Here is a 49885-nt window from a genome sequence, read left to right as displayed (position 1 = left end):
ATGCCACGGCTCCCCCAAACCGTACACATCGCGTCGCTCGATCACGGCCATGTCGGCCCCCTCCCTGCCGTCCCACGTCCTGGCCCCCACCATACGAGCAGCGGGGTGCGAGGCGCCAGAGCCCTTATTGCCCAGAACCGCGGAATTACGGGGATTCTCGAGCTTTCCTGAACTGTCTCGAACTGTCCGGATCGGTGTTGATTTTCCTCGGTGCTCCGACAGCCGGCCGAGTCAGTGGTCGGGGTCGGCGTAGTGCCCAGAGCGCGCGGTTGGTAAGCGGAGCGCGGAGCGCGGAGTCTGCAACGAGCGAGCGGCGGGAAATGGAGCCGGGCCCGACCACTAACCTCTCGCCGTCGGAGCGCTCATCGAGGTGTCCTCTGATCGCGTCGCTAGAGTTCAATCGGTCCTGGCGAGCGTACCTCGTCCGGCAGCCCGCCCTCGAGGATGGCGACGACCATCTTCACGGCGCGGTCCGAGAGCGCATCCCCCGGATAGAAGTCTTCGTAGAGCTCCTCGGCGTCATCGAGTGTCGTGACGTCGCACAGTCGCAGGAGCTGCCGGATATCGTTGGTATCGCGGCCGGGCCGGTTGGCGCGCAGCTTCATCGCCAGCATCGCGTCCTTCGCGGCGACCTGGATCACGATGCCGTCGTGGGCGTAGCTGGTCTCCCACTGGACCGGCCTGCGGCCGAACGTGGGAAGCGCATCAGCCTTTTCGACGTCGAAGTTCAGCCAGCCTGGATCCCACCCGCGGGACTGCGCCACCTTCGCCGCGGCCGCTCCGACTTCGGCGTCGCTTCCCGGCTCGATGTGGAGCGAATCGAGATCCTGCGTCGTGCCGCGGTCGAAATAGCGGAGCGCCAGAGCAGCTCCACCGACGATCCGGATACCTGCGACCTGGTGAGAGGCGCGCAGCTCCGTGATGAGCGCCCTCAGCCCACCGAGGATGTCCTCTCTGCCGAGCGTCGTCGCCATGCTCACACGCTCGCGAAGGTGTCACGCCAGACGAGCACGCCGCGCTCAGCGAACTCGTCGGGCACTTCCGACGCGGGCGGAGACGGGTCGGCCGGATCAACCTCGAGCGTCGCGGGCGCGCGGAGATACCGGCTCGGATCGGATACCCACTCAGGTGCGGGGAGCCCTCCCTCTCGCAGCCGCCAGGAGACGAGCCCGGCGAGCGCGGCATCCCACGCTCGATGCTGCGTTGACGCCGGCTCTGCCAGGCCGAGAACCCCTCGCACCAACCCGCGCTCAGCGAGGAGGTTGTCGTTGAGTTGCAGTAGCGCGCGAAGAGCGCCCTCCTTATCGCCCGCTGCCAACCGACGCCGGATCTCTTCAGCCGCAGTCGCCGCGTCGTCGCGCTGGGTCGGTGCGGAGTACAGCCGATGCCCCGCGCCCGCGAGCAATCGCTCTACGGTGCCGAACTCCGTATCTCGCCCGCCCTCCGACCGGGAGACACGACTCTGATCGATGCGGGTGCGCTCTGCGAGTTGCTTTTGGGTGAGTCGCCGGCTCTTGCGCGCGGCGCGGATGAGCGTTGAAGCAGCCATCACGCCCTCCGATCAATATTATGACTTTGAAGACATATTCTACCTGAATCCGCTCTGCCGTCTGCAAGCTGTCGTGCCAGGACGACGGACTAACACGCGCGCGGTGCCCGGTATCTGCCCGCGGAGCGCTCCGAGAAGTCGCGGCGCAACTGGTGACGCACGGCGAGGTGATCCAGCTTGCCGAGGCGACTCGCACGTCGACATACCGCACGTTCATCCTCGTGCTGTCGTACTGCGGACTCCGCTGGAGCGAGGCGATCGGCATGCACCTCCGCGACATCAACTTCGAGCGCCAACGTATCCCGGTCAACCGAGCCTCCGTCGAGGTCGAAGGACGCATCGTCATCGGCGCACCGAAGAACTGGGAGCGGCGGATCGTCCTCTTCCCGAGTTCATCGAAGAGCCGCTGAAGGAGATGTGCCGCGGCAAGAGTCCGGACGGCCTCGCGTTCACCGACGCCGACGGCAACCACCTGGGGCGGGCGAAAACGAGTGTCGGCACGACCTCCTCGTATGCCGCAGAGCTCGAGCGGTCCGGCGTCGAGCGACTCACACCGCACGACCTCCGACACACGGCGGCGAGCCTCTCGATCTCGTCGGGCGCGGACGTCAAGGCGGTGCAGCGGATGCTCGGCCACAAGTCCGCAGCCATGACGCTCGACACGTACGCCGACCTCTTCGAGGACGACCTCTCCGATGTCGCCGCGCGTCTCGATCAGGGTGCGCTCGCGGCTGATGTCAGCCGGATCATTCAGGTATGAGTTGTGTGGGCAAATCCGTGGTCGAGCCCCGAAACTGTGGGCAAATTGTGGGCAGATCGCGAAACCGCGTCGAGCGAGAGCAAACGAAAAGGGCCAGGAATCCGCGCACTTCCGCGGGTTTCTGACCCTTTTCCGTGACAACGGCTCGTGGAGATGGGGGGAATCGAACCCCCGTCCATCGCTGGGATACTGCGTCTTCTCCGGGCGCAGTCTGTGAGAGCGTTCTGCTCGGCTCCGACCTTTGTCACAGACACCTAGGTCGACGAGCCCAGTCTGGGAGAAGTCCCGCGCGACGTCCAGACGCCGTCGCGCAGCGAGATCCCTAGATGACGCCAGGATCCGTAGCGGGATCGCCTACGGTCTGACGGAGTTCAGGCTCGCTTAGGCAGCGAGGGCGAACTCAGTGCGCTTAGGTTCGGCACTTATTGGTTCGCAGAGATCGTTAACGAGATAACCCTGCATCCTCGGCCCGCTTCCCGCAGCTTCGCAGGCGATGTCGAAACCGATCATCCCCGTGGAGCCTTCCGGCAGGGCCGCTGTCACGCTGTGGAGTTGTCAGATCCGGATGCCGTGGCATCCGAGCCTCCCAGCATACAACCGTCGCCCTCCTCGCACCATTCCCGGCGGCGTAGAGTCTGGGCATGAACGAAGTCACCATCACGGTCCGCGGTTCGCACGAGACGCGCATCGCGCCGGAGCGCGCGATCGCGCACGTCACCGCCCGCGTCGACGGTCCCGCCCGCGGCGGCGTCGTCGAACGGATCGCCGCTCTCGCCGCGCCCGTGCGCGCGGACCTCACCGAACGCAAGACGGCCGGCGCCGTCGCCGAGTGGTCGAGCCAGCGCGTGTCGGTCTGGTCGGAGCGGCCGTGGAACGCCGAGGGCCGCCAGCTCGACCTCGTCCACCACGCGTCGGTGGAGTTCACCGCGACGTTCACCGACTTCATGCTGCTCTCGGACTGGCTCAACGGCGTCGCCGAGAACGACGGCCTGCAGGTCGGCTCGGTCGAGTGGGAGCTCTCCCCCGAGACCCGCGCCCGCGTCGAGCGCGAGGTCGCGGCCGCGGCGGTCACGGTCGCGGTCGAGCGCGCGACCGCCTACGCGAGCGCGATCGGCCGGGGCACGGTGACGCCGCTCGAGATCGCCGACCCGGGCCTGCTCACCGGTCACGGCGACCCCGGCGCCGGCCCGCAGCCGCTGCGCATGGCGCGGTCGGCCATGGCGATGGATGCCGGTGGCTCACCCGCGGTCGACTTCCAGCCCGACGACCTCGTGGTCTCGGCGTCGGTCGAGGCGCGCTTCACGGCCCGCTGACCCTCTTCCCTTTCTGATATATCAGTGCCATACTAGAGAGCGGAGATCGTCGACCGCAGTATCAGGGGGCACCGTGCAACGACTGGCACACCGGCTGGAACGCCTGGGCACCGAGACCGCGTTCCGGGTCGCGCAGGCCGCGGCCGCGTGGAGCGCGAAGGGCAACCGCGTGTACCCCTTCCATCTCGGCGACATCAACATCCCGACCGCGCCCCACATCGTCGAGGCGATGAACGCCGCGATCGCCGACGGTCGCACCGGCTACTGCCCGGGTCCCGGCATCCCGCTGCTGCGCGAGGCGCTCGCCGACGACCTCGGCTCGCGCCGGGGCATCGACCTCTCCCCCGACAACGTGGTCGTGATGACCGGCGGCAAGCCGGTGATCGGCAAGTTCCTCCAGGCGGTCATGGATCCCGGTCAGGAGGTCCTGTACCCGAACCCGGGCTACCCGATCTACGAGTCGCAGATCGACTATCTGGGCGGGCGGGCGGTTCCGTACCGCTACCTGCCGACCGACGACGGCTTCGCGATCGACCTCGACCAGGTGCGCGCGTCGATCACGCCGAACACCGTCGCGATCGTCTACAACGACCTGCAGAACCCCATCTCGGCCGAGTCCACCGCCGCCGAGCGCGAGGCGATCGCGCAGCTCGCCATCGAGCACGACCTGTGGGTGCTCTCCGACGAGGCCTACTTCGAGGCCCGCTACGAGGGCGTCTCGCAGTCGATCGCATCGCTCCCCGGCATGGCCGCGCGCACCGTCATCCTCTACACGTTCAGCAAGAAGTTCGCGATGACCGGATCCCGCCTGGGGTGCGCCGTCGCCCCGGTCGAGCTCGCCCACGCCTTCGGCACGCTGAACACCAACGACGAGTCGTGCACCACCCACTACGTGCAGTGGGCGGGCGTCGAGGCGCTGCGGGGCACGCAGGAGCCGGTGCGGCAGATGCTCGACGTGCTGCGCGAGCGACGAGACGCCGCGTGCGACGCGGTGAACGCCATCCCCGGGATGCACGTCGCGGTGCCGCACTCGACGTTCTACCTGTTCCCCGACGTCACCGACACGATGGCGCGCATGGGCCTCACCGACGTTGCCGAGTTCGCCACCGCCGCCCTGCAGCACACCGGCGTGTCGTTCTGCACCCGTGAGCACTTCGGACGGCGCCAGCCCGGCGAGGAGCGCCAGTACATCCGCCTCGCCTACTCCGGCATCGACCTCCCCGACATCACCGAGGGGCTCGGCCGCCTGCGCGAGTGGATCGAGGCGGCATGAGCCGGATCCTCGTCACCGGCCGGATCCCGGATGCCGCCGTCGAGCGGCTCCGCGCCGAGCACGACGTCGATGCCTGGACCGGCGCCGAGTCCATCGGCCGCGACCAGCTGCTCCGCCGCGCGGCCGGGTCCGACGCCGTCGTGAGCCTGCTCACCGACCGCATCGACCGCGAGCTGCTGGATGCCGCCGGCCCCCGGCTGAAGGTCGTCGCGAACGTCGCCGTCGGGTACGACAACATCGACGTCGCGGCGTGCTCCGAACGCGGCGTCGTCGCCACGAACACGCCGGGCGTGCTCACCGAGGCCACCGCCGACATCGCGTTCGCCCTGATCCTGATGGCGACGAGGCGGCTCGGCGAGGGCGAGCGGCTCATCCGCTCGGGCGACGCCTGGAAGTGGGGGATGTCGTTCCTCCTCGGCACCGGCCTGCAGGGCAAGACGCTCGGCGTCGTCGGCATGGGCGGCATCGGGCGGGCCACCGCGCGCCGCGCGCGAGCATTCGGGATGGACGTCGTCTACCAGTCGCGCAGCGCCGTCGACCCCGGCGTCGCGGCCGAGCTCGACGCCCGCCGCGTCGAGCTCGACGAGCTCCTCGAGATCGCGGACGTCGTCTCGCTGCACTGCCCCTACAGCCCGGCCACCCACCACCTGATCGGCGCTCGGCAGCTCGCCGCGATGAAGCCGTCGGCCGTGCTCGTCAACACCGCGCGCGGACCGATCGTGGACGAGGACGCCCTCGCGACGGCGCTCGACGAGAGGGTCATCGCGAGCGCCGGCCTGGACGTCTACGAGCACGAGCCGCGCGTGCACCCCGCTCTGCTGCGGCTCCAGAACGTCGTGCTGCTGCCGCACCTGGGCTCGGCGACGGTCGAGACGCGCACCGCGATGGCGACGCTCGCCGCCGACAACGTGCTCGCCGTCCTCCGGGGTGACCAGCCGCCCACGCCGATCACGCGCTGACGCCGATCACGCAGCGGCGTCAGATCACCGCGCGCACCGCGTGCTCGAACCCGTCGACGTGCTCGCGGGCGATGCGCTCGGCATCGTCCGCCCGACCGTCGAGGACCGCCTCGAGGAGCGCGACGTGCTCGCCGACATGGTCCTCGACGTGCGGCATCCGGCCGATCACGAGGCACCAGATGCGCGTCGCGAGGTTGTCGTAGGTGATGAGGACGTTCTGGAGGTGCGCGTTGCCGGATGCCGCGTAGATCGCCCGGTGCACGTCGAGGTCGTGCCGCATGAGCTCTCGCGTGTGCGTGTGGCCGAGGTCGGCGGCGCGCAGCGCCTCGAGGAGCTCGGCGAGCCGCGCCTGCTGCTCGGGGGTGGCGAAGCGGGCCGCGCGGGCGGCGGCCAGGGGCTCGAGCCGCGCGCGGATCTCCGAGATCTCGACCAGATCGGTGATGTCCACCGTCGAGGCGAAGGTGCCGCGGCGCGCATAGACCGAGACCAGGTGCTCGGACTCCAGTCGCTTGATCGCCTCGCGCACCGGCGTGCGGCCGATGCCGAGCTCCTTGCCGATGAGGTCGTCGTTGATCGGCGTGCCCGGCGGGATGTCGAGGACGATGAGGCGATCGCGCAGCACGTCCGTCGCATAGTCCGCGAGCGAGCGCCCGTCCAGTTCTTCCAGGGTCGGCACATCCGTAGTCTATGGGCTGCGCGCACGCGGGCCCGGTGAGCCCGGCCGGCGCCTCCGCTCCCTGCGGGGTCCGGCGCCGGCCGGAGGACCTCAGCGCGCGTGGTTGTGCATCACGTGCTTGGTGCGCGAGTAGTCGTCGATCGAGTACGCGGAGAGGTCGCGCCCGTAGCCGGAAGACTTGAACCCGCCCCAGGGCATCTCGCTCGCGAGCACCAGGTGCGCGTTCACCCATACGGTGCCGGCGTCGATCTTCGACGGGAGGTCGATCGCGCGCCGGGCGTTCTCGGTGTACACCGAGGCCGAGAGGCCGTACGGACCGGCGTTCGCGCGCCGGATGGCCTCGTCCTCGGTCTCGAACGTCTCGACCGTGATGACCGGTCCGAAGATCTCCTCGGTCGCGCACTCGGCGCCCTCCGGGACGTCGACGAGCACGGTCGGCGCGATGAAGAAGCCCGCCCCCTCCAGCGGTCCTCCGCCGACGCTGGCCCGGATGCCCTGCTCCGCCGCCCGTGCGAGGTGGCCCTGGACGCGCTCGTAGTGCTCGCGGGAGATCATCGGCCCGATCTCGACCTCGTCGCCGGCGGCGGGCTCGCCGACCACGAAGCTCGCGACCTCGCGCGTGAGGTGGTCGACGAACTCCTCGGCGACCGAGGCCTCGACGAGCACGCGGCAGGCGGCGCCGCACTCCTGACCCGCGTTCCAGAACCCCGCGAACCGCAGCGACGACGCCGCCGCGGGCAGGTCGGCGTCGGCGAACACGAGCACGGGCGCCTTGCCGCCGAGCTCCAGGTGCACGCGCTTGAGCGTGTCGGAGGCGGCCTTCGCGACGTACTTGCCGCTGTTCACCGAGCCGGTGAGCGCGATCATGGCGATGTCGGGATGCTCGGCGAGACGCGCCCCGACCGTGCTCCCCTTGCCGGTGACGACGTTCAGCACCCCGGCGGGCAGGATGTCGGCGGTCAGCTCGGCGAGCTTGAGGGTCGACAGCGGGGTCGACTCGGCGGGCTTGAGCACGAGCGTGTTGCCCGCGGCCAGGATCGGCGCGATCTTCCAGACGCCCATGAGCAGCGGATAGTTCCACGGCGTGACGGCGCCGACCACGCCCAGCGGCTCCCGCACGATCACCGACAGGTGGTCGGCGGCGTAGCCGCCGGCCGCGATCGAGGTGCCGGCGCGGGCGGCGCCGGCCGTGAAGCGGATGCAGTCGATCGTCTGGCCCACGTCGTCGCGCGAGACCTCGAGCGGCTTCCCGGTGTTCGCCGACTCGACGCGCGCGAGCAGGTCGGCGTTCTCCTCGAGCCGGTTCGCGACGGCGTTGAGCACGTCGGCCCGCTGCCGGGGCGTGCGACCGGCCCACGCCGGCAGAGCGGCCTGCGCGGCCACGACGGCGTCGTCGACCTCGTCGGCGGTGCCGAGCGGTGTGCGCGCGAGCACCTGCTCGGTGGCCGGGTCCACGATGTCGGAGAACGTGCCGGACGCCCCCTCGCGGAAGGCGCCGTCGACGAAGTGCGCGCCGAGCGGGAGGTCGCCCTCGTTCAGCAGGGCGGCACCGGAGCCGCGCAGGACGGAGGTGGTGGTGGTCTCGCTCATCAGGTTCTCCAGTGGTCGTCGTGTTCGGGATGGGAGCTCAGGCGCGGAAGGCGCTCGCGAGGCCGGCGATGCGTGACGCGGTCTCGTCGTCCAGCGGCAGGAAGGGCTCGCGGGGCCCGCCGATGGGGAAGCCGGCGGCCTCGAGGGCGACCTTCACCGCGACGATGAAGTTCGTCGACAGTGTGGCGTCGAGGAGCGGGTACACCGCGGCCCAGGCCGAGCGCGCGGCATCCAGATCCCCCGCCCGCACCGCGTCGTACACGGCGACCAGCTGCGCGGGCACGATGTTGGCGGTCCCGGCCATGATCCCGGCGGAGCCCGACACGAGCGAGCACAGCGCCAGGCTGTCCCAGCCGACGAAGGTGCCGACGAGGTCGGAGTAGTGGTGGATCAGCTGCGCCGACTCGGCCATGTCGGCGGTCGTGTTCTTGATGTAGCGGATGTTGTCGACCTCGCGGGCGAGGCCGGCGACGACGTCGGGGGTGATGTCGACACCGGTCACCGACGGGATGTTGTAGAGCATCACAGGCAGGCCGGTCGAGCCCGCGACCCGCTTGAGGTAGTGGGTCGTCTCGGCCAACGAGAGGGTCTCGTAGTACGGCGCGACCGGCATCACGACGCTCGCCCCGGCGGCCTCGGCGTGCCTGGTCAGCGCGATGGCCTCGGCCGTGCTCGCCGAGCCCGTCTGGGCGACGACCGGAACGCGTCCGGCGGTCTGATCGATGACGGTCTCGACGACGAGCCGCCGCTCGTCGGAGCTCAGCGCGGTGAACTCGCCGGTCGAGCCGCAGGCGACGACGCCGTGCACGCCGCCGTCGATCGTCCGGTCGACGAGCTGCCGCAGGCGCGACTCGTCGAGGGCGCCGTCGGCGGTGAACGGGGTGGCGAGGGCGACGAGCACCCCGCGGAGGGAATCGGTCATGGACGGTGCCTTTCGGTGAGGTCAGGAGGCGAGGGAATCGGGAGACCGGCGATCCGACGGATGCCGCTGCGTCAGCCTGGCAGGCCGTGGCACGCGGCGTTGGCGGTCGGTGGCGAGGAGGCTCGCGGCCTCCTGCGCCGCGGAGAACCCGGTCGTGATCGCGGTCTCGGTGTAGAGGGTGCCCAGGTAGTCGCCGGCGAGGAACACCCGGCTGCCGCCGCGCAGCAGGGTCGGCTGCAGCTTCGCCCGGCCGGGGAAGCTGTACGGCGAGCCGTCCTCCCAGCGCGATGCGTGCGCCTCGACCACGCTGCCCGCGAAGCCCGCGCCGAGCACGCGCTCGAGGTCTGCGAGGTGGGTCTCGACGATCTCGTCGTCGCTCTTCTCGAGCAGCGCGCGGCCGAGGCTGCCGGGCGAGAACGTCATGATGCTGCCGCCGGGCTGGCGATCGCGCTCGGTGCTGCGCACGATGCTGGCCTGGTTCAGCGCGATCGCGAACGAGCGCTTGGGGGTCGCGATCGCGTACAGGTCGTCCCAGTCGCGGGGCCCGGTCTCGTCGGTGAGGAACGCCGCGCTCACGTGCGGGCCGTAGACGACCTTGCCGAGGGCCTCGCGCACGTCGACGGGCAGGTCGACCGCGACCCGATGCGCGACCGTCGCCGGGGTGGCGAGCACGACCGTGCGCGCCTCGACCTCTCGCTCCTCGCCGTCCTGCCGGTACCGCACGACCACCGAGTCCTTGCGGTGCGCGATCTCCTGCACGGCGGCGCCGAGCCGCACGCGGTCGCCGAGCGCGACCGCGATCGACTCGGTGAGCGTCGACGGGCCGCCGACGATGCCGCGGTTCAGTCCCTCGCCGAATCCCAGCACGAGGCTGAAGTAGCCGATGCCGGCACCGGCGGCGAGCGTGTCGGGGTCGCCCGCCGAGCGGATCACGGTCACCTTGAACAGCTCCGCGGCATCCTCGGGCAGGTCGCCGGTGAACTCGTGGAAGGTGCGCTCGTTCTCGAAGTCGTAGATGCGCTGCTGGCGCTGCGCGCCCGACTCGCCGGGGCGCTGGCGCACCACGGCGAGGTAGCGGGCCACCGCGGCGGCGAGCTTCACGCCACCGGTCAGCACGGCCGCCCGCGCGGCGAGCGGCATCGGGATGAGGAACGGGTAGGAGGCGACGCGGCCGTTGCGCAGCAGTCTGCCGTTCATCGACAGCGCCTTCAACGAGCCGGGCACCGCCACGGCGGTGACACCCACCTCGTTCAGCAGCTCGTCGGTCGACGAGCCGGGCCCCGCGATGACGTGGCCGCCCCAGTTCAGCCAGTACCGGCCGCGCCGCTCGGAGCGGATCCGCCCACCGACGCGATGATCGGACTCGAGCAGCTCGATGTCCCAGTGGCGCAGTCGCCAGGCCGCCGACAGCCCGGCGAGCCCTCCTCCGACGATGACTGCATCTTTCATTGCTGTGAGCGTGCCCTTCTTCTGCGATGCCGGTCGCATCGACCGGGAGGTCCACCGTTGCGCGGCCCGGGAGCCGCGCAACGGTGGACGGAGTCAGTGCGAGTAGCCCTGCGCGGTCTCGGCGAGGCTCTTGCCCTTGGTCTCCGGTGCGAGCCATTGGGACAGCCCGGCGCCGACGAAGGCGATGCCCGCGGCGATGATCATCGAGGTGCCGGCCCCCAGGTTCTCCATCGACCACGGGAGTGCGAACGTGCCCAGCGCCGCACCGATCCGGCTGACGGCGGCGGCGAAGCCCATGCCGATGCCGCGCACCTCGCTCGGGTAGAGCTCGGAGGGGTAGATCTGCGTGAGGGTGTTGTATCCGCCGTTGAAGAAGGCGAACGCGAAGAACAGCGTCGCGATGACGACGACCGGGGCATCCGTCCACACGCCGATGACCAGCAGCATGACCGCGCACAGCCACTGCGTGGGCACGGTGAGGATGCGGCGGCCCAGCTTGTCGATGAGCAGCACGGTGATGATGACGCCCGCGGCCGCGAGGGCCGAGATGCCGATGCCGCCGGAGTGGATGCCGTACGGGGCGAGCACCTGGTCGGCGAACGTGGCGATCGCGAAGAAGGGCGTGACGGCGCAGAACCAGAAGCCCGCGGTGAACAGCGTCACGCGCCAGTACTGCGACGAGAACAGGGTGGCGAACGACGCCGGGGCGTGCTTCTTCGCGTCGACGCGGGCCTGCTCGAGCTGGATGACGCGGAGGTCGATCTCCTGGGTGATGCTCTCGTGCAGCTCGGCGGACTGGATGTAGCGCCGTGCGATGGCGAGCGCCTCGTCGCGCCGTCCCTTGCCGATGAGCCAGCTCGGCGACTCGGGCAGGCCGAGCCGCGCGACGAAGATGACGACGGCCAGCAGCGTGCTGGAGCCGATGACGACGCGCCACGGCAGCCCGGCGTTGTTCATGACCGTGCCGGCGATGAACGCGAACATGAACCCGATGTACCACGCCGACACCGTCGCGCCGAGCAGCCGGCCGCGGATCTTCGGCGGCGAGAACTCCGAGAGCAGCGGCCAGCCGATGGCGTACTCGCCGCCGATCGCCACGCCCATGAGGAACCGGATGATGAACAGCTGCAGAGCCGCGGCCACTCCCTCGCCCGCGACGAAGAACTGCGCCGCCGACGCGATGACGAACAGCGCCATGTCGATGAGGAACATCGGCTTGCGTCCGAACTTGTCGGTCGCCCAGCCCATCAGGGGCGAGCCGACGAAGATGCCGAACAGGGGGCCCGCGGCGATCAGGCCGATCCAGATGACATCGATGCTGAGCTCGCTCTCGATGTTGCCGAAGACCGGGCCGAGGATGCCCAGGATGTACCCGTCGAGGAACATCCCGCCGATCAGGACGGCGATGAGGCGGATCATGAACCTGCGTTTGAACTGCGGCGACGTCACCTGGCTCTTGGTGGCTGGACTACTCACGGTTAGTCTCCTGACTGGATCTGAGCGACTACCGTAGTCGCCGACTGATATGTCAGAGGGTAGGGATGCCTGCCGACACTGGTCAACGGTCCGAAAAGGACTGTCCGCAACCTGAGTCGCTGAGTCAGCCCATCGCTACGATGAGCGTGTGACCGATGCCGACGAGCTCACCAGGGCGGTGCTGACCGCCCCGCTGTGGCTGCTGCCCCGGCGCTGTTCGAGCCGGGGCATCGCGAAGGCGATCGGCACGAGCCAGTCGCGCGTGTCGCGCCTGTGGCGCACCTACCCCGCGCCGTCGGCGGCCTCCGCCGCGCTGGCCGACCTCGTCGCCCGCCGACCGCTGACGATCGCGGGCGTCGCCGTGACGAGCGCCGGGTCGCACGTGCTGCTCGAGCCCGTCGAGCGCACGCCCGCCCGCGCCTACGCGCCGGTCGGCGCCCGCACTCAGGTGCGCTTGCGCGCCCTGCTCGCCGCCGAGGTCCTGCGCACCGGCCTCACCGTCTCCGCCGCGCCGGCGACGGCCGCGCGGGCGCGCGGGCGGGTCGCCGCCTTCTGGACCCGAGCCGAGCAGGCGGTCGGCAGGGGCACCGCGGTGATCCTGACCACCGGCACGGTGCCGGCCGGCCGCATCCCGCCCGATCACGTCCTCCGCTGCGCCGGACCGCGCGAATGGTACGGCCTGCTGCAGCCGTTGAGCGGCCTCGCCGAGCTGCTCGTCGACGAGCCGCTCGCCGAGATCGACCAGCGGCTCCGCCGCTGGTACCCGCACCCGGGCGCTCCGTTCGTCTGGCTCGGCGCATCCGCCGTCTCGCCGCCGACTCTTCGGACCGGCCCCATGCCGGTCGCCCGCACCGGCGTCGCCCCGGTGGCACGCACCGGGCCCCACGCGATCGAGGCGGACCTGCTGCGCGAGATCCGGTCGGGTGTGCGCGACGGCGCGTTCGAGATCGGCGACGACATCTCGGTGCGGGTGCTCGCCGATCGGCTCGGCATCGGACGCGCGCGAGCCCAGCAGGCCATCCAGTCGCTCGCCGAGGAGGGGCTCGTGACCGTCGCCGCGGGCAGGGGCATCGCCGTGCGCCTCCCCTCGATCTCCGACGTGCTGGAGATGTACGCGGCCCGTCGTGCCCTGGGCTCGATCGCCGTGCGCGCCGCCAGCCGCCGCCGGGATCTCGACGCGGCCGAGCTGGAGGCGCTCGTCGACGGCCTGGCCCGCAGCATCGAGGGCGGCGACAAGGTCGCCATGCAGCGGTTCGACAGCGAGTTCCAGATCGCGCTCGCCCACGCGTCCGGGCTGTCCCGCATCCCCTCGATGCTCGACTCGTTCACCCAGCAGCTCGTCATGTTCATCGACCTCATGGGTGTGCACTACGACTATCCGGCCGACCGCATGGTCGCGCAGGACGCCGCCCTCCTCGCGGGCGTGCGCGCGCACGACCAGGATGCCGCCGTGCGCGCCTGGCAGGACAAGATGGACGCCGGCGCGACCTACATGCTCGGCCAGGTGCGTCTGCTGCAGTCGTCGCCGCGCGACGCGTGACGGTCAGCGCAGCACGACGGTCCGGTTGCCGTTGAGGATGACCCGTCCCTCGCAGTGCCAGCGCACGGCGTCGGTGAGCGCCTTGCACTCGGCATCCCGTCCCACGGCGGCGAGGTCCTCCGGCGAGTGGGTGTGATCGGCCTCGATGACCTGCTGCGCGATGATGGGTCCCTCGTCGAGCTCCGCGTTCACGTAGTGCGCGGTGGCGCCCACCGTCTTGACCCCGCGCTCCCACGCCTGGTGGTAGGGGCGCGCCCCCTTGAAGGACGGCAGGAACGAGTGATGGATGTTGATGACCCGACCGGTCATGCGCGTCGCCAGCGCGTCGCTGAGCACCTGCATGTAGCGGGCGAGGACGACGAGCTCGGCCGCGTACGCGTCGACGTGCGCGAGCAGCTCGGCCTCGGCGGCCGGCTTGGTGTCGGGGGTCACCGGGATGCAGTGGTACGGGATGCCGTGCCACTCCACGAGCCCGCGGTGGTCCTCGTGGTTGGACACCACGGCGACGATCTCGATCGGCAGCTCGCCGATGCGCGCACGGAAGAGCAGGTCGTTCAGGCAGTGTCCGAAGCGCGAGACCATGATGAGCACGCGTGTGCGCTGCCATGCCGGCCGCACCCGCCAGGTCATGCCGAACCGCTCCGCCACGGGGGCGAAGCCGTCGGCCAGATCGCTCGCGTCGACGGTCGTGGGCGTCTCGAACTGCACGCGCATGTAGAAGTGCCCGCCGCGCCGATCGCCGAACTGCACGATGTCGAGGATGTCGAAGTCCCGCTCGGCGAGGAAGCCCGACACCGCGGAGACGATCCCCGGGCGCTCTTCGCAGTCGAGCGTCAGCACGTGCTCGCGGGCCGACGCGGTCATCGAGGCCTCGGAGCGGCGAACTCCGCCATCGCGTCGACGAGCCATCGGCCCAGGTAGTCGGCGAACGAGGCGCGCGGCAGGACGTCGTACGCATCGGCGCCGACCCTGTGCACGACGACCGGCACCGGCCCGAGCCGCGTGACGAACGCCGCACCGGTGGCGAAGACGCGCGGGTGGAGGTCGAGCGGGCAGCCCTTCTCGAGCACGTCGCGGGCGGCGCGGCCCTCGAGCCGGAAGGTGGTGCGATTGGCCGACAGGTCGACGGCGGCGCCGGGCGCGTCGTCGAGCGCCTCCGCCAGCAGCGCCGTGAGCTCGTCCGGCGCGGTGCCCGGCGCGTCCCCGTCGGCGACGACGAGGAACTCGTCGGGCGCGAGCCAGAGCACCGAGATCCCGCGTGCGGCATCCGATGCGCTCACCGTGCCGACGCGGCGCGGGAGCAGGAGCCCGAGGGCCGACTCGACGCGGGCGGCGGCGTCGGCGCCGGGCAGCACGCGCAGCCCGACCATGGTGCGGAACGGGATCTCGCGCAGCGCGACGTCCGCCGACGACGCCGCCGCGAACGAGTCGGCGAGGTGGGCGGCCGGACTGCGTCGCAGCCCGGCGGTGTCGCGGATCCGGAGCGGGGACTGCGATTCAGCCATCGCGACGCTTCCCTTCGGGGTCGTAGAGGACGGTCTCGCCGACGACGACCGGGACGAGCCGATCGCCGACGGGGGCGACGAGCGTCTGCCCGATGCGGTTGCGGCCGTCCTCGATGAGGGCGAGGGCGAAGGTCCGGCCGAGCGCCGCCGAACGGTAGCTCGACGTGACGTGCCCGAGCATCGGCACGGGCCCGGCGGTCGGGTCGACCGGGATGCCGGACTCGACGAGCTGGGTGCCCTCCGGCAGATGGAAGCCGGTGTCGACCGGCAGCACCGAGACGAGGTGCTTGCGGTCCGTGCGCGCGGTGTCGGCCCGGGAGTAGGACCGCTTGCCGACGAAGTCCTTCACCTTCGAGACGACCCACGCCATGCCGGCATCCTGCGGCGTCACCGTGCCGTCGGTGTCCTGCCCGACGATCGGGTAGCCCTTCTCGGCGCGGAGCACGTGCATGGTCTCGGTGCCGTACGGCGTGATGTCGAACTCGGCGCCGGCGGCGTGCACGTCCTCCCACACCCGCTGCCCGTACCAGCCCGACACGTTGATCTCGAACGCCAGCTCGCCCGAGAACGAGATGCGGCAGACGCGCGCCGGGATGCCGGACGCGAGCGTCGTCTCGCGGAAGGTCATGAAGCCGAACGCGTCGTTCGTCACGTCGAGCTCCGGCGCGACCTTCGCGATGACCGCGCGCGAGTCGGGCCCGACCACGGCGATCGTCGTCCACTGCTCGGTCACGGAGGTGAACGTGACGTCGAGCTCGGGCCACTCGGTCTGATGCCACTCCTCGAGCCAGTCCAGCACCCGCGCCGCGCCGCCCGTGGTGGTCGTCATGAAGAAGCGCTCCTCGTCGAGGCGCAGCGTGACGCCGTCGTCGAAGATCATGCCGTCGGGCGTGCACATCACGCCGTAGCGCGCCGATCCGGGCGCGAGCTTGGCGAACGCGTTCGTGTAGACGCGGTTGAGGAACGCACCGGCATCCCTCCCCCGGATCTCGATCTTGCCGAGGGTCGTGGCGTCCATCATGCCGACCGACGTGCGGACCGCGGTGCACTCGCGCAGCACCGCGTCGTCCATCGACTCGCCCGGCCGCGGGTAGTACCAGGGGCGCAGCCACTGCCCGACGATCTCGAACTCGGCGCCGTGCGCGACGTGCCAGGGATGGATGGACGTGAGTCGCGCCGGATCGAAGAGGTCGCCGCGCTCGCGGCCGGCCAGGGCGGTGAAGGCGACCGGCGCGTACGGCGCGCGGAACGTCGTGGTGCCGATCTCGCCGGGCGTGGAGCCGTCGTGCAACGCCGCCGCGATCACGCCGATCGCGTTGACGCCCGACGTCTTGCCCTGGTCGTTGGCGGTGCTGATCGAGGTGTAGCGCTTCACGTGCTCGACGCTGCGCAGGCCCGCGCCCGTCGCACGGAGCACGTCCTTGACGGTCTGGTCGCGCTGCAGGTCGACGAAGTGCTCGCCGAGGCCGTCGAGGGCGTCGTCCGCGGTGCGCACGAGCCACAGCGGGCGTGTGACGCCGGCCGGGACGACCGGCGGGAGCGCCTCCGCCCCGCCGTCGTCGTCGCCGGAGCCGGCCGCGGATGCCGCTCGTGCACCCGCCCATCCGCCTTCTGCGACCGCGTCGTCGAGGCGGAGGCTGCCGCGAGCGGCACCCACGACCACCTGATCGGCCACGATGCCGGCGGGCACGAAGGCGACCAGCTCGTCGTCCCAGTGCATCCGGCCCTGGCGCTGGCTGTGCAGCTGCGCCACGGGGCTCCACCCGCCGGAGACAGCGACGAGGTCGCACGCGAGCTGCTGCGGCGCGCCGACCGCGACGCCCTGATCGTCGACCGTGCACACGCTCGCCGACGACACGCGCGGGGCGCCCGCGGTGTCGATCACGGCCGTCCCCGGCAGCACCGCCACTCCGTCGGCGATCGCGGCCTCGGCGGCCGGCGAGCGTTCGGGCCGGGCGTCGGCGACGGCGACGACCTCGACGCCGGCGCCGCGCAGCTCGCCCACCAGCGGGTAGACGCTGTCGTTCGTCGTGGCGACCACGACGCGGGAGCCGGCGCGGACGCCGTATCGCCGCAGGTAGGTGCGCACGGCGGAGGCCAGCATGACGCCGGGGCGATCGTTGTTGCGGAACACGATCGGCCGCTCGTGGGCGCCCGTTGCGACGACGACGCGAGCGGCGCGGATGTGCCACAGCCGCTGCCGCGAGACGCCGGCCGCGCCGAGCGCGACCGCACCGGCGCCGAGGTGGTCGGTGCGGCTCTCCAACGCGATCACGTAGTTCGCGTCGTAGCTGCCGAAGGCGTTCGTGCGCGTCAGCACCACGGCCTCGGGCGCCGCCTCGAGGCGCGAGCGCACCGCGGCGACCCAGTCGAGCGCGGGACGGCCGTCCACGACGGCATCCGGCTCGGACAGCAGCGACCCGCCCAGCTCGGGCTGGTCGTCGATCACGATGACGCGGGCGCCGGTCGCGGCGGCGGCGTCGGCGGCGGCGAGGCCGGCCGGTCCCCCGCCGACGACGAGCACGTCGGCGTGGACGTACTTCTTGTCGTAGATCGAGGTGTCGGGCTCGGGGTCGAGCTGCCCGAGGCCGGACAGCGACCACGCCTGGATGCCGTCGACGAGCTCGACCGTGGTCGCCGGCAGCATGGACTCGGTCGTCGACTGACCGGGCCGGCGCACCTTCACCAGCGCGTTGGGCTCCTCGATGCCCGCCGCGACCACGCCACGGGGGCGCCGGAGGTACATCGAAGGGGCGGTCTCGACGACGCCGGCGGCGAGCAGCGCGGATGCGAGGGTGTCGCCGGGATGCCCCGCGTAGGCGCGCCCGTCGAGCGTGAACGAGAGCTCGGTCGTGCGGTCGATCCGCCCGCCGTCCGGCAGGCGATGGGGCTGGCTGCTCATGCGGCACCTCCCGTGGCGGCGCGTTCGCCGGAGAGCACGGGGCGGGGCTCGCCCATGCGGTAGACCGCGGCGATGCGGTAGGTCGTCGTGTCGCGCACGGCGTTGAACCACTTGCGACACCCGCCCACGTGCACCCAGCGCTCCGCGAACAGGCCGCGCGGGTTCGCGCGGTAGAAGAGGTAGCGCGCCCATTCCTCGTCGGTGAGCGCGGCGGGGTCGTCGGGGTACGGGACGTGCGCCTGTCCTCCGTAGTGGAACTCGGTCTCGTCCCTCGGGCCGCAGTTGGGGCAGCTGATCAGCAGCATCCTGGATTCCTCGTCCTGAAGTCGTGGTCTAGTGCGCGACCGCTGCGGCGCCGTGCTCGTCGATGAGGGCGCCGGTGACGAAGCGCTCGAGCGAGAACGGGGCGTTGAGCGGATGCGGCTGATCGGTGGCGACGGTGTGGGCCAGCGTCCAGCCGGCACCCGGCGTGCCCTTGAAGCCGCCGGTGCCCCAGCCGCAGTTGACGTAGAGGTTCTCCAGCGGCGACTTGCCGACGATCGGCGACGCGTCGAGCGTGACGTCGACGATGCCGCCCCACGTGCGCAGCAGGTGCGCGCGGGCGAAGATCGGGAACAGCTCGACGGCGGCCGCCATCTGCGCCTCGATGATGTGGAACGCGCCGCGCTGGCCGTACCCGTTGTAGGCGTCGACGCCGGCGCCCATGACGAGCTCGCCCTTGTGCGCCTGCGAGACGTAGACGTGCACGTGGTTCGACATCACGACGGTCGGATGCACGAGCTCGTGCAGCTCGGAGACGAGCGCCTGCAGCGGATGCGACTGGATCGGCAGGTCGAAGCCCGCGAGCTCGGCGAGCACGCTGGAGTGCCCGGCCGCGCAGAGCACGACCTTGCCGGCGGCGATGCGCCCGCGACCGGTCTCGAGGCCGACGACCCGATCGCCGTCCTTGACGAACCCGGTGACCTCGCAGTTCTGGATGAGGTCGACCCCGTAGGCGTCGGCCTTGCGTGCGAACGCCCACGCGACGTGATCGTGCTTCGCGATGCCCGCTCGCGGCTGATAGGTCGCGCCGAGCACCGGGTAGCGGATGTCCTGCCCGATGTTGATGATCGGGCAGAGCTCCTTGACCTCGGCGGGCTCGAGCCATTCGGCGTCGACGCCGTTGAGCCGGTTGGCCTCGACGCGACGCACCGAGTCGCGGACGTCCTGCAGCGTGTGCGCGAGGTTCATGACGCCGCGTTGGCTGAACAGGAAGTCGTACTCGAGCTCCTCGGGGAGCTGCTCCCACAGCTTCAGGGAGTGCTCGTAGATCGCGGCGGACTCGTCCCACAGGTAGTTCGAGCGGATGATCGTCGTGTTGCGGGCCATGTTGCCGCCCGCCAGCCACCCCCGTTCGAGCACCGCGACATTCGTGATGCCGTGGTTCTTCGCGAGGTAGTAGGCGGTCGCGAGGCCGTGTCCGCCGCCCCCGACGATCACGACGTCGTACGACGGCTTGGGGTCGGGGTTGCGCCAGAGGAAGTCGGGGTGCTCGGGGAGCAGATCGGCCATCAGCGTGCTTCGTCTCTGCCGGGCTCGCCCGCGCGGTCGATGCCCGGCGAGGCGGTCAGGCCGGGGTAGAGCGGATGCTCGGCGGCGAGCTTCGCGACGCGCGCGGCGAGCTCCGCCGCGACCTCGTCGGTGAAGCCGGGTCTGAGGGCCGTCGCGATGATCTCCGCGACCTCGCGGAACGCGGCGTCGTCGAAGCCGCGCGTCGCGAGGGCGGGTGTGCCGATGCGGAGACCCGACGAGACCATCGGCGGCCGGGGGTCGAACGGCACCGCGTTGCGGTTCACGGTGATGCCGATGCGATGCAGCCGGTCCTCGCCCTGCTGTCCGTCCAGCTCGGAGTCGCGCAGGTCGACGAGCACGAGATGCACGTCGGTGCCGCCGCTCACGACCGAGACGCCCCCTTCGGCGACGTCCGGTCGCGTGAGGCGCTCCGCGATGATGCGGGCGCCCGCCAGCGTGCGCTCCTGGCGCTCGCGGAAGGCCGGCTCGCCGGCCAGCTTGAAGGCGACCGCCTTGGCCGCGACGACGTGCTCGAGCGGACCGCCCTGCTGGCCCGGGAAGACGGCCGAGTTGACCTTCTTGGCGATCTCGGGGCTGTTCGTGAGGATCACGCCGCCACGGGGACCGCCGAGCGTCTTGTGCGTGGTGGTGGTGACGACGTCGGCGTACGGCACCGGGTTGGGGTGCAGCCCCGCCGCGACGAGGCCCGCGAAGTGCGCCATGTCGACCATCAGGTAGGCGCCCACGAGATCGGCGATGCGGCGGAACTCGGCGAAGTCGAGGTGGCGGGAGTAGGCCGACCAGCCCGCCAGGATGAGCTTCGGCCGGCTCTCGAGCGCGATCAGCTCCACGTCGGCCATGTCGACCCGGAAGCTCTCGCGGCGGACCTCGTACGGCACCACGTCGTAGAGCCGTCCCGAGAAGTTGATCCGCATGCCGTGGGTCAGGTGACCGCCGTGCGCGAGCGACAGGCCGAGGATCGTGTCGCCCGGGTCGAGCAGCGCGGACATCGCCGCCGCGTTCGCCTGCGCGCCCGAGTGGGGCTGCACGTTCGCGAACCGGGCGCCGAACAGCGCCTTCACGCGGTCGATGGCGAGCTGCTCGATGACGTCGACGTGCTCGCAGCCGCCGTAGTAGCGACGACCGGGATAGCCCTCGGCGTACTTGTTCGTGAGCACCGACCCCTGCGCCGCCATCACCGCCGCCGGTGCGAAGTTCTCCGACGCGATCATCTCCAGCGTCTGCTGCTGGCGCCTCAGCTCGGCGTCGATCGCCGCCTTCACATCGGGATCGGTTTCGGCCAGGGTGCCGGTCAGGACGTCGACCACGTCATCTCCTCCTGTATGGGACGGTGGAGCTCGACTAATATATCAGTCGTTGGACAAGCTACCCGTCAGCTGGGGCGGTGTCAACCGATCGGTCCCGGTGCAGGCATCCACCGCCCGCCGACGCACGCGACCAGGGCGGAATCGCGTCGGGCGCGCGGCATCCGCGGAGTCGGCGCGCGACCGTGCAGACGGCGAAGCCGTCGGGGCGAACGGGCGCCTACTCCCCCAGGCGGTTCCGGGTGCGCATCGCGCGCTCGGCCTCGCGCTTGTCTTCGCGCTCGCGGATCGTCTGCCGCTTCTCGTACTCGCGCTTGCCCTTCGCCACCCCGATCTCGACCTTCGCCCGACCGTCGGAGAAGTAGAGCTTCAGCGGGATGAGGGTGTAGCCTCCGGCGCTCACCGCGTGCGAGAGCTTGATGATCTCGTCCTTGTGCAGCAGCAGCTTGCGGGTGCGCTTCGTGGCGTGGTTGGTCCAGTGCCCCTGCGAGTACTCGGGGATGTGCACGGCGTCGAGGAACGCCTCGCCGCCGTCGATGTAGGCGTAGCCGTCGGCGAGGTTCGCGCGCCCCTGGCGAAGCGACTTGACCTCGGTGCCGGTGAGGACGAGCCCCGCCTCGTATGTCTTCTCGATGGCGTAGTCGTGGTGCGCACGACGATTGGTCGCGACGACCTTCTCACCGCGTTCCTTGACCATGACGACTCCCCTTCGCACGCCGCGGCCCGGTGCGCACGGCAGCGTGCCAGTCTAGCCCTTCGCGGCGCGGCTCAGGCGCGCAGCCAGCGTCGGATCGCGAAGCCGGCCGACAGCGCCGCGAGGAGCGCCCCGATGACGACGAGCAGCGGGATCACGATCCAGGCGTCCTGCATCCCCACCCACGTCGTCACGAACGGCACCCGCTCGCGCAGGTAGCGGTCGACGCCGAAGTACATGCCCGCGACCACCGCGCCGCCCGCCAGGAGCGAGCCCAGGAGGGCGGCGAACACGCCCTCGAGGATGAACGGGGTCTGGATGAAGCGGTTGGATGCCCCGACCAGGCGCATGATGCCGAGCTCGCGTCTTCGCGCGAACGCCGACAGCCTGATGGTGGTGGCGATGAGCAGCACGGCCGCCACGAGCATGAGCACGGCGATGCCGACCGCGATGTAGGTCGCGACGGTGAGCGCCGAGAACAGCGGCTCGAGATACTGCATCTGGTCGCGCACCTCCTCGACGCCGTCCATGCCGCCGAACGCCTCCGCGATCACGTCGGTCTGGCTCGGGTCGACGAGGTTGACCCAATAGGTCTCGTTGAGCTGGTCGGCGGTGACGAGGTCGGCGTAGTCGGGCTCGAGCTCGAGGAGGTTCTGGTACGCCTGCTCGCGGTCCTCGAAGCGGATGTCGCGCACGATCCCCGCCAGCGCCGGGCTCTCGAGCTTCTCGCGCACGGCGTCGAGCTGCTCCTGGTTCGCCACGCCGCCCGTGCAGGTCGTCGTCGCCGCGCCCTCTCGGCACATGAAGACGGCCACCTGCGCGCGGTCCACCCAGTAGTCGCGCATCTTGCCGATCTGCATCTGCATGAGCATCGCGGCGCCGACGAAGGTGAGCGAGACGAACGTGACGAGCACGACCGAGACGACCATCGAGGCGTTCCGGCGCAGGCCGGAGAGCGCCTCGGACAGGATGAGCTGCACCCTCACGACGTCGGCCCCACTTCATCGTCCTGGTCGCCGAGGCCGAGGCGCTCGACGTCGACGCCCCTCAGTCCCAGCTCGTTGAGGTCGACCTCGGGCACGTCGATCGCGATCGGGTGCGTGGTGGTCGCGACCGGCTCGGCCGTGACCGGCGCGGGGGCCGGCACGGGCTCGACCGGACGTGCGGCGATCTCGCGCTGCAGCTCGAGCACGGCCGTCAGCGCGGCGGTCGACTCGGCACCCTTCTCGGCGGCGGGCGTCAGGCGGGGCGCGGCGGCGCGCTGGCCGTAGCCGCCCTGACGGTCGTCGCGCACGAGCACGCCGTCGCTCAGCTCGAGCACACGGCGCTGCATCTGGTCGACGAAGCCGGCCTCGTGCGTGGCCATCACGACGGTCGTGCCGCCCGCGTTGATGCGGGCGAGCAGCTGCATGATGCCGGCCGAGGTCGCCGGGTCGAGGTTTCCGGTCGGCTCGTCGGCGAGGAGCACCTGCGGACGGTTCACGATCGCGCGCGCGATCGCGACGCGCTGCTGCTCGCCGCCGGAGAGCTCGTGCGGCATCCGCTTCTCCTTGCCGTCGAGCCCCACGAGCGCGAGGGTCTCAGGCACGGCCTGCTGGATGAAGCCGCGCGACGACCCGATGACCTGCAGCGTGAACGCCACGTTCTGGAACACGGTCTTGTTCGGCAGCAGCCGGAAGTCCTGGAAGACCGCGCCGATGTGGCGACGGAAGTAGGGCACCTTGCGCGTGGAGAGCTTGCGCAGGTCGCGCCCGAGCACGACCACGCGGCCGTCGCTCGGGGTGTCCTCCCGGAGGATCAGGCGCAGGCACGAGGACTTCCCCGAGCCGGAGGCTCCGACGAGGAAGACGAACTCGCCGCGCTGGACCTCGAAGTCGACGTCGCTCAGCGCCGGCCTCTTCGTTCCGCGATACCGCTTGGTGACGTTCTCGAACCGGATCATGACCTGACGAGCCTAAGCGCGCCCGGCGCGCAGCCCGTGCGCGACACCCGCGCGCCGCGGCATCCGCGCCGACACGACCCGCCCCCGGTCCCCCGATGTCCTCGGGCTTTGCTATGAATGGAGGACACAAGCACGCATGTATGCATGCGCATCTCCAAATCGACATTCCCAGGGGGGACACCATGACCAATCCGCCTCCGCCGCCCGGCGATCCCGCAGTCTCCGTACCGCCGCCGATCGACGGGAACGTGGCGCCGGCACCGAAGGCGAAGCCGCATGTCCTGAGCGTCATTGCGTTCGTGGTAGCGATCGTCGGCTTCGTCTTCGCCTGCATCCCCGGCGCCCTCATCGTCGGCTGGATCCTGCTGCCGATCGCGTTCGTGCTGTCGCTCGTCGCACTGTTCATGAAGGGCGGAAAGTGGCCGGCGGTCGCCGGGCTGGTCCTCGCGATCGTGGGAACGATCGTCGGGGTCGTCGTCTTCCTCACGGTCGTCCAGGCGGCGGTCGACGAGACCTTCGGCAGCTCGGACACGTCGGTGAGCCCGCCCGCCGGCGACCAACCCACGCTCGAGGCGTCCGCCGCAGAGGACGTCGCCGCTTCGAATTATGCAGTGACCATCGACAGCGCCACCCAGGGCGTCGACTACGAGGGCAGGCCAGCGCTTATCGTCAACTTCACCTTCACAAACAACAGCAAGAAGGACGCCAACTTCATGTTCGCGACCTCCGTGAAGGCGTTCCAGGATGGAGTCGAGCTCGAGACCGCGATCGGCGTCGACGGCTCGGATCTGTCGAACTCGATGAAGGATCTCAAGCCCGGTGCGTCTCTTGCGGTACAGGACGCCTTCGTGCTCACGAGCACGACTGACGTCACGATCGAAGTGACAGAGCTGATCAGCTTCAAGGACACGATGCTCGCCACGACCACCATCAGCGTGCAGTGAGCTGAGCGCCGCCCTTCGGCGGCGGCGTGTCCACCACGCTCACCCGTACGGGCCCGTTCGGTTGCTCCTATTGACATGGATCGCGACGGGGCGGGCTCGACGCGGTGCGGTGTCTCACCGAGTCGCTAGTCGTCGTCGTCCTTGCGCTTGCGCCAGCGGATGCCGGCGGCGATGAACCCGTCGAGGCCTCCGTCGAACACGGCGCTGGGGTTGCCCGACTCGAACCCGGTGCGGAGGTCCTTCACGAGCTGCTGTCCGTAGAGGAAGTACGAGCGCATCTGGTCGCCCCAGCTGGCGGTCATCGTGCCGGCCAGCTCCTTCTTCTTCGCGGCCTCCTCCTCCTTCTGCAGCAGCAGGAGTCGGGTCTGCAGCACGCGCATCGCCGCAGCGCGGTTCTGGATCTGGCTCTTCTCGTTCTGCATCGAGACGACGATGCCGGTGGGCAGGTGCGTGATGCGCACGGCCGAGTCGGTCGTGTTGACCGACTGGCCGCCCGGGCCGGAGGAGCGGAAGACGTCGACGCGGATGTCGGTCTCGGGGACGTCGACCTCGGTCGCCTCCTCCATGAGCGGGATCACCTCGACCGCCGCGAACGAGGTCTGCCGCTTGTCGGCCGAGCCGAACGGGCTGATGCGCGCCAGGCGATGGGTGCCCGCCTCGACCGAGAGCGTGCCGAACGCGTAGGGAGCGTCGACCTCGAAGGTGGCCGACTTGATGCCCGCGCCCTCGGCGTAGGACGTGTCCATGACCTTGACCGGGTACTTGTGCTGCTCGGCCCAGCGCAGGTACATGCGCAGGAGCATCTCGGCGAAGTCGGTGGCGTCGTCGCCGCCCGCCCCGGAACGGATCGTGATGATCGCCGCGCGCTCGTCGTACTCGCCGTCGAGGAGCGTCTGCACCTCGAGCTGGCCGATGACGTCCTGGAGCTCCGCGATCTCGTGCGTGGCCTCCTCGGCGGTGTCCTCGTCCTGCATCTCGTTCGCGAGCTCGACGAGCACCTCGACGTCGTCGAGGCGCCGCTCGATGCCGGTGATGCGGGCGAGCTCGGCCTGGCGGTGGCTGAGCGCGCTCGTGACCTTCTGGGCCTTCGCGGTGTCGTCCCAGAGGTCCGGCGCGCCGGCCTCCTCGCTCAGACGTGCGATCTCGGCGCGGAGCGCGTCGACGTCCACGACCGCGGTGATGTCGGCGAACGTGGAACGGAGGGCCTGGATCTCGGCGGAGGCATCGAACTCGAGCATGACGATCCAGCCTATCGCGCCCGCGCCGGATGCTCGCCGAGGCCGCGCCCGGCCCGGGCGCCGATCACTGCTTCTGCACGGGTCGCGCGGCGCCGGCCAGCAGCAGCGCGAGGAGCGCCGGCGCACAGATGACCAGGAGCGCCCGGTGGATGCCCACGAGGTCGCCGACGAAGCCCAGGAGCGGGGGACCTGCGAGGAACGCGAGGTAGCCGATCGTGGAGACCACCGAGACCCGCGCCGCGGCGCGCGCCGGATCGTCGGCGGCGGCCGAGATGCCGATCGGGAACGCCAGCGCCGCGCCGACGCCCCACAGCACCGCCCCGGCGCCGACGACGATCGCGTGGCCGCCGAAGACGAACAGCGCGAGACCCGCGACGACCGCGGCCATGCTCGCCCGCAGCACGGCGACGCGGCCGAACCGGTCGATCACGCCGCCCCCGACGAACCGCATGACGGTCATGGCGGCGACGAACAGGGCGAACAGGAGCGCCCCGACCGGCTCGCTCGTGCCGAGCCCGTCGACGGCCGCCTTCGCGATCCAGTCGTTGCCCGCGCCCTCGGCGAGCGTCGCGCCGAGCACGATGCCGCCGATGAGGAGCGTACGCGGCTCCAGCCAGGCGATGCGCCCCGCGGCATCCCTCTTCTCGCCCTCCGGCGCCGCGTCGGCCTTCTGCTGCGATGCTGCGTGGGGAAGGAAGAAGCGGGATGCCGTGAGCGTCAGGAGCAGCGCCAGCACCGCGACCGCGAGGAGATGCGCGGGAAGCCCGACCCCGAGGCCGGCCAGCCCCGCGCCGATCAGGGCTCCGACGAACGCGCCGGCGCTGAAGGCCGCGTGGAACTGCGGCATGATCGTGCGGCCGAGCCGGTGCTCGACGTCGGCGCCCTCGATGTTCTGCACGACGTCCCACAGGCCGATGCCGATGCCGTAGACGAACAGCGACGCGCCGAGGCCGACGAGCGAGCCCGTCCACAGCGACACCGCGACGCCCGCCATCGCGGCCGCGGCGACGAGGCCCGCGCCGCGCAGCGTGCTCGCGGTGCCGATGCGGCCCACGACCCAGCCGGCCGACGGCAGCGCGAGCAGCGACCCCACCGCGATGCACAGCAGGAACACGCCCATCTGTCCCGACGACAGGCCGAGCGTCTCGGTGACGGCGGGGATGCGCGCCGCCCAGCTCGCGAAGACGAGGCCGTTCCCGCCGAAGACGACGAACGTCGCCGTCGCGGCGGCCCGGGTCGTGCGGGTGTCGACCGACGTCACGCCTTCGCGGACACGAGCCAGGCGGTCGTGTCCGCGGGCAGCAGCCCGCCCTCGACCGGACCGCTCGCGATCGCGACGTCGCCCGCGGGCAGCGCGACCGGCTCGGTGCCGAAGTTCGTCACGACCTGCCAGCCGTTCGGGCGCGCGAAGTGCAGCACGGACGCGTCGTCCGTCGCGATCCACTCGAGCTCCTCGGCGGTCTGCAGCTCGGCGCGCAGCGCGAGCGCGGCGCGGTACAGCTCCAGGGTCGAGCCGGCCACGCCGTCCTGCGCGGTGACGGCGAAGTCCGCGAACCACGACGGCTGCGGCAGATGCGAGCCGCCCGGGCCGAAGCCGAACGAGGGGCCCTCTGCCGTCCAGGGCAGCGGCACGCGGCATCCGTCGCGGCCGATCTGCTCGCCCGCGCTGCGGAAGAACGACGGGTCCTGCCGCTCGGCGGCAGGGATCTCCCCCACCTCCTGCAGGCCGAGCTCCTCGCCCTGGTAGAGGTAGGCGGAGCCGGGCAGCGCGAGCATCATGAGCGATGCGGCGCGTGCGCGCCGGAGGCCCGTCTCGGCGTCGACGTCGGCGGCGTGACCGCCGTCGAGGAGCCACTGGCTGCCGTCCTGACCCTTGCCGCGGCGGCCCCCGCCGGCGGGGAGGCCGTAGCGCGTGGCGTGACGGACCACGTCGTGGTTGGAGAACACCCACGTCGACGACGCGCCGGTGGCGGCGGCCTCGGCGAGGTTCTTCGTGATCACCGCGCGGAACTGGTCCACGTCGAAGTCGGCCTGCAGCAGGTCGAAGTTGAACGCCTGTCCGAGTCCCTCGGGGCTCGCGTAGCGCGACAGCCGGTCGGCGTGCACCCACGCCTCGGCGACCGCCGTGCGCGGCGGCTCGTACTCGTTGAAGAGCGTGCGCCACTCGGCGTAGATCTCGTGCACCTCGTCGCGGTCCCAGAACGGGTGCGCGCCGAGCGCGTTGTCGTCCTCGCGCGGGAGCACGAGCTTGGACGGCAGCTCCTCCGGCAGGTGCTTGGCGAGGGCGTGGGCGACGTCGATGCGGAAGCCGTCGACGCCGCGGTCAGACCAGAAGCGCAGGGTCTTCAGGAAGTCCTCGCGGACCTCGGGGTTGTCCCAGTTGAAGTCGGGCTGCTCCTTGGCGAACAGGTGCAGGTACCACTGGCCGGGATTGCCGTCGGCCTCGGTGACGCGCTCCCACGCCGAGCCGCCGAACAACGAGTCCCAGTCGGACGGCGGCTCGTCGCCGTTCTCGCCGAGGCCGTCGCGGAAGATGTAGCGGTCGCGCGCCGCCGAGCCCTTCGGCGAGGCCAGCGCCTCGCGGAACCACTCGTGGAGGTTCGACGAGTGGTTCGGCACGATGTCGACGACGAGCTTGATGCCCGCCGCGTGCAGCGCGGCGGACAGCTCGTCGAAGTCGTCGAGCGTGCCCAGGCGCGGGTCGACGTCGCGGTAGTCGTCGACGTCGTAGCCGCCGTCCGCGAGCGCGGACGGATAGAACGGGCTCAGCCACACGGCGTCGATGCCGAGCCGCTGCAGATACGGCACGCGCGCGGTGATGCCCTTGAGGTCGCCGATGCCGTCGCCGTTCGAGTCGGCGAAGCTGCGCGGGTAGATCTGGTAGACGGCCGCCTGGCGCCACCAGTCGGGGTCGGCCATACGGGAGGCATCGGCGCGGGATGCCGGGACGGTGGTGAGCGGCAAGACGGGTTCCTTCGAGGATGTCGGGGTGGTCCGGCGATAGATGATTCGGCAGCCGAATCAAGTCTGGGAACCATTATGCGCGAGTTCCGGCCGCCATGCGAGCGCCGCGTGCGAACCGGCGCCCGTCATCTTCTCGTCACACGCGGGACGGCCTCTTCCCGCGAGCCCGGACAGGCCGTAATGTACGCACGGAGCGGCACTTCATACGAGGCGGTGGCGATGGTCGCGCGGTCCCCCCACGTCAGGCAGCAGCATGAGCGCGGGCGCCGTCGGCCCCGGACGCTCGCGGCCGCGGTCTCCGCCGTCATCGCGCTGACGGCCGCACTCGTCGGCATCCCGATCGTCGCCTCCGCGGACGGCCCGACGAGCTTCGCCGACACCGCGCCCGTCGCGATCCCGGCGACCGGCTCGATGAACCAGATCGGTCCGGCGAGCCCGTATCCGTCGACGGTCGACGTGAGCGGCCTGGCCGGCACCGTCTCGGCGGTGACGGTCACGCTCAGCGGTCTCAGCCACTCGGCGCTCAACGACGTCGACGCGATGCTCGTCGCCCCCGGCGGGGCGAACCTCGTGTTCCTCTCCGACATCGGCGACCCCGAGACGACTCTCGCGTTCGCGACCAACGCGACGCTCACGTTCTCGGATGTCGCGGGCGCGCAGGTGCCGACCGGCAACGTGTCGACCGGCACCTACCTGCCGACCAACCGCGGCGCCGGCGACCCCTTCCCCGCTCCCGCGCCCACGGCGTCGTCGCAGACGACGTTCGGCGGCGCCTTCACCGGCATCGTGCCCAACGGGACGTGGTCGCTCTACCTGGTCGACGACGCCACCGGCGACATCGGCACGCTCGCGGGCGGGTGGAGCCTCACCGTCACCACGACGGTCTCCGACGTCCCGACCGTCACCGCGGTCGCGACCTCCGGGACGCCGGCGGCGACGGGCACCCCGGTGACGTTCACCGCGTCCGTGACGGCGGACGGCGCGCCGGTCGACGACGGCGCCGTGCAGTTCCGCGACGGCACGACGGCGCTCGGCGCGCCCGTGCCGGTCTCGGCGTCGGGCACGGCGAGCCTCACGACGTCGACCCTCGCCGAGGGCACGCACGAGATCCGCGCCGAGTACGGCGGCGCCACCGGGTTCTCGTCGAGCAACGGGACCGTCTCGCAACGCGTCGACAACGCGACCGTGGTGAACGGCAGCACCTTCTGCAACCCGGGAGCGCTCACCGTGCCGCAGTCCGGCACGGCGACGCCGTACCCCTCGAACATCACCGTGTCGGGGCTGCCGACCGCGCTCACCAAGGTCACCGCGACGCTGCACGGGATCTCGCACACCGCTCCGATCGACCTCGACGTGATGCTCTCGGCGCCCTCGGGCGCAAGCGCGATGCTGCTCAGCGACGTCGGCGGCCAGCTCCCCGTCAGCGGCGCGACGGTGACGCTCGACGACGACGCGGCCTCGAGCGTCACCGGCGCCCTGTCGTCCGGCACGTTCCGCCCCACCGACGACGACCTCGACGCCGCCGACGCCGCGTTCCCGGCGCCCGCTCCGACGAGCGGGCCCGCGACGCTCTCCGTGTTCGACGGCGCCGACCCGAACGGCACCTGGAGCCTGTGGGTCGTCGACGACGCGACGGGAGACGCCGGCTCGATCTCCGGCGGCTGGTGCCTGACGTTCACGACGCAGGCCACGACCACGACGAGCCTGACCTCCAGCGACAACCCCGCGCTGGTCGGGCAGCCCGTCACGCTGACCGCGACGGTCACCTCGCAGGGCTCCCCCGTCACCACCGGCACGGTCGTGTTCCTCGACGGCGCCTCGCCGCTGGGACCCGCCGTCGCCCTCGCCGCCGACGGGACCGCGACGCTGACGACCTCCGACCTCGCGGCCGGCACGCACGGTCTCACGGCCTCGTACGCGGCGAGCGACGACTACGCCGAGAGCAGCGGCATCCTCGATCAGGTCGTCAGCAGAGCCGTCACGACGACGACCCTCGCCTCCAGCGGCAATCCGTCGCTCGACGGGCAGACCGTGACGTTCACCGCGCTCGTCACCGCGGCGGGCGCGCCGGCCACGACCGGCTACGTGCAGTTCGACGCCGACACGACGCCGCTCGGCCTGCCGGTCGCCCTCGGCGCGGACGGGACGGCGACGTTCACGACCTCGTCGCTCTCGGTCGGGACGCACGCGATCGGCGCGAGCTTCGGCGGCACCCCCGCGCTCGAGGCCAGCACGACGACGCTCACACAGCTCGTCGGCGCGGTCGTCGCCGACGCCGGCGGGCCCTACACCGTCGCCGAGGGCGCCGCGCTGCGGCTCGACGCATCCGGCTCGACGCCGGGAGCGGTCTACGCGTGGGACCTCGACGGCGACGACGACTTCGACGATGCCGCCGGCGTCGACCCGGTCCTGACGTGGTCGGAGTTGGAGGCCTTCGGCATCGACGACGGCCCCGCCGACCACGCGGTCGCGGTCCGTGTGACGCTCGGCACGGTGTCGACGACCGACGCCGCGCTCGTGCACGTGGACAACACGCCGCCGCGCGCGGTGCTGACCGGCTCCCTCACCGCCACGGTCGGCCGGCCGTTCACCATCAAGGTCGGCGCCGACGACCCGTCATCGGCCGACCTGGCCGCCCGGTTCGCCTACACGGTCGACTGGGGCGACGGCTCACCGGTCGAGACGGTCCTCGGTCCCGCCGATCCGCCCGTCACGCACACCTACGGCACCGCAGGACTGTTCACGGCCTCGTTCACCGCCACCGACAAGGATGCCGGCGTCAGCGAGCCGACGACCGTGCTGGTGCTCGCCTCGCCCGCACCGGCCCCGCCGGCGCCCGGCTCGCCGAGCACGACGACGGCCAGGAGCGCGCTCGTGCGGACCGGCGGCGAGTCGCCGGTCGCCTCGCTGCTGGCGGCGGGTGCGTTCGTCGCCGCCGGCGCGGCGCTCCTCCTCGCCGCCGGGGCCAGGGCGCACGGGCGCTCGCGCCCCTGACCCGCGGCCGTCCCGTCTGCCGTTAGCGTGGAGGGGATGACCGCCGCCAGCGACCCCGAGCCGATCAGCGGGGTGCTGTGGCGCTTCGCACCGATGATCTACGGACCGACCGTCCTGTTCGCGGTCGGCGAGGGGGCCGTCATCCCGCTCCTCCCCGTGCTCGCGGCGCGCCTCGGCGCCGACGTCGCGACGGCGGCGCTCGTGGCATCCGCGCTCGTCGTCGGCACACTGTGCGGCAACATCCCCGCCGGCTGGGCGGTCTCGCGCGTCGGCGAGCGGTGGACGATGGCGGGCGCCGGCCTCCTGGCCCTCGCGGCCGCCGTCCTCGGCGCCTTCGCGGCCGACGTGGTGCAGCTGATCGTGGCGGTGTTCGCGGTCGGCTTCTGCGCCGCCGCGTTCGGCCTGGCCCGTCACTCGTTCATGACGACGCGCGTGCCGTTGCACTACCGGGCGCGGGCGCTGTCGCTCCTGGGCGGCACCTTCCGCCTCGGCATGTTCGTGGGGCCCTTCCTCACCGCGGGCCTGCTGGCCCTCTTCGGCGACGAGCGGGCCTCGGTGTGGTTCTTCGCGGTGTGTCTCGTCGCGACGATCGCGCTCGTGCTGCTCGGCCCCGACCCCGAGACGCAGCTCGCGTCCGCGGCCGCGCCGCCCGCCACGGCATCCGTTGCCGCCCCCGAGCGCGTGGGCATCTTCGCGACGATGTGGCGGCACCGCGACGTGCTGTCGCGCGTCGGCCTCGCCGCCGCGATGCTGTCGGCGGTGCGCGCCACCCGGCAGGTCGTGCTGCCGCTGTGGGGCGTGTCGATCGGGCTCGACGGCGGGACCATCGCCCTCGTCGTGGGCGTGTCGGGCGCGATCGACTTCGCTCTCTTCTACGCGAGCGGCCAGGTGATGGACCGCTTCGGGCGGCTCTGGGCCGCCCTCCCCGCGATGCTGCTGATGGGCGGCGGCTTCGTCGCCCTCGCGTTCACCCACGACCTCGACGATGCGGCGATGTGGTTCGCGCTGTTCGCCGCGGTGCTGGGGGTCGGCAACGGGCTCTCCAGCGGCATCCTCCTGACCCTCGGCGCCGACCTGGCGCCGCGCCCCGATCCGGCGCCCTTCCTCGGCTCGTGGCGCACGCTCACCGACGCCGGCGGCGCGGCCGCGCCGGTGCTCGTGACGGTGCTGACCGCGCTCGGGTCGCTGTCGGTCGCGACCGGTGTCGTCGGCGCGATCGGCCTGCTGGGCGCGGCGGCCTTCGCCCGCTGGGTGCCGCGCTACGTGCCCCGCCGCCGCTGACCGTCCCCGGTCCCCGACTCGCCCCTGCCGGTGATCGCGCGTCCGCATCCGCGCCCCGGTGACCGTGAGACTCCAGCCCCGCGTCGAGACTGCGTGTCCGACGCGCAGCCTCGACGCACCAATGGAGTCTCGCGGTTCGGGGGCACTCTGACGGGGGCTGTGGATAACTTCCGACGCGCGGGTCTCGGAGTCGGCAGGATGCCTGGATGAGCCTCGCGTACGCATCCGCGCCCCTCGCGCCCGGCGACGGCGCGGGCGCGACCGCACGCATCGTCGAGCGGGTCCGCGAGCGCCTGCGGGCCGAGCAGGCCGACCCCGCCCGAGACCCCGACCGCGCGGCGCAGGTGGTGCGGGCCGAGGTGCAGCGCCACAACGACTTCGCCCTCGCGCGCGGGCTCGCCCTCGTCGACGACGAGGCGGCGTGCGTGCGCGAGGTGCTCGCCGCCGTCGCCGGCTACGGGCCGCTGCAGGCCTACCTCGACGACCCGACCGTCGAGGAGCTGTGGATCAACGCGCCCGACCGGATCTTCGTCGCGCGCGAGGGGCGCAGCGAGCGCGTGCCGCTCACGCTCACCGCGGCACAGGTGCGCGACCTCGTCGAGCGGATGCTGCACGCCACCGGCCGCCGCATCGACCTCAGCCAGCCGTTCGTCGACGCCTCCTTGCCCGACGGGTCCCGCCTCCACGTGGTGATCCCTGACATCACGCGCGTGCACTGGTCCGTGAACATCCGACGGTTCCTCGCCTCGTACCGCACGCTCGCCGATCTCGTGCGCGCAGGTTCGCTGACCGACACCGCGGCCGCGCTGCTGCGCGACGCGATGGCCCAGGGGCGCAGCATCCTCGTCTCGGGCGCCACGCACGCCGGGAAGACGACGCTCCTCGCCGCGCTCGTCGACGCGTGCCCGCCCGCGCACCGCATCGTCACCGTCGAGGAGACGTTCGAGCTCGCGGTGCGGGCGAACGACCTCGTCGCCCTGCAGGGCCGACAGCCGAGCCTGGAGGGCACCGGCGAGGTGAGCCTGCGCCGGCTCGTGAAGGAGGCGCTGCGCATGCGCCCCGACCGGCTCGTCGTCGGCGAGGTGCGCGACGCCGAGGCTCTCGACCTGCTGCTCGCGCTCAACACGGGCGTGCCCGGCGCGGCGACGCTGCACGCCAACTCGGCGCAGGAGGCGCTGCGCAAGCTCGCCGCGCTGCCGCTCCTGGCCGGCCGCAACATCGACGCCGGCTTCGTGCTGCCGGCGATCGCCTCCAGCGTGCACGTGGTCGTCCATTGCGAGCGCGACGGGTCCGGTCGGCGCCGGGTCGGCGAGATCGTCGCGCCGACCGGACGGGTCGTCGACGGCGCGGTCGAGACCCGGTCCATATGGCGGGCGGGCACGCCATGACGTTCGTGTGGGGCGCCCTGCTCGCGGCCGGCCTCCTGCTGACCGCCTCGCCGTGGCTGTGGCCGCACCGCGAGCGCGCCGACCGGCCCGTTCCCACCGGAGCCGCGACGCGCGTGCTGCAGGCGGCCGGCTTCGCCCACGTGCCGCCCGGACGGCTCGTCGCGATTTCGGGCGGCGCCGCGGTGGTCGCGGCCGCGATCGCGTGGCTCGTCACCGCGCTCCCGGCGTTCGTCGCCGTCGCCGCGATCGCCGCCGCGGCGGCTCCGACGGTGTGGCTCCGCGGTCGCGCGCTGCGCCTCCGCCGGTCACGACGGGCGCTGTGGCCGGACGTGTGCGATCTCCTCGTGGCATCCGTGCGGGCCGGCCTGTCACTGCCCGACGCCGTGGCGAGCCTCTCCGCGTCGGCACCGCCCGCGCTGCGCCCCGCGTTCGCGCTCTTCGCGGGCGACATCGCGGCATCCGGCCACTTCGACTCCAGCGTGCTGCGGCTGAAGGCGGCGCTCGCCGATCCGATCGCCGACCGCATCGTCGAGACGCTGCGCATGGCGCGCCAGGTCGGCGGCACCGAGCTTCCGGGCGTGCTGCGCGCGCTGTCGGCCTCGGTGCGCACCGAGGCGGCGCTGCGCGCCGAGGTCGAGGCGCGGCAGTCGTGGATCCGGGGTGCTGCCGTGCTGGGCGTCGCGGCGCCCTGGGTCATCCTCGTGCTGCTGTCGATGCGGCCCGAGGGCGCGGCGGCGTACTCCAGCCCCGAGGGCGTTGCCCTCATCCTCGCCGGCGCCGCCGTGTCGGTGGTCGCGTACCGCGTGATGCTCCGCATCGGCCGGCTTCCCGAGCCGCGGCGGTGGTTCGGATGAACGCGCCCACGCAGGTCGCGCTCGCCGTGGTGCTCGGCTGCGCGTTCGCCGCCGGCATCCTGCTCGTGGCCGCTCGCGTGCCTCGTTGGGCGGCGCCGTCGCTGCAGCGTCGCATCGCGCCGTACGTGCGCGACGTCGCCGATCCGGGCGGACTGACGCCGCTGTTCGCACCGGGTCGAGCGGCCGGGTGGCGCGCTCGTCGAGACCGGTTCGTCGCGGGCCTCGGCGGTGCGGACGCGATCGCCCGGCGCCTGAGGCAGGCGGGCTGGTCGATGGATGCCGCCGTGTTCCGCGCGCGCCAACTGGGCTGGGCTATCGGCGGCGTCGCGGTCGGCGGGCTCGTGGTCGTCGCGCTCGCGCTGACCGGTCGGCTCCATGCCGGGGCGGTGCTCCTGCCGCCGCTGCTCGCCGTGATCGCCGCGGCGCTGTGCGACGCGCGCCTGACCCAGGCCGCCCGGCGACGGGCCGCGCGGATCGAGGAGGAGCTCCCGACCGTGCTGGAGTTCCTCTCGCTGTGCCTCGCCGCGGGCGAGGGCCTGCTCGACGCGCTGCACCGCGTCGGCGAAGTCGGCGCGGGCGAGCTCACCGCAGAGATCCGCCGGGCCGTGCTGTCGACGCGCACCGGCTCGAACCTCCGCGACGCGCTCGCGACCCTCGCCCGCGGCGTCGACGTGTCCGCCGTCTCGCGCAGCATCGACCACGTCGTCGCCGCGATCGATCGCGGCGCGCCGCTCGCCCAGGTGCTGCAGGCACAGGCGCAGGACGCCCGCGAGGACGCGAAGCGCACGCTCATCGAGCAGGCGGGGCGCAAGGAGATCTACATGCTCCTGCCACTCGTCTTCATGGTGCTGCCCCTGTCGGTGCTCGTGGCGGTCTTCCCGGGGATCGTCATGCTGCGGCTGGGGCTCGGCTGATGCACGGGTACGGGGGCGCGACGGCGCCGAGAGGAAAGCGAAGGGAGACGGACATGATCCGTGACACGAAGGGGCAGCTGCGTCCCGAGGGCGAGGGACTCCTCGCCGACGAGCGCGGCGACGTGCCCGGCTGGGTCCTCGTGACCTTGATGACGGCGGGCCTCGTCGTCGCGATCTGGGCGCTCGCGGGCCCCGCGCTCGCCGACCTGTTCGAGCAGGCGATCGCACGCGTCTCCGGCCTGTGACGCACACCACCGCGGGCGGACCGGCCGTGCTGCGTGACGAGGAGGGGTCGAGCCCCGTCGAGTTCGTGCTCGTCGGCGCGCTCCTGACCGTGCTCACGCTCGCGGTCATGCAGCTCGGGCTCGCGGTGTACGTCCGCAACGTCGTGCACGACGCCGCCGTGGAGGGCGCTTACCACGCCGCGCTCGCCGACACGTCGGTCGACGACGGCGCCGCCCGCACCGCCGAGATCATCGCGCGCACCGTGGGCGAGGGCTTCGCGGAGAGCGTCTCGGTGCGCGAGCAGTCCGACCTCGGGCATCCGACCGTCGAGGTGAGCGTCGTGGCGACACTGCCGCTCGTGGGACTCCTCGGCGCGCCGCGCGGGCTGGAGGTGACCGCGCATGCCCCTGTGGAGAGCTTCGACCGCCCCGGCGACTGAACCGGACGCCATCGCCCCGGTGCACCCCGAGGAGGGCACCGCCGCGCTGGAGTTCATCGCGGTGGGTCTGCTGCTCCTCGTCCCGATCGTCTACCTCGTGATCGCGCTCGGCACGATCCAAGGCCAGTCCCTCGGGGTCGAGGCCGGCGCGCGCCACATCGCGCGCGCGGTCGCGACGGCGCCGGATGCCGCGACCGCCTCGTCGCGCGCCGATCGCGTGCTCGCCGCAGTGACCGACGAGTACGGGCTCGACCCGGCCACGGTCGACGTGACGGTCGGCTGCACGAACGTCGGCGCCGCGTGCCCCGAGGCGGGCGCCACCCTCGTCGTGACCGTCGCCGCCGAGGTCGCCCTGCCCCTCGTGCCGCCGGTGCTCGGGCTGGAGCGCGTCGCACGGGTGCCGGTGGAGGCGACGTCGGCCCAGAAGGTCTCGCGCACGTGGGGCGCCGGCTGATGCGACGGGCGCTCTGGTGCGCCGGGTGGCGCGGGCGGGCCGCCGACGAGGGCAGCGTGCTGCCGCTCACCCTCGGCTACGCCGTGCTCGCGCTCGTGCTCGTCTTCGTGTGCGTCGACGCGACGAGCCTCTATCTCGCCCAGAAGCGCATCGAAGGGGCGGCGGATGCCGCGGCGCTCGCCGGCGCGGACGGGTTCACGGTCGCGGTCGACGAGGGCGGCCCAGTGATCGCGCTGAGCGACGCCGGCGTGCGGGAGCAGGCCGACGACGTCGTCGCGGTGTACGACGGCGTCCGCGTCGTGGTCGCGGGGACGCCCGACGGCACGTCGGCGCGCGTGACCGTGGCCACGGAGTGGCATCCACCGATCCTGACCCTGTTCGTGCCCGACGGCGTCGCTCTCGAGGCCACCGCCACGAGCCGCACCGCCCTCCGGTGAGCCCGGCCGCCGGCGCACCCCCTCCGGACCGCGAGACTCCAGTGGCGCGTCGAGACTGCTCGCCCCGCACGCGGTCTCGACGCACGGTTGAAGTCTCGCGGTGTGCGGCGGTGTGCGGCGGCCGCGGTGGCGCGGCTCAGCGACGGGCGAGGGGCGTGAGGCCGACGGCGAGCGGCAGGTCGAGCTCCCACCGCTCGCGATGACGGGCGCCGACGGCCTGGGCGCTGCCGAAGTCGTCGGCGATCAGCACGATGCGCGCGGGCGACACCTCGGCCACGCGCACGCGCCGCGGCGGGTCGAGCTCGAGGACGAGCGGCTCCGCCAGCCACGAGAGGCCGAGCGCCTCGACCGCGGCCTCCGCGCTCTCCCAGTCCGCGGCCGCGGCGATGGGACGACCGAGCAGGTCGTGCGGCACGAACGCCTCGCCGGTGAACGCGATGTAGCCGACGGTCTCGCCGTCGGCGCGGCGATGCGGCATCCAGTCCTCGGGGATCACGCGTTCCACGCTAACGCGCGCGGCGCGCAACCTGGCAAGTCGCCGGGACGGCGCGGCGGGCCACCGGGCGGCTCGGATCCCCTTGGGTAGACTTGGTGCGCCCGCGGGAGTGGTGGAATTGGCAGACACGCAGGATTTAGGTTCCTGTGCCTCACGGCGTGTGGGTTCAAGTCCCACCTTCCGCACGGTGCCGAATCCACGGCATCCGAATCCGCCGACCGACTCACGACCGACGGGACCTCCGTGCATTCCCTCTCCCTCATCCCCTGGCTCGACCCCGAGACGATCATCGGGGCCGCCGGCCCGTGGGCGCTCCTGGTCGTCTGCTTCATCGTCTTCGCCGAGACGGGTCTGCTCGTCGGCTTCCTCCTCCCCGGCGACACCCTGCTGGTGATCTCGGGGCTCCTCTCGCACGCGCAGCCGTACGCGCCGGAGGGCGTCTTCGGCATCAGCGTGTGGTGGGTGGCGCTGCTCATCGGCCTGTCCGCGTTCCTCGGCGGCGAGGTCGGCTTCTACATCGGCCACAAGGGCGGGCCGGCGGTCTTCGAGCGTCGTGAGTCGGGCCTGTTCAGCCGCAAGAACGTCGAGCGCACGAACGCGTTCTTCGAGCGGTACGGCGGCCTCACGATCATCCTCGCGCGCTTCGTGCCCATCATCCGCACGTTCGCCCCGGTGGCCGCCGGCGTCGGGCACATGCACAAGGGCAAGTACACGCTCTACAACCTCATCGGCGCCGTGATCTGGGGCTTCGGCCTGACGATGTTCGGCTACCTCATCGGATATATTCCGCCGGTGGCATGGTTCGTGCAGGAGTACATCGACCTGATCCTCCTCGCCGCGGTCGGCGGCACCGCCCTCGTGACGGTGTGGCACTACTTCCGTGAGCGCTCGAAGTCCAAGAAGGAGGCGGCCGCGGGCCAGGCGCCCGTGACGCCCGACCCGACGGTCATCCCCGACGCGGAGTGACCGTCAGGAGGCCTTCTTCGCCTTCTTGCCGGCGGGCTTGCTCGCGCTCTTCGCCGACGGCGTCTTCTTCTTCGCGGATGCCGTGCCCCCGGCATCCGTCGACGACCCCTGACCCCGCGCGGCACGGCTGCGCTCGACGCTCGCACGCAGCGCCGCCATGAGGTCGATGACCTCGCCGCCGGTGTCGGCCTCCTCGGGCGCGCCGAAGGTCTCGGCGGTGTCGAGCGCCTCGCCCTTCTCGAGCTTGGCCTCGATGAGCGTGCGGAGCTCCTGCTGGTACTCGTCGACGAACTCGGACGGGTCGAAGTCGCTCGAGAAGCTGTCGACGAGGCTCGCGGAGAGCTTGAGCTCCTTGTCGGAGATCTTGACCGGCTCGTCGAGCGCGGGGAACGACGCCTCGCGCACCTCGTCGGCCCACAGGAGGGTCTGCAGCACGAGGACGTCGCCGCGCACGCGCAGGGCGGCGAGCCGCGTCTTCTGCCGCAGCGAGAAGCGCACGATCGCGGTGCGGTCGGTCTGCTCGAGGGTCTGCCGCAGCAGCACGTACGCCTTCGGCGACGCCGAGTCGGGCTCGAGGTAGTACGCGCGGTCGAGCGTGAGCAGGTCGATCTGATCGCTCGGGACGAACTCGACGACCTCGATCTCGCGACTGCGCTCGGCCGGCAGCGACGCGATGTCCTCGGCGGTGAGGACGATCGTGCGCTCCCCGTCGTCATAGGCCTTGTCGATGTCGGCGAACGGCACGACCTCGCCGCACACCTCGCACTTGCGCTGATAGCGGATGCGTCCGCCGTCGGCGCCGTGCACCTGGTGCAGCGGCACGTCGTGGTCCTCGACGGCCGAATAGACCTTCACCGGCACGTTGACGAGCCCGAACGTCAGGGCGCCCTTCCAGATCGCTCTCATCCCCCCAGTACACACCGTCGCACGTGCTACGGCCAGTCCGGCACGGCAGGATGGGACCATGGCCGAGGGCGAGCAGCTGGTGCGCGTCGACGGCCGGCGTCTGCGCCTCACCAACCTCGACAAGGTCCTCTACCCCGAGACCGGCACGACCAAGGGCGAGGTGATCGACTACTACACGCGCATCGCGGCCCTGCTAATCCCGCACGCCAGCGGACGGCCGGTCACCCGCAAGCGCTGGCCGGAGGGCGTCGACCATCCGCCGTTCTTCGCCAAGGACCTCGAACGCGGCGCGCCGTCGTGGGTGCCGCGCCGCCCGATCGACCACTCCGGCGGAGCGAAGGACTATCCGCTCGTCGAGGACGTGCCGACGCTCGTCTACCTCGCGCAGGTCGCGAGCCTCGAGCTGCACGTGCCGCAGTGGCGCTTCACGCGTCACGGCGACCGCGCCAACCCCGACCGCCTCGTGCTCGACCTCGACCCCGGGCCGGGAACGGGGCTCGCGGAGTGCGCCGAGGTGGCGCGCTGGGCGCGCGAGATCCTGCGGGGCATGGGGATGGACCCCGTGCCGGTCACGAGCGGCAGCAAGGGCATCCATCTGTACACGCGGCTCGACGGCCGGCAGACGAGCGACGACGCGTCCGCGTTCGCGCGCGAGCTCGCCCGGCTCATCGAGGCCGATCACCCCGACCTCGTCGTCAGCCAGATGACCAAGAGCCTGCGCCCCGGCAAGGTGTTCCTGGACTGGAGCCAGAACAACGGCTCCAAGACCACGATCGCGCCCTACTCGCTGCGCGGGCGGCCGCAGCCCACCGTCGCCGCCCCCCGCACGTGGGAGGAGCTCGACGATCCGGATCTCCGCCACGTGCTGCTGCACGAGATGCTGGAGCGCGCCGACGCCCTCGGCGACCTGTTCGCGCCGCTGCGCCCGCAGTCGGCTGAGTACGGTCCCCTGTCGGCCTACCTGTCCAAGCGCGCGGCCGGGCGCACGCCCGAGCCGGTGCCCGACTCCCCCGTCGCCGCTCCCCCGCCCCGGCCCGAGGAGCTGCCGCGCTTCGTGATCCAGGAGCACCACGCGAGCCGCCTGCACTGGGACCTGCGCCTCGAGCACGGCGGGGTGCTCGTGAGCTGGGCGGTGCCGCGCGGCATCCCGGACTCGCCCGAGCGCAACCACCTCGCGGTCATGACCGAGGACCACCCGCTGTCGTACGCGACGTTCGAGGGCGAGATCCCGCGCGGCGAGTACGGCGCCGGGAGCATGACGATCTGGGACGAGGGCCGCTACGAGCTGGAGAAGTGGCGCGACGACGAGATCATCCTCACCGCGACCGGTCGCGACGGCGGCCCGCTCGGGCGCGCGCGGCTCGCGCTCATCCGCACCGAGGGCGAGGGCGAGAAGTCGTCGTGGCTGCTGCATCGCATGAAGGATGCCGCGGCCTCCGCCGCACGCGCGCACCGACCTGCGGCCTCCCGCACCGCGGGCCCGCCGCACGCGGAGGGCGAGACCGAGGAGACCTCCGCGCATACGGACGCCACGTCCGCACCGGCCGCGTCGGACGCGTCGCGGGTGCCGGACGGATCGGCCCCGCCGAGCGGGTCGATCACGCCGCACGGACGCGGTCCCGCCCCGATGCTCGCGGTGCCCGCCACCGCGGCCCGCGGTCGCGAGGCCGCGGACCGCTGGGGACGGTGGGTGGAGTTCAAGTGGGACGGCATCCGCGCCATCGGGCTGTGGGACGGCGAGCGGCTGCGGCTGCGCGCGCGCAGCGGCACCGACATCACCGCGCGGTATCCGGAGCTCACCGGGCTGGACGCGGGGCTGGGACCTGAGCCGGCCGTCGTCGACGGAGAGATCGTCGCCCTCGACCGCGCCGGACGCCCGAGCTTCACGCGCCTGCAGAACCGCATGCATCTCACGAAGCAGCGCGAGATCGCGCGCGAGGCCCCGCGCACCCCGGTGACCTACTTCCTGTTCGACGTGCTCGGCGCCGGCGATGCGGATGCCACCGGGCTGCCGCTCGCGGACCGCCGGCTGCTCCTCGAAGACCTCGCGCGCGACGCGATCCCCACCATCGTCGTCCCGCCGGTCTCCGACGACGTCGACTCGGCGCTGCAGACCGCGAAGGATCTGAACCTCGAGGGCGTCGTCGTCAAGGATCCCCGCTCGCGCTACCGCGCCGGCGCACGGTCGGAGGAGTGGCTCAAGGTCAAGCTCACGCGCACGCAGGAGGTCGTGATCGGCGGCATCCGCCCCGGCAAGGGCGGACGCACCGGGTCGATCGGGTCGCTGCTGCTCGGCATCCCGGGGCCGGACGGGCTGCGGTACGCCGGGCGTGTGGGCACCGGCTTCACCGAGGCCGAGCGCGCGCGGCTGCAGGGGATGCTGGAGCCGCTGCGGACCGACGAGAACCCCTTCGTGGGGGTTCCGGCCGCCGACGCGTCGGACGCGCGGTGGGTGCGGCCGCGACTGGTCGCCGAGGTCGAGTTCGCCGAGTTCAGCCCCGGCGACATCCTCCGGCACGCACGCTGGCGAGGCCTCCGCTCCGACATCGCCCCGGCGGACGTCGCCCGCGAGCCTTGACCCGCGGGTCAGTCGTGGCGGGCATCGCCGTGCTCGACGTGCCCCGCCGGCTCGAACTGGAACGTGGAGTGCTCGACGTCGAAGTGCTCGGCGAGGCACGTCTGCAGGCTCGTCAACAGCGCCGCGGAGCGACCGTCCGCGAGCACCGCGCGCTCGACCACGACGTGCGCCGTGAACACCGGCGCGCCCCGCGTGAGCTGCCACACGTGCACGTCGTGGACGGCGGTGACGCCGGGCTTGCGGAGGATGTGCTCGCGGATCGCGGCGACCTCGGTGCCGCGCGGGGCGCGCTCGCCGAGCACCGAGAACACCTCGCGCAGCAGCACGACCGCGCGCGGCAGGATCATCGCGGCGATGACGAGCGACGCCAGGGCGTCCGCCGGCATCCATCCCGTCGTCCAGATGACGACCGCGGCGACGATCACGACCGCCGACCCGATGAGGTCGCCGAGCACCTCGAGGTAGGCGCCCCGCACGTTGATGCTGTGCCGCTGCGCGGCGCTCAGCAGGTACATCGAGACGCCGTTGGCGACGAGGCCGACCACGGCCACGACGAGCATGAGGCCGCCCGCGACCTCGACCTCGCCGCCGCCCACGAGTCGCTGGACGCCCTCGACGGCGATCCAGACCGACAGCACGATGAGGATGACCGCGTTGGCGAGCGCGCCGAACACCTCGGCGCGCTGGTAGCCGTAGGTGTTGCGCTCGTTCGCCGGGCGGGCGGCGACGATGCTCGCCACGAGCGCGATGACGAGCGCGGAGCTGTCGGTGAACATGTGCGCGGCGTCGGCGAGGAGCGCGAGCGACCCGGTCCAGACCGCGCCGACCACCTGCACGACCATGACGGTCGCCGTCAGCGCCAGCGAGATCGCGAGCAGCCTCCGGTTGCTCGCGCCGCGGACGCCGGGCGCGTGGTCGTGCATGGCATCGAGGCTACGCGCGGCGCCGCCGCGCCGCGCTCGCCTGGCCCCAGTCGGGAATGAGTCCGGTTCTCATGCCGTGGCGCGCGTCATGCGGCCCGAGACCGAGCGGGCTACAGCGTCGCCAGCAGCGGCGCCAGCGCGACGAACGCGCGGGCGCGGTGCGATTCCGCGTTCTTCTCCGCGGGCGACAGCTCCGCGGCGGTGCGCTCGGCGCCGTCCTGCCCGTCCGGCACGAAGATCGGGTCGTAGCCGAAGCCGCCGCCGCCGGCGGGCGCGGTCGCGAGGCGGCCCGGCCACACGCCCTCGACGACGTGCTCCGCGCCGCCGGGCACGACGAGCGCGATCGTGGAGCGGAACTGTGCCGTCCGGTGCGGGTCGGCGACGTCGGAGAGCTGGTCGAGGAGGAGCGCGAGGTTCGCCGCGGCATCCTTCGCGTGGCCCGCCCAGTACGCCGAGAACACCCCCGGCGCGCCGCCGAGCACGTCGACGCAGATGCCGGAGTCGTCGGCAAGGGCCGGGAGCCCCGTGTGCGCGGCGGCCGCACGCGCCTTGATCAGGGCGTTCTGCGCGAAGGTCACGCCGTCCTCGACCGGCTCGGGGCCGTCGTACCCGACGACCTCGAGGTCGGGCCTGGTCGCCGCGACGATGCCCTGGAACTCCTCGACCTTGTGCGGGTTGTGAGTGGCCAGGACGACCCGGCGGACGGGCCCGCTCACTCGGCCGGCTCCAACGCGGCGGACTGGAGGTCGCGCAGCGACGCGCACCCGGCGACGCCGAGGTCGAGCAGCGCGTCGAGCTCGCGCTTGTCGAACGGCGCGCCCTCGGCGGTGCCCTGCACCTCGACGAACAGGCCCCGGCCGGTGACGACGACGTTCATGTCGGTCTCGGCCCGCACGTCCTCGACGTATGCGAGGTCGAGCATCGGCTCGCCGTCGACGATGCCGACCGATACCGCGGCGACCGAGTCGTGCAGCGGCACGGCGCGCTGCCCGATGAACCGCTTCTCGCGGCCCCATTCGATCGCGTCGGCGAGGGCGACGTACGCGCCCGTGATCGCCGCCGTGCGCGTGCCGCCGTCGGCCTGCAGCACGTCGCAGTCGATCACGATCGTGTTCTCGCCGAGCGCCTTGGTGTCGACCACGGCGCGCAGCGCGCGGCCGATCAACCGCGAGATCTCGTGCGTGCGCCCGCCGATGCGCCCCTTGACCGCCTCGCGGTCGTTGCGCGAGTTCGTCGCGCGCGGCAGCATCGCGTATTCGGCGGTCACCCAGCCCCTGCCCTTGCCGGCGAGCCAGCGCGGCACGCCGTTGGTGAAGGAGGCCGTGCACAGCACCTTCGTGCCCCCGAACGAGATCAGCGCCGAGCCCTCGGCGTGTGCGCTCCAGCCCCGCTCGATCGTGACCGGGCGGAGCTCGTCGGATGCGCGGCCGTCGGCGCGGGTCTTGTCGGTCACAGGAGGTCCTCTCGGAGGGTGGGCAGGTCGATGGCTCCGGTCTGCACGAGCTGCACTTCGCGCACCTCGCGCCCGAGCAGTCGCTGGGCGAGCCGGATGAAGTCGTCGGACGAGTCGCCGGTGGCCTCGTAGACGCGCGTGCCGACGGCGTCCGCGTCGGCGAGCAGGCGCCGGCTGACCAGCTGCCGGTAGACGTCGTTGGCGGTCTCGGTGTCGCTGGAGACGAGCGACACGTCGGGGCCCATGACATAGCTGATCGCGCCCTTGAGGAACGGGTAGTGCGTGCAGCCGAGCACGAGCGTGTCGACGCCGGCGTGGCGGAGCGGGGCGAGATAGGCCTCGGCGGCCTCGAGCAGCTCGGGCGAGTCGGTGACGCCGGCCTCGACGTACTCCACGAAGCGCGGGCACGCGGCGGTGAAGACGGTGAGCCGCTCATTGACGCCGAGCATGTCCTGGTAGGCGCCCGAGCCGATCGTCCCCTCCGTGCCGATGACGCCGATGCGTCCGTTGCGGGTCGTCGACATCGCGGTGCGCACGGCCGGGCCGATGACCTCGACGACCGGCACGTCGTAGCGCTCGCGCGCGTCGCGGAGCATGGCGGCGGATGCCGTGTTGCACGCGATCACGAGCATCTTCACGCCCTGGTCGACGAGCGTGTCGAGCACCTCGAGCGCGTAGCGGCGGACGTCGGCGATGGGCTTGGGCCCGTAGGGCGAGTGCGCGGTGTCGCCGATGTAGAGGATCGACTCGCGCGGCAGCTGGTCGCCGATCGCGCGGGCCACCGTGAGCCCGCCCACCCCGGAGTCGAAGATGCCGATGGGAGCGCGGTTCACGGTCCACCAGCCTACGCCCGCACTCGTACTAAAGTGACCGGCATGCGCGCGCCCAGCACCGCCCTCCTCACCGATCGCTACGAGCTCACGATGCTCGACGCCGCGCTGCGCGACGGCACCGCGCAGCGCCGCTGCGTGTTCGAGCTGTTCGGTCGCCGCCTGTCCGGCGGCCGCCGCTTCGGCGTCGTCGCCGGCACCGGACGGCTCCTCGGGCTCCTGCGCGACTTCCGCTTCCACGACGACGAGCTGCGGTTCCTCCGCGATGGGCGGGTGGTGGATGCCGAGACGCTCGACTTCCTCGCCGGCTACCGCTTCACGGGAACCGTCAGCGGGTACCGCGAGGGCGAGCTGTACTTCCCGGGCTCCCCCATCCTGACGGTGGAGGGCACGTTCGCCGAGGCCGTGGTCCTGGAGACCCTCGCGCTCAGCGTGCTCAACCACGACTCCGCGGTCGCGACGGCGGCGGCGCGCATGGCGATCGCGGCCGGCGACCGGCCGCTCGCCGAGATGGGCTCCCGCCGCGCCGCCGAGGAGTCGGCGGTCGCCGCCGCGCGCGCCGCGTACGTCACCGGGTTCGCCGCGACCAGCAACCTCGAGGCCGGCCGACGCTGGGGCATCCCGACGATGGGCACGGCCGCGCACGCGTGGACGCTCCTGCACGACAGCGAGGAGGACGCGTTCCGCAGCCAGGTCGAGACGCTCGGGGTCGACACGACGCTGCTCGTCGACACCTACGACATCGTCGAGGGCGTCCGCACCGCGATCCGCGTCGCCGGTCCCGGTCTGGGCGGCGTGCGGATCGACTCAGGAGACCTGCCCACGGTCGCGGCCCAGGTGCGCGCGCAGCTCGACGAGCTGGGCGCCACCGGCACGCGCATCACGGTCACGAGCGACCTCGACGAGTTCGCGATCGCGGCTCTCGCGGCATCCCCCGTCGACGCGTACGGGGTCGGCACCTCGGTCGTCACCGGGTCCGGCACGCCGACCGCCGGCATGGTCTACAAGCTCGTGGCGCGGCAGGCGGGCGACGGCGCGTGGGTCGCGGTCGCGAAGGCGTCGACCGACAAGGGCTCGAAGGGCGGACGCAAGGCCGCGTTCCGCACGCTCGAGCACGGCGTCGCCACGAGCGAGCTCATCGCCGTGGCGGACGGCTTCGAGCGGGTGCCGGATGCCGCCGACCACCCCGACGCGCGGCCCCTGCAGGTGACGCTCGTCGAGCACGGCGAGCCGGATGCCGCGGCCCTCGGGCCGGCCGGCGTCGTCGCCGCGCGCGAGCACCACCTTCGCGTGCGCGAGGAGCTGCCGGTGCGCGGGCTCGCGCTCAGCCGCTCCGACCCGGCACTGCCGACCGTCTACGTCGACGTCGAGTAGACGGCGCTCAGCCGGTCGTCGAGACCGGGCTCAGCCGATCATCGAGTCGTAGATCTCTTTGCAGGTGGGGCACACCGGGAACTTCTGCGGATCGCGACCGGGCGTCCACTTCTTGCCGCACAGCGCGCGCACCGGCTTGCCTGTGATCGCGGACTCGAGGATCTTGTCCTTCTTGACGTAGTGCGAGAAGCGCTCGTGGTCGCCGGGCTCGATGTGCTCCTCGCGCAGCAGTTCTTCGAGCTCGCGGTCGAGGGTCGCGAGACCGCCTTGGTCCGGGCTGTCGAGTGGCGTGCTCATGTCTGCAGATTCTAGCGGCGCCTCCGACACCGGGGCTCAGGTCGCCTCGGCGAACTCCATCAGGCGGCTGCCGCGCCGGTCGAAGGCGCGTCCGCCGATCGCGACGCCCGCGCCGCACACGAGCAGTCCGACGCCGACGCCGAGCCACAGGGTGATCCACGAGAACGCCGCCGGCTCGGCGAGGCTCAGCCAACCCCACCACAGCACGGGCGCGCTGAGCGCGATCGCGCCGAACAGCACGAGGCCCTGCGCCGACGCGCCGCCGGTGCGCTGCGGCTGCACGAAGGGGCTCTCGCCCGGCCGGGTCACGGCGTAGGGCGACACGACCGACGACACCGACGACAGTCCGAGTCCGCACAGGAACAGGCTCACGCACACGCCCACGAGCGCGGGGAGCACGGCCCAGCGCCCGTGCAGCCACGTCGTCACCGGCACCGCGACGGCGAGCAGGGGCACGGCGATCAGCACGACCGGCACGAGCCGGCCCCAGCGGTCCGCCGTGCCGCGCACGGCGCTCGAGACGTGCATCCACAGCGCCGTGGAGTCGTAGGCGAGGTCGTTGTGGGCGATCCAGCCGAGGAAGAGCGCCAGGAGCGGGGCCATCACGAGCACGGCCGTCGACAGCGGCACCCCCACGACCACGAGCGGCACGACCGCGACGATCGAGGCGACCGGCACGACGGAGAGGTTCGCGAGGTAGCGCGGGTCGCGCAGCCAGTAGACGAGGCTCCGCGCCGCGATCGCGCCGCCCGGCGTGTCGGGCGTGACCGCGAACCAGCCGAGCCCATGCCGTTCGCGGACGGATGCCGGGCGCTCGGTCGTCGTCAGCAGCCGTCGGACGAGCCACGCCCACAGCACGGCGAGGCCCGCGACCGTGCCGATCGCGACGACGAGCGGACCGGCATCCCCCGTGCCCGCCGACACCGCCCACGGCGCGCCGACGGGTGTGAGCGCGAGCACCTCGACGGCCTCGGCGAGCTGGGTGGGCACTCGCCCCTGCCAGCGCAGCGATGCGAGGAAGACGCCCACCGGCACCACCACGACGAGCAGGGCGACGAGGAACAGTCCGGTGAGCTCGCGCGAGCGGCGCTCGCGCAGCACGAGCGCGGCGATCGCGAGCGACGCCCTGGCCAGCAGCAGGCATGTGGCGACGCCGAGAGCGACCCCGAGCACGGTGAGCACGGGCGCGGCGCCGCGCGCGATCCACAGGAGCGCGACACTGCCCCCGAGCGCGATCGCCGCGACGAGCGGCACGCTCACGACGCCGGCGAGCAGCAGAGAGCCGGCGAGCCGCCGCGGCGGCAGGCCGAGCACCGCGAAGCGCCGCGGGTCGAGCGGGTCGTCGGCGCCGGCGACGAGCGGCGCCCCGGCGAACCCGAGCGTGACGGCGGCGCCGACGAGCACGGTCACGGCGAACGCGACGTCCTCCGGCACCGTCCGCAGCCGCAGGACGCCCCAGCACGCGACGACCACGGCCGCCGCGAGCAGGATCAGGCCCAGGGTCATGCGGACGACGTGCCGCACGTCGCCCCGCAGGGCGCCGACGAGCAGGTCGAGCCTCAGCCGGAGAAGGTGTGCAACCACTCCAGGCCCTCCACGTCGCTGACCCCGCCGGCGAGCTCGACGAAGCGCTGCTCCAGCGTGCGCGTGCCGCGCACCTCGTCCACCGTCCCCTCCGCGAGGATGCGCCCGGCGACGATGACGGCGACGCCCGAGCACACGCGCTCGACGAGCTCCATGCCGTGGCTCGTGAGCACCACGGTGCCGCCGTGGGCGACGTAGGCGCCCAGGATGTCGAGGATCACGGCGCTCGAGACCGGGTCGACCGACTCGAACGGCTCGTCGAGCACCAGCAGTCGCGGCGCGTGGATCATGGCGCCCGCCAGCATGAGCTTCTTGGTCATGCCCGCCGAGTAGTCCGCGACGGGTCGCGCGAGCGCGTCGGCGACGTCGAACGCGCGCGCGAGGTCGGTGACGCGACCCTCGACGACCGCCGAGCTGACGCCCCGCAGCACGCCGTAGTAGTGCAGCAGCTGCCGGCCGGTGAGCCGGTCGAACGTGCGCAGCCGATCGGGCAGCACGCCGATGAGGGCCTTCGCGCGCACCGGCTCGGCCGCGAGGTCGATGCCGGCGATCTCGATGCGCCCGGCGTCGGGCTGCAGCAGACCGGCGATCATCGAGAGCGTCGTGGTCTTGCCGGCGCCGTTCGGCCCGACGATGCCGTAGAAGGTTCCGGCGCGGATCGCCAGGTCGACGCCCGCGACGGCGTGGGTCGCGCCGAACGACTTGGTCACCCCGGTCAGGCGGAGCGCCGGCTCCTCGTCGTCGTCCGCGACGTCCGGGGCTCCGGCCACGGCCGTCTCCTGGACGGATGCCGGCGGCACGGGATCGGCCTCATCGATCGCGGCCGCCCCGGAACCGCTCTCCTCGGGCGCCTCGTCCCGAGGCGTCTCCGTCGGCGTCGGGACGTTCTCGGCGACGTCGCGCGCAACGAGATCCTCGAC

Annotated in this window: 47 protein-coding genes, 1 tRNA gene and 1 other RNA gene; 20 read left to right on the top strand and 29 right to left on the bottom strand. The window is 72.2% G+C overall.

The window, feature by feature from the left end; genetic code table 11:
* Positions 1-389 precede the first annotated feature (389 nt).
* Both WML84_RS00575 and WML84_RS00570 read right to left on the bottom strand, forming a co-directional pair.
* Positions 390-974: a hypothetical protein gene (locus WML84_RS00575; protein WP_347344208.1), complete on the bottom strand. Its 585-nt coding sequence runs from the start codon at positions 972-974 to the stop codon at positions 390-392.
* A gap of 2 nt (positions 975-976) precedes the next feature.
* Complete coding sequence (locus WML84_RS00570; RefSeq protein ID WP_347344207.1) at positions 977-1549, bottom strand: helix-turn-helix transcriptional regulator; 573 nt, start codon at positions 1547-1549, stop codon at positions 977-979.
* 152 nt (positions 1550-1701) lie between these two features.
* Between WML84_RS00570 and WML84_RS00565 the strand changes: the two genes are divergently transcribed.
* Together WML84_RS00565 and WML84_RS00560 are read left to right on the top strand one after the other, a co-directional pair.
* Positions 1702-1959 (top strand): tyrosine-type recombinase/integrase, encoded by a 258-nt coding sequence (locus WML84_RS00565; RefSeq protein WP_347344206.1) that lies wholly within the window; start codon positions 1702-1704, stop codon positions 1957-1959.
* A 5-nt stretch (positions 1960-1964) separates the two neighbouring features.
* On the top strand, positions 1965-2309 hold the full coding sequence (locus WML84_RS00560) for a tyrosine-type recombinase/integrase (protein WP_347344205.1): 345 nt from the start codon (positions 1965-1967) through the stop codon (positions 2307-2309).
* Between the two features lie 145 nt (positions 2310-2454).
* Here the strand turns inward: WML84_RS00560 and ssrA are convergent.
* Positions 2455-2823, bottom strand: a transfer-messenger RNA (tmRNA) gene (gene ssrA, locus WML84_RS00555).
* A gap of 127 nt (positions 2824-2950) precedes the next feature.
* On the opposite strand from ssrA, the gene WML84_RS00550 reads away from it, so the two are divergent.
* The 3 genes from WML84_RS00550 (at position 2951) to WML84_RS00540 (ending at position 5854) form a co-directional block, all read left to right on the top strand.
* Positions 2951-3622, top strand: a complete 672-nt coding sequence (locus WML84_RS00550) for an SIMPL domain-containing protein (RefSeq protein ID WP_347344204.1) — start codon at positions 2951-2953, stop codon at positions 3620-3622.
* A gap of 73 nt (positions 3623-3695) precedes the next feature.
* Positions 3696-4895 (top strand): aminotransferase class I/II-fold pyridoxal phosphate-dependent enzyme, encoded by a 1200-nt coding sequence (locus WML84_RS00545; RefSeq protein ID WP_347344203.1) that lies wholly within the window; start codon positions 3696-3698, stop codon positions 4893-4895.
* A complete protein-coding gene (locus WML84_RS00540; RefSeq protein WP_347344202.1) occupies positions 4892-5854 on the top strand; it encodes a D-glycerate dehydrogenase in 963 nt (320 codons plus the stop codon). The genes WML84_RS00545 and WML84_RS00540 overlap by 4 nt, the downstream gene beginning before the upstream one ends.
* A 19-nt stretch (positions 5855-5873) precedes the next feature.
* On the opposite strand, the gene WML84_RS00535 is transcribed toward WML84_RS00540, so the two are convergent.
* The 5 genes from WML84_RS00535 to WML84_RS00515 all read right to left on the bottom strand — a co-directional run bounded on the left by WML84_RS00535 (position 5874) and on the right by WML84_RS00515 (position 11967).
* On the bottom strand, positions 5874-6530 hold the full coding sequence (locus WML84_RS00535) for a GntR family transcriptional regulator (protein WP_347344201.1): 657 nt from the start codon (positions 6528-6530) through the stop codon (positions 5874-5876).
* A gap of 90 nt (positions 6531-6620) precedes the next feature.
* Positions 6621-8120 (bottom strand): aldehyde dehydrogenase family protein, encoded by a 1500-nt coding sequence (locus WML84_RS00530; RefSeq protein WP_347344200.1) that lies wholly within the window; start codon positions 8118-8120, stop codon positions 6621-6623.
* A gap of 37 nt (positions 8121-8157) precedes the next feature.
* On the bottom strand, positions 8158-9042 hold the full coding sequence (locus tag WML84_RS00525; RefSeq protein WP_347344199.1) for a dihydrodipicolinate synthase family protein: 885 nt from the start codon (positions 9040-9042) through the stop codon (positions 8158-8160).
* A gap of 21 nt (positions 9043-9063) precedes the next feature.
* On the bottom strand, positions 9064-10491 hold the full coding sequence (locus tag WML84_RS00520; RefSeq protein WP_347344198.1) for an NAD(P)/FAD-dependent oxidoreductase: 1428 nt from the start codon (positions 10489-10491) through the stop codon (positions 9064-9066).
* A 93-nt stretch (positions 10492-10584) separates the two neighbouring features.
* The gene (locus WML84_RS00515; RefSeq protein WP_347344197.1) at positions 10585-11967 is read right to left on the bottom strand and encodes an MFS transporter; all 1383 of its coding nucleotides are present in this window, start codon (positions 11965-11967) and stop codon (positions 10585-10587) included.
* A gap of 148 nt (positions 11968-12115) precedes the next feature.
* Here WML84_RS00515 and WML84_RS00510 point away from each other — a divergent pair, with 148 nt between their 5' ends.
* A complete protein-coding gene (locus tag WML84_RS00510; RefSeq protein WP_347344196.1) occupies positions 12116-13507 on the top strand; it encodes a GntR family transcriptional regulator in 1392 nt (463 codons plus the stop codon).
* Between the two features lie 3 nt (positions 13508-13510).
* On the opposite strand, the gene purU is transcribed toward WML84_RS00510, so the two are convergent.
* From purU to ftsE, 9 genes are all read right to left on the bottom strand, one after another.
* Positions 13511-14371 carry a formyltetrahydrofolate deformylase gene (gene purU, locus WML84_RS00505; protein ID WP_347344195.1) on the bottom strand — a complete coding sequence of 287 codons (861 nt, stop codon included), beginning with the start codon at positions 14369-14371 and terminating at the stop codon, positions 13511-13513.
* Entirely contained in the window at positions 14368-15012 is a 645-nt protein-coding gene (locus tag WML84_RS00500; RefSeq protein WP_347344194.1) for a sarcosine oxidase subunit gamma family protein, read from the bottom strand. The genes purU and WML84_RS00500 overlap by 4 nt, the downstream gene beginning before the upstream one ends.
* A complete protein-coding gene (locus WML84_RS00495; RefSeq protein WP_347344193.1) occupies positions 15005-17914 on the bottom strand; it encodes a 2Fe-2S iron-sulfur cluster-binding protein in 2910 nt (969 codons plus the stop codon). Before WML84_RS00495 ends, WML84_RS00500 begins: the two co-directional genes overlap by 8 nt.
* Positions 17911-18219, bottom strand: coding sequence for a sarcosine oxidase subunit delta (locus WML84_RS00490; RefSeq protein WP_347344192.1), 309 nt, complete (start codon positions 18217-18219; stop codon positions 17911-17913). Before WML84_RS00490 ends, WML84_RS00495 begins: the two co-directional genes overlap by 4 nt.
* 28 nt (positions 18220-18247) lie before the next feature.
* Positions 18248-19465, bottom strand: coding sequence for a sarcosine oxidase subunit beta family protein (locus WML84_RS00485; RefSeq protein WP_347344191.1), 1218 nt, complete (start codon positions 19463-19465; stop codon positions 18248-18250).
* Positions 19465-20793: a serine hydroxymethyltransferase gene (glyA, locus tag WML84_RS00480; RefSeq protein WP_347344190.1), complete on the bottom strand. Its 1329-nt coding sequence runs from the start codon at positions 20791-20793 to the stop codon at positions 19465-19467. Before glyA ends, WML84_RS00485 begins: the two co-directional genes overlap by 1 nt.
* Positions 20794-21010: 217 nt before the next feature.
* A complete protein-coding gene (smpB, locus tag WML84_RS00475) occupies positions 21011-21487 on the bottom strand; it encodes an SsrA-binding protein SmpB (protein ID WP_347344189.1) in 477 nt (158 codons plus the stop codon).
* Positions 21488-21558: 71 nt separating this feature from the next.
* The gene (gene ftsX, locus WML84_RS00470) at positions 21559-22470 is read right to left on the bottom strand and encodes a permease-like cell division protein FtsX (RefSeq protein ID WP_347344188.1); all 912 of its coding nucleotides are present in this window, start codon (positions 22468-22470) and stop codon (positions 21559-21561) included.
* Positions 22467-23426 (bottom strand): cell division ATP-binding protein FtsE, encoded by a 960-nt coding sequence (gene ftsE, locus WML84_RS00465; RefSeq protein ID WP_347344187.1) that lies wholly within the window; start codon positions 23424-23426, stop codon positions 22467-22469. Before ftsE ends, ftsX begins: the two co-directional genes overlap by 4 nt.
* Positions 23427-23566: 140 nt before the next feature.
* On the opposite strand from ftsE, the gene WML84_RS00460 reads away from it, so the two are divergent.
* A complete protein-coding gene (locus tag WML84_RS00460; RefSeq protein WP_347344186.1) occupies positions 23567-24370 on the top strand; it encodes a DUF5067 domain-containing protein in 804 nt (267 codons plus the stop codon).
* A 125-nt stretch (positions 24371-24495) separates the two neighbouring features.
* On the opposite strand, the gene prfB is transcribed toward WML84_RS00460, so the two are convergent.
* The 3 genes from prfB to WML84_RS00445 form a co-directional block, all read right to left on the bottom strand.
* On the bottom strand, positions 24496-25608 hold the full coding sequence (gene prfB / locus WML84_RS00455; RefSeq protein ID WP_347344185.1) for a peptide chain release factor 2: 1113 nt from the start codon (positions 25606-25608) through the stop codon (positions 24496-24498).
* Between the two features lie 64 nt (positions 25609-25672).
* Positions 25673-26869, bottom strand: a complete 1197-nt coding sequence (locus WML84_RS00450) for an MFS transporter (protein WP_347344184.1) — start codon at positions 26867-26869, stop codon at positions 25673-25675.
* The gene (locus WML84_RS00445; RefSeq protein WP_347344210.1) at positions 26866-28527 is read right to left on the bottom strand and encodes an alpha-amylase family glycosyl hydrolase; all 1662 of its coding nucleotides are present in this window, start codon (positions 28525-28527) and stop codon (positions 26866-26868) included. The genes WML84_RS00450 and WML84_RS00445 overlap by 4 nt, the downstream gene beginning before the upstream one ends.
* A gap of 264 nt (positions 28528-28791) precedes the next feature.
* On the opposite strand from WML84_RS00445, the gene WML84_RS00440 reads away from it, so the two are divergent.
* The 9 genes from WML84_RS00440 (at position 28792) to WML84_RS00400 (ending at position 37558) form a co-directional block, all read left to right on the top strand.
* Entirely contained in the window at positions 28792-31566 is a 2775-nt protein-coding gene (locus WML84_RS00440) for an Ig-like domain repeat protein (RefSeq protein ID WP_347344183.1), read from the top strand.
* A gap of 36 nt (positions 31567-31602) precedes the next feature.
* Positions 31603-32847 carry an MFS transporter gene (locus WML84_RS00435; protein ID WP_347344182.1) on the top strand — a complete coding sequence of 415 codons (1245 nt, stop codon included), beginning with the start codon at positions 31603-31605 and terminating at the stop codon, positions 32845-32847.
* A 206-nt stretch (positions 32848-33053) separates the two neighbouring features.
* The gene (locus WML84_RS00430; protein WP_347344181.1) at positions 33054-34235 is read left to right on the top strand and encodes an ATPase, T2SS/T4P/T4SS family; all 1182 of its coding nucleotides are present in this window, start codon (positions 33054-33056) and stop codon (positions 34233-34235) included.
* The gene (locus WML84_RS00425) at positions 34232-35089 is read left to right on the top strand and encodes a type II secretion system F family protein (RefSeq protein WP_347344180.1); all 858 of its coding nucleotides are present in this window, start codon (positions 34232-34234) and stop codon (positions 35087-35089) included. The genes WML84_RS00430 and WML84_RS00425 overlap by 4 nt, the downstream gene beginning before the upstream one ends.
* On the top strand, positions 35086-36003 hold the full coding sequence (locus WML84_RS00420; protein ID WP_347344179.1) for a type II secretion system F family protein: 918 nt from the start codon (positions 35086-35088) through the stop codon (positions 36001-36003). Before WML84_RS00425 ends, WML84_RS00420 begins: the two co-directional genes overlap by 4 nt.
* Positions 36004-36056: 53 nt before the next feature.
* Entirely contained in the window at positions 36057-36248 is a 192-nt protein-coding gene (locus tag WML84_RS00415) for a hypothetical protein (protein ID WP_347344178.1), read from the top strand.
* On the top strand, positions 36245-36667 hold the full coding sequence (locus tag WML84_RS00410; RefSeq protein WP_347344177.1) for a TadE family protein: 423 nt from the start codon (positions 36245-36247) through the stop codon (positions 36665-36667). Before WML84_RS00415 ends, WML84_RS00410 begins: the two co-directional genes overlap by 4 nt.
* Positions 36630-37121, top strand: a complete 492-nt coding sequence (locus WML84_RS00405; RefSeq protein ID WP_347344176.1) for a TadE family protein — start codon at positions 36630-36632, stop codon at positions 37119-37121. Before WML84_RS00410 ends, WML84_RS00405 begins: the two co-directional genes overlap by 38 nt.
* Positions 37122-37177: 56 nt before the next feature.
* Positions 37178-37558 (top strand): pilus assembly protein TadG-related protein, encoded by a 381-nt coding sequence (locus WML84_RS00400; RefSeq protein ID WP_347344175.1) that lies wholly within the window; start codon positions 37178-37180, stop codon positions 37556-37558.
* 136 nt (positions 37559-37694) lie between these two features.
* Here WML84_RS00400 and WML84_RS00395 read toward each other — a convergent pair whose 3' ends face one another.
* Positions 37695-38054: a hypothetical protein gene (locus tag WML84_RS00395; RefSeq protein ID WP_347344174.1), complete on the bottom strand. Its 360-nt coding sequence runs from the start codon at positions 38052-38054 to the stop codon at positions 37695-37697.
* 103 nt (positions 38055-38157) lie between these two features.
* On the opposite strand from WML84_RS00395, the gene WML84_RS00390 reads away from it, so the two are divergent.
* Together WML84_RS00390 and WML84_RS00385 are read left to right on the top strand one after the other, a co-directional pair.
* Positions 38158-38239, top strand: a tRNA-Leu gene (locus tag WML84_RS00390).
* Between the two features lie 58 nt (positions 38240-38297).
* Positions 38298-39020: a VTT domain-containing protein gene (locus WML84_RS00385; RefSeq protein ID WP_347344173.1), complete on the top strand. Its 723-nt coding sequence runs from the start codon at positions 38298-38300 to the stop codon at positions 39018-39020.
* Between the two features lie 3 nt (positions 39021-39023).
* Here the strand turns inward: WML84_RS00385 and WML84_RS00380 are convergent, their stop codons facing one another.
* Positions 39024-39926 carry a Ku protein gene (locus WML84_RS00380; protein WP_347344172.1) on the bottom strand — a complete coding sequence of 301 codons (903 nt, stop codon included), beginning with the start codon at positions 39924-39926 and terminating at the stop codon, positions 39024-39026.
* Positions 39927-39984: 58 nt separating this feature from the next.
* Here WML84_RS00380 and WML84_RS00375 point away from each other — a divergent pair, with 58 nt between their 5' ends.
* Positions 39985-42504 carry an ATP-dependent DNA ligase gene (locus tag WML84_RS00375; RefSeq protein WP_347344171.1) on the top strand — a complete coding sequence of 840 codons (2520 nt, stop codon included), beginning with the start codon at positions 39985-39987 and terminating at the stop codon, positions 42502-42504.
* Positions 42505-42512: 8 nt separating this feature from the next.
* On the opposite strand, the gene WML84_RS00370 is transcribed toward WML84_RS00375, so the two are convergent.
* The 4 genes from WML84_RS00370 to murI form a co-directional block, all read right to left on the bottom strand.
* A complete protein-coding gene (locus WML84_RS00370; protein ID WP_347344170.1) occupies positions 42513-43427 on the bottom strand; it encodes a cation diffusion facilitator family transporter in 915 nt (304 codons plus the stop codon).
* Positions 43428-43537: 110 nt separating this feature from the next.
* Positions 43538-44143: an RdgB/HAM1 family non-canonical purine NTP pyrophosphatase gene (rdgB, locus tag WML84_RS00365; protein ID WP_347344169.1), complete on the bottom strand. Its 606-nt coding sequence runs from the start codon at positions 44141-44143 to the stop codon at positions 43538-43540.
* Positions 44140-44880 carry a ribonuclease PH gene (rph, locus tag WML84_RS00360; protein ID WP_347344168.1) on the bottom strand — a complete coding sequence of 247 codons (741 nt, stop codon included), beginning with the start codon at positions 44878-44880 and terminating at the stop codon, positions 44140-44142. Before rph ends, rdgB begins: the two co-directional genes overlap by 4 nt.
* Complete coding sequence (murI, locus tag WML84_RS00355; RefSeq protein ID WP_347344167.1) at positions 44877-45713, bottom strand: glutamate racemase; 837 nt, start codon at positions 45711-45713, stop codon at positions 44877-44879. Before murI ends, rph begins: the two co-directional genes overlap by 4 nt.
* 33 nt (positions 45714-45746) lie before the next feature.
* Here murI and WML84_RS00350 point away from each other — a divergent pair, with 33 nt between their 5' ends.
* A complete protein-coding gene (locus WML84_RS00350) occupies positions 45747-47084 on the top strand; it encodes a nicotinate phosphoribosyltransferase (protein ID WP_347344166.1) in 1338 nt (445 codons plus the stop codon).
* Between the two features lie 30 nt (positions 47085-47114).
* On the opposite strand, the gene WML84_RS00345 is transcribed toward WML84_RS00350, so the two are convergent.
* From WML84_RS00345 to WML84_RS00335, 3 genes are read right to left on the bottom strand one after another with little or no spacing between them, the layout of a single operon-like run.
* Positions 47115-47381: a DUF3039 domain-containing protein gene (locus WML84_RS00345; RefSeq protein ID WP_347344165.1), complete on the bottom strand. Its 267-nt coding sequence runs from the start codon at positions 47379-47381 to the stop codon at positions 47115-47117.
* Between the two features lie 36 nt (positions 47382-47417).
* Positions 47418-48965, bottom strand: a complete 1548-nt coding sequence (locus WML84_RS00340) for a hypothetical protein (RefSeq protein WP_347344164.1) — start codon at positions 48963-48965, stop codon at positions 47418-47420.
* Positions 48941-49735 carry an ABC transporter ATP-binding protein gene (locus tag WML84_RS00335; RefSeq protein ID WP_347344209.1) on the bottom strand — a complete coding sequence of 265 codons (795 nt, stop codon included), beginning with the start codon at positions 49733-49735 and terminating at the stop codon, positions 48941-48943. The genes WML84_RS00340 and WML84_RS00335 overlap by 25 nt, the downstream gene beginning before the upstream one ends.
* Between the last annotated feature and the right edge of the window lie 150 nt (positions 49736-49885).

It is taken from the genome of Microbacterium sp., assembly GCF_039812165.1.
Lineage (GTDB): Bacteria > Actinomycetota > Actinomycetes > Actinomycetales > Microbacteriaceae > Microbacterium.
This window is presented reverse-complemented; position numbering and strand designations above follow the sequence as displayed.

Bases quoted from the DNA above. Each gene is read 5' to 3' on its own strand.
- WML84_RS00525 (WP_347344199.1), bottom strand. From the start codon at position 9,042: ATGACCGATTCCCTCCGCGGGGTGCTCGTCGCCCTCGCCACCCCGTTC.
- WML84_RS00560 (WP_347344205.1), top strand. From the start codon at position 1,965: ATGTGCCGCGGCAAGAGTCCGGACGGCCTCGCGTTCACCGACGCCGAC.
- WML84_RS00380 (WP_347344172.1), bottom strand. From the start codon at position 39,926: ATGAGAGCGATCTGGAAGGGCGCCCTGACGTTCGGGCTCGTCAACGTG.
- WML84_RS00440 (WP_347344183.1), top strand. From the start codon at position 28,792: ATGGTCGCGCGGTCCCCCCACGTCAGGCAGCAGCATGAGCGCGGGCGC.
- WML84_RS00460 (WP_347344186.1), top strand. From the start codon at position 23,567: ATGCATGCGCATCTCCAAATCGACATTCCCAGGGGGGACACCATGACC.
- WML84_RS00415 (WP_347344178.1), top strand. From the start codon at position 36,057: ATGATCCGTGACACGAAGGGGCAGCTGCGTCCCGAGGGCGAGGGACTC.
- WML84_RS00495 (WP_347344193.1), bottom strand. From the start codon at position 17,914: ATGAGCAGCCAGCCCCATCGCCTGCCGGACGGCGGGCGGATCGACCGC.
- WML84_RS00500 (WP_347344194.1), bottom strand. From the start codon at position 15,012: ATGGCTGAATCGCAGTCCCCGCTCCGGATCCGCGACACCGCCGGGCTG.
- WML84_RS00420 (WP_347344179.1), top strand. From the start codon at position 35,086: ATGAACGCGCCCACGCAGGTCGCGCTCGCCGTGGTGCTCGGCTGCGCG.
- WML84_RS00490 (WP_347344192.1), bottom strand. From the start codon at position 18,219: ATGCTGCTGATCAGCTGCCCCAACTGCGGCCCGAGGGACGAGACCGAG.
- prfB (WP_347344185.1), bottom strand. From the start codon at position 25,608: ATGCTCGAGTTCGATGCCTCCGCCGAGATCCAGGCCCTCCGTTCCACG.
- WML84_RS00570 (WP_347344207.1), bottom strand. From the start codon at position 1,549: ATGGCTGCTTCAACGCTCATCCGCGCCGCGCGCAAGAGCCGGCGACTC.
- ftsE (WP_347344187.1), bottom strand. From the start codon at position 23,426: ATGATCCGGTTCGAGAACGTCACCAAGCGGTATCGCGGAACGAAGAGG.
- WML84_RS00550 (WP_347344204.1), top strand. From the start codon at position 2,951: ATGAACGAAGTCACCATCACGGTCCGCGGTTCGCACGAGACGCGCATC.
- WML84_RS00520 (WP_347344198.1), bottom strand. From the start codon at position 10,491: ATGAAAGATGCAGTCATCGTCGGAGGAGGGCTCGCCGGGCTGTCGGCG.
- WML84_RS00370 (WP_347344170.1), bottom strand. From the start codon at position 43,427: ATGCACGACCACGCGCCCGGCGTCCGCGGCGCGAGCAACCGGAGGCTG.
- purU (WP_347344195.1), bottom strand. From the start codon at position 14,371: ATGACCGCGTCGGCCCGCGAGCACGTGCTGACGCTCGACTGCGAAGAG.
- WML84_RS00405 (WP_347344176.1), top strand. From the start codon at position 36,630: ATGCCCCTGTGGAGAGCTTCGACCGCCCCGGCGACTGAACCGGACGCC.
- WML84_RS00430 (WP_347344181.1), top strand. From the start codon at position 33,054: ATGAGCCTCGCGTACGCATCCGCGCCCCTCGCGCCCGGCGACGGCGCG.
- WML84_RS00540 (WP_347344202.1), top strand. From the start codon at position 4,892: ATGAGCCGGATCCTCGTCACCGGCCGGATCCCGGATGCCGCCGTCGAG.
- WML84_RS00530 (WP_347344200.1), bottom strand. From the start codon at position 8,120: ATGAGCGAGACCACCACCACCTCCGTCCTGCGCGGCTCCGGTGCCGCC.
- WML84_RS00425 (WP_347344180.1), top strand. From the start codon at position 34,232: ATGACGTTCGTGTGGGGCGCCCTGCTCGCGGCCGGCCTCCTGCTGACC.
- WML84_RS00375 (WP_347344171.1), top strand. From the start codon at position 39,985: ATGGCCGAGGGCGAGCAGCTGGTGCGCGTCGACGGCCGGCGTCTGCGC.
- WML84_RS00575 (WP_347344208.1), bottom strand. From the start codon at position 974: ATGGCGACGACGCTCGGCAGAGAGGACATCCTCGGTGGGCTGAGGGCG.
- WML84_RS00435 (WP_347344182.1), top strand. From the start codon at position 31,603: ATGACCGCCGCCAGCGACCCCGAGCCGATCAGCGGGGTGCTGTGGCGC.
- WML84_RS00445 (WP_347344210.1), bottom strand. From the start codon at position 28,527: ATGGCCGACCCCGACTGGTGGCGCCAGGCGGCCGTCTACCAGATCTAC.
- WML84_RS00485 (WP_347344191.1), bottom strand. From the start codon at position 19,465: ATGGCCGATCTGCTCCCCGAGCACCCCGACTTCCTCTGGCGCAACCCC.
- WML84_RS00345 (WP_347344165.1), bottom strand. From the start codon at position 47,381: ATGAGCACGCCACTCGACAGCCCGGACCAAGGCGGTCTCGCGACCCTC.
- smpB (WP_347344189.1), bottom strand. From the start codon at position 21,487: ATGGTCAAGGAACGCGGTGAGAAGGTCGTCGCGACCAATCGTCGTGCG.